This window comes from Planococcus sp. FY231025, from assembly GCF_052078085.1.
Classification (GTDB): domain Bacteria; phylum Bacillota; class Bacilli; order Bacillales_A; family Planococcaceae; genus Planococcus.
The window spans coordinates 171,105-228,775 of record NZ_JBQJJG010000007.1 but is presented as its reverse complement, the minus strand read 5'-3'; the positions used below and the strand labels follow the sequence as shown (position 1 = coordinate 228,775).

At 50.9% G+C, this 57,671-nt stretch carries 49 protein-coding genes and 1 riboswitch (2 of these 50 cut by a window edge); of the genes, 13 read left to right on the top strand and 36 right to left on the bottom strand.

The annotated features are described in order from the left end of the window. From ACTL32_RS10920 to ACTL32_RS10910, 3 genes are all read left to right on the top strand, one after another. Positions 1-584, top strand: partial view of a DMT family transporter gene (locus ACTL32_RS10920; protein WP_441341505.1) — the 3' portion only. The gene continues 286 nt to the left of window position 1, outside the view; only the last 584 of its 870 coding nucleotides appear in the window; its start codon lies beyond the left edge, outside the window; the stop codon is at positions 582-584. A gap of 686 nt (positions 585-1,270) precedes the next feature. Further along, positions 1,271-2,140, top strand: coding sequence for a DMT family transporter (locus tag ACTL32_RS10915; protein ID WP_441341504.1), 870 nt, complete (start codon positions 1,271-1,273; stop codon positions 2,138-2,140). A gap of 163 nt (positions 2,141-2,303) precedes the next feature. Further along, positions 2,304-3,698, top strand: coding sequence for a bifunctional metallophosphatase/5'-nucleotidase (locus ACTL32_RS10910; protein WP_441341503.1), 1,395 nt, complete (start codon positions 2,304-2,306; stop codon positions 3,696-3,698). Positions 3,699-3,768: 70 nt separating this feature from the next. Here ACTL32_RS10910 and rph read toward each other — a convergent pair whose 3' ends face one another. The 3 genes from rph to ACTL32_RS10895 form a co-directional block, all read right to left on the bottom strand. Then, positions 3,769-6,384, bottom strand: a complete 2,616-nt coding sequence (gene rph, locus ACTL32_RS10905; RefSeq protein ID WP_441341502.1) for a rifamycin-inactivating phosphotransferase — start codon at positions 6,382-6,384, stop codon at positions 3,769-3,771. 149 nt (positions 6,385-6,533) lie between these two features. Continuing rightward, a complete protein-coding gene (locus tag ACTL32_RS10900) occupies positions 6,534-8,162 on the bottom strand; it encodes a glycoside hydrolase family 13 protein (protein WP_441341501.1) in 1,629 nt (542 codons plus the stop codon). 772 nt (positions 8,163-8,934) lie between these two features. After that, positions 8,935-9,516: a DUF488 domain-containing protein gene (locus ACTL32_RS10895; RefSeq protein ID WP_441341500.1), complete on the bottom strand. Its 582-nt coding sequence runs from the start codon at positions 9,514-9,516 to the stop codon at positions 8,935-8,937. A 218-nt stretch (positions 9,517-9,734) separates the two neighbouring features. On the opposite strand from ACTL32_RS10895, the gene ACTL32_RS10890 reads away from it, so the two are divergent. Further along, the gene (locus tag ACTL32_RS10890; RefSeq protein WP_441341499.1) at positions 9,735-11,099 is read left to right on the top strand and encodes a YjiH family protein; all 1,365 of its coding nucleotides are present in this window, start codon (positions 9,735-9,737) and stop codon (positions 11,097-11,099) included. A 64-nt stretch (positions 11,100-11,163) separates the two neighbouring features. On the opposite strand, the gene ACTL32_RS10885 is transcribed toward ACTL32_RS10890, so the two are convergent. After that, positions 11,164-11,682, bottom strand: coding sequence for a cysteine hydrolase family protein (locus ACTL32_RS10885; protein WP_441341498.1), 519 nt, complete (start codon positions 11,680-11,682; stop codon positions 11,164-11,166). Between the two features lie 294 nt (positions 11,683-11,976). Between ACTL32_RS10885 and ACTL32_RS10880 the strand changes: the two genes are divergently transcribed. Together ACTL32_RS10880 and ACTL32_RS10875 are read left to right on the top strand one after the other, a co-directional pair. Continuing rightward, positions 11,977-12,162 carry a hypothetical protein gene (locus ACTL32_RS10880; protein ID WP_441341497.1) on the top strand — a complete coding sequence of 62 codons (186 nt, stop codon included), beginning with the start codon at positions 11,977-11,979 and terminating at the stop codon, positions 12,160-12,162. 6 nt (positions 12,163-12,168) lie between these two features. Continuing rightward, entirely contained in the window at positions 12,169-12,621 is a 453-nt protein-coding gene (locus ACTL32_RS10875) for a CPBP family intramembrane glutamic endopeptidase (RefSeq protein WP_441341496.1), read from the top strand. A 106-nt stretch (positions 12,622-12,727) separates the two neighbouring features. Here ACTL32_RS10875 and ACTL32_RS10870 read toward each other — a convergent pair whose 3' ends face one another. The 9 genes from ACTL32_RS10870 to ACTL32_RS10830 all read right to left on the bottom strand — a co-directional run bounded on the left by ACTL32_RS10870 (position 12,728) and on the right by ACTL32_RS10830 (position 22,398). Continuing rightward, positions 12,728-13,795 carry a YkvI family membrane protein gene (locus ACTL32_RS10870; RefSeq protein WP_441341495.1) on the bottom strand — a complete coding sequence of 356 codons (1,068 nt, stop codon included), beginning with the start codon at positions 13,793-13,795 and terminating at the stop codon, positions 12,728-12,730. A 51-nt stretch (positions 13,796-13,846) separates the two neighbouring features. Then, complete coding sequence (menC, locus tag ACTL32_RS10865) at positions 13,847-14,956, bottom strand: o-succinylbenzoate synthase (protein WP_441341494.1); 1,110 nt, start codon at positions 14,954-14,956, stop codon at positions 13,847-13,849. A gap of 20 nt (positions 14,957-14,976) precedes the next feature. Next, complete coding sequence (locus ACTL32_RS10860; RefSeq protein ID WP_441341493.1) at positions 14,977-15,795, bottom strand: GNAT family N-acetyltransferase; 819 nt, start codon at positions 15,793-15,795, stop codon at positions 14,977-14,979. 5 nt (positions 15,796-15,800) lie between these two features. After that, the gene (locus tag ACTL32_RS10855) at positions 15,801-16,937 is read right to left on the bottom strand and encodes a M20 peptidase aminoacylase family protein (protein ID WP_441341665.1); all 1,137 of its coding nucleotides are present in this window, start codon (positions 16,935-16,937) and stop codon (positions 15,801-15,803) included. After that, positions 16,937-17,794, bottom strand: coding sequence for a MurR/RpiR family transcriptional regulator (locus ACTL32_RS10850; RefSeq protein ID WP_441341492.1), 858 nt, complete (start codon positions 17,792-17,794; stop codon positions 16,937-16,939). Before ACTL32_RS10850 ends, ACTL32_RS10855 begins: the two co-directional genes overlap by 1 nt. 507 nt (positions 17,795-18,301) lie before the next feature. After that, positions 18,302-19,282: an SPFH domain-containing protein gene (locus ACTL32_RS10845; RefSeq protein ID WP_441341664.1), complete on the bottom strand. Its 981-nt coding sequence runs from the start codon at positions 19,280-19,282 to the stop codon at positions 18,302-18,304. 542 nt (positions 19,283-19,824) lie between these two features. Next, positions 19,825-20,610 carry a TPM domain-containing protein gene (locus ACTL32_RS10840; RefSeq protein WP_441341491.1) on the bottom strand — a complete coding sequence of 262 codons (786 nt, stop codon included), beginning with the start codon at positions 20,608-20,610 and terminating at the stop codon, positions 19,825-19,827. Continuing rightward, positions 20,604-21,632, bottom strand: coding sequence for a TFIIB-type zinc ribbon-containing protein (locus tag ACTL32_RS10835; protein ID WP_441341490.1), 1,029 nt, complete (start codon positions 21,630-21,632; stop codon positions 20,604-20,606). Before ACTL32_RS10835 ends, ACTL32_RS10840 begins: the two co-directional genes overlap by 7 nt. A gap of 49 nt (positions 21,633-21,681) precedes the next feature. Then, positions 21,682-22,398 (bottom strand): PspA/IM30 family protein, encoded by a 717-nt coding sequence (locus ACTL32_RS10830; protein WP_441341489.1) that lies wholly within the window; start codon positions 22,396-22,398, stop codon positions 21,682-21,684. A gap of 218 nt (positions 22,399-22,616) precedes the next feature. Between ACTL32_RS10830 and ACTL32_RS10825 the strand changes: the two genes are divergently transcribed. From ACTL32_RS10825 to ACTL32_RS10815, 3 genes are all read left to right on the top strand, one after another. Further along, a complete protein-coding gene (locus ACTL32_RS10825; RefSeq protein WP_441341488.1) occupies positions 22,617-23,126 on the top strand; it encodes a glycine/sarcosine/betaine reductase selenoprotein B family protein in 510 nt (169 codons plus the stop codon). 66 nt (positions 23,127-23,192) lie between these two features. Beyond that, the gene (locus tag ACTL32_RS10820) at positions 23,193-23,396 is read left to right on the top strand and encodes a hypothetical protein (RefSeq protein ID WP_441341487.1); all 204 of its coding nucleotides are present in this window, start codon (positions 23,193-23,195) and stop codon (positions 23,394-23,396) included. A 226-nt stretch (positions 23,397-23,622) separates the two neighbouring features. Further along, positions 23,623-23,725: riboswitch (purine riboswitch) on the top strand. Positions 23,726-23,862: 137 nt separating this feature from the next. Next, complete coding sequence (locus ACTL32_RS10815) at positions 23,863-24,738, top strand: 5'-methylthioadenosine/S-adenosylhomocysteine nucleosidase (RefSeq protein WP_441341663.1); 876 nt, start codon at positions 23,863-23,865, stop codon at positions 24,736-24,738. 420 nt (positions 24,739-25,158) lie between these two features. On the opposite strand, the gene ACTL32_RS10810 is transcribed toward ACTL32_RS10815, so the two are convergent. The 6 genes from ACTL32_RS10810 to ACTL32_RS10785 form a co-directional block, all read right to left on the bottom strand. After that, on the bottom strand, positions 25,159-26,040 hold the full coding sequence (locus tag ACTL32_RS10810; protein WP_441341486.1) for a YitT family protein: 882 nt from the start codon (positions 26,038-26,040) through the stop codon (positions 25,159-25,161). Between the two features lie 446 nt (positions 26,041-26,486). Further along, on the bottom strand, positions 26,487-27,764 hold the full coding sequence (locus ACTL32_RS10805; protein WP_441341485.1) for a M48 family metallopeptidase: 1,278 nt from the start codon (positions 27,762-27,764) through the stop codon (positions 26,487-26,489). Positions 27,765-27,942: 178 nt separating this feature from the next. Then, complete coding sequence (locus ACTL32_RS10800) at positions 27,943-29,106, bottom strand: iron-containing alcohol dehydrogenase (RefSeq protein ID WP_441341662.1); 1,164 nt, start codon at positions 29,104-29,106, stop codon at positions 27,943-27,945. A 61-nt stretch (positions 29,107-29,167) separates the two neighbouring features. Further along, positions 29,168-30,589: an aldehyde dehydrogenase family protein gene (locus ACTL32_RS10795; protein WP_441341484.1), complete on the bottom strand. Its 1,422-nt coding sequence runs from the start codon at positions 30,587-30,589 to the stop codon at positions 29,168-29,170. 17 nt (positions 30,590-30,606) lie between these two features. Beyond that, positions 30,607-32,004 (bottom strand): hypothetical protein, encoded by a 1,398-nt coding sequence (locus ACTL32_RS10790; protein ID WP_441341483.1) that lies wholly within the window; start codon positions 32,002-32,004, stop codon positions 30,607-30,609. Between the two features lie 146 nt (positions 32,005-32,150). Then, positions 32,151-33,143: a LacI family DNA-binding transcriptional regulator gene (locus ACTL32_RS10785; protein WP_441341482.1), complete on the bottom strand. Its 993-nt coding sequence runs from the start codon at positions 33,141-33,143 to the stop codon at positions 32,151-32,153. Positions 33,144-33,483: 340 nt separating this feature from the next. Here ACTL32_RS10785 and ACTL32_RS10780 point away from each other — a divergent pair, with 340 nt between their 5' ends. Continuing rightward, on the top strand, positions 33,484-34,227 hold the full coding sequence (locus ACTL32_RS10780) for a ZinT family metal-binding protein (RefSeq protein ID WP_441341481.1): 744 nt from the start codon (positions 33,484-33,486) through the stop codon (positions 34,225-34,227). A gap of 65 nt (positions 34,228-34,292) precedes the next feature. On the opposite strand, the gene ACTL32_RS10775 is transcribed toward ACTL32_RS10780, so the two are convergent. The 5 genes from ACTL32_RS10775 to ACTL32_RS10755 form a co-directional block, all read right to left on the bottom strand. Further along, on the bottom strand, positions 34,293-34,517 hold the full coding sequence (locus tag ACTL32_RS10775; RefSeq protein ID WP_441341480.1) for a hypothetical protein: 225 nt from the start codon (positions 34,515-34,517) through the stop codon (positions 34,293-34,295). 171 nt (positions 34,518-34,688) lie between these two features. Beyond that, positions 34,689-34,865, bottom strand: a complete 177-nt coding sequence (locus ACTL32_RS10770) for a hypothetical protein (protein WP_441341479.1) — start codon at positions 34,863-34,865, stop codon at positions 34,689-34,691. Between the two features lie 125 nt (positions 34,866-34,990). Then, positions 34,991-35,212 carry a hypothetical protein gene (locus ACTL32_RS10765; RefSeq protein WP_441341478.1) on the bottom strand — a complete coding sequence of 74 codons (222 nt, stop codon included), beginning with the start codon at positions 35,210-35,212 and terminating at the stop codon, positions 34,991-34,993. A 467-nt stretch (positions 35,213-35,679) separates the two neighbouring features. After that, positions 35,680-39,864 (bottom strand): tetratricopeptide repeat protein, encoded by a 4,185-nt coding sequence (locus tag ACTL32_RS10760; protein WP_441341477.1) that lies wholly within the window; start codon positions 39,862-39,864, stop codon positions 35,680-35,682. Between the two features lie 174 nt (positions 39,865-40,038). After that, positions 40,039-41,229 carry an amidohydrolase gene (locus ACTL32_RS10755; RefSeq protein ID WP_441341476.1) on the bottom strand — a complete coding sequence of 397 codons (1,191 nt, stop codon included), beginning with the start codon at positions 41,227-41,229 and terminating at the stop codon, positions 40,039-40,041. A 138-nt stretch (positions 41,230-41,367) separates the two neighbouring features. Here ACTL32_RS10755 and ACTL32_RS10750 point away from each other — a divergent pair, with 138 nt between their 5' ends. Continuing rightward, positions 41,368-42,294 carry an alpha/beta hydrolase gene (locus ACTL32_RS10750; protein ID WP_441341475.1) on the top strand — a complete coding sequence of 309 codons (927 nt, stop codon included), beginning with the start codon at positions 41,368-41,370 and terminating at the stop codon, positions 42,292-42,294. A gap of 48 nt (positions 42,295-42,342) precedes the next feature. Here the strand turns inward: ACTL32_RS10750 and ACTL32_RS10745 are convergent, their stop codons facing one another. Both ACTL32_RS10745 and ACTL32_RS10740 read right to left on the bottom strand, forming a co-directional pair. Beyond that, positions 42,343-42,996, bottom strand: coding sequence for a DUF4085 family protein (locus tag ACTL32_RS10745; protein ID WP_441341474.1), 654 nt, complete (start codon positions 42,994-42,996; stop codon positions 42,343-42,345). Between the two features lie 175 nt (positions 42,997-43,171). Then, positions 43,172-45,124, bottom strand: a complete 1,953-nt coding sequence (locus ACTL32_RS10740) for an LTA synthase family protein (protein WP_441341473.1) — start codon at positions 45,122-45,124, stop codon at positions 43,172-43,174. A 560-nt stretch (positions 45,125-45,684) separates the two neighbouring features. Between ACTL32_RS10740 and ACTL32_RS10735 the strand changes: the two genes are divergently transcribed. Continuing rightward, complete coding sequence (locus ACTL32_RS10735) at positions 45,685-46,266, top strand: DUF4256 domain-containing protein (protein ID WP_441341472.1); 582 nt, start codon at positions 45,685-45,687, stop codon at positions 46,264-46,266. Between the two features lie 49 nt (positions 46,267-46,315). On the opposite strand, the gene ACTL32_RS10730 is transcribed toward ACTL32_RS10735, so the two are convergent. The 10 genes from ACTL32_RS10730 to ACTL32_RS10685 all read right to left on the bottom strand — a co-directional run bounded on the left by ACTL32_RS10730 (position 46,316) and on the right by ACTL32_RS10685 (position 56,339). Beyond that, a complete protein-coding gene (locus ACTL32_RS10730; RefSeq protein ID WP_441341471.1) occupies positions 46,316-46,771 on the bottom strand; it encodes a GNAT family N-acetyltransferase in 456 nt (151 codons plus the stop codon). 75 nt (positions 46,772-46,846) lie between these two features. Further along, a complete protein-coding gene (locus ACTL32_RS10725; RefSeq protein ID WP_441341470.1) occupies positions 46,847-47,314 on the bottom strand; it encodes a hypothetical protein in 468 nt (155 codons plus the stop codon). 78 nt (positions 47,315-47,392) lie between these two features. Next, positions 47,393-48,412 (bottom strand): NAD-dependent epimerase/dehydratase family protein, encoded by a 1,020-nt coding sequence (locus ACTL32_RS10720; protein ID WP_441341469.1) that lies wholly within the window; start codon positions 48,410-48,412, stop codon positions 47,393-47,395. A 203-nt stretch (positions 48,413-48,615) separates the two neighbouring features. Next, entirely contained in the window at positions 48,616-49,527 is a 912-nt protein-coding gene (locus ACTL32_RS10715; protein WP_441341468.1) for a hypothetical protein, read from the bottom strand. A 391-nt stretch (positions 49,528-49,918) separates the two neighbouring features. Beyond that, the gene (locus ACTL32_RS10710) at positions 49,919-51,229 is read right to left on the bottom strand and encodes a 2-hydroxycarboxylate transporter family protein (RefSeq protein ID WP_441341467.1); all 1,311 of its coding nucleotides are present in this window, start codon (positions 51,227-51,229) and stop codon (positions 49,919-49,921) included. 659 nt (positions 51,230-51,888) lie between these two features. After that, on the bottom strand, positions 51,889-52,605 hold the full coding sequence (locus tag ACTL32_RS10705; RefSeq protein WP_441341466.1) for a response regulator: 717 nt from the start codon (positions 52,603-52,605) through the stop codon (positions 51,889-51,891). Then, the gene (gene dcuS / locus ACTL32_RS10700) at positions 52,598-54,214 is read right to left on the bottom strand and encodes a DcuS/MalK family sensor histidine kinase (protein ID WP_441341465.1); all 1,617 of its coding nucleotides are present in this window, start codon (positions 54,212-54,214) and stop codon (positions 52,598-52,600) included. Before dcuS ends, ACTL32_RS10705 begins: the two co-directional genes overlap by 8 nt. A gap of 247 nt (positions 54,215-54,461) precedes the next feature. Next, positions 54,462-55,055 (bottom strand): hypothetical protein, encoded by a 594-nt coding sequence (locus ACTL32_RS10695; protein ID WP_441341464.1) that lies wholly within the window; start codon positions 55,053-55,055, stop codon positions 54,462-54,464. Positions 55,056-55,110: 55 nt separating this feature from the next. Beyond that, entirely contained in the window at positions 55,111-55,320 is a 210-nt protein-coding gene (locus tag ACTL32_RS10690) for a hypothetical protein (protein ID WP_441341463.1), read from the bottom strand. 116 nt (positions 55,321-55,436) lie between these two features. Next, on the bottom strand, positions 55,437-56,339 hold the full coding sequence (locus ACTL32_RS10685) for a LysR family transcriptional regulator (RefSeq protein ID WP_441341462.1): 903 nt from the start codon (positions 56,337-56,339) through the stop codon (positions 55,437-55,439). A gap of 128 nt (positions 56,340-56,467) precedes the next feature. On the opposite strand from ACTL32_RS10685, the gene ACTL32_RS10680 reads away from it, so the two are divergent. Next, positions 56,468-57,671, top strand: the 5' portion of a protein-coding gene (locus tag ACTL32_RS10680; protein WP_441341461.1) for a dicarboxylate/amino acid:cation symporter. The gene runs 62 nt beyond the window's last position; only the first 1,204 of its 1,266 coding nucleotides appear in the window; its start codon is at positions 56,468-56,470; the stop codon falls past the right edge of the window.

Here is a 57,671-nt window from a genome sequence, read left to right as displayed (position 1 = left end):
CGATTACTTTAGTATATACGGCACCGGTCTTTGTCTTTATCATTTCTTTTCTGCTCCAGTTGGAACGTTCTACTTGGTTTAAATGGGCCTGCATTGCCGGCGTGCTTGCCGGAATCGTCCTCCTCACCGGCGCCTATGACACCGGCTCTATTTCGGTGAGTTTCGTCGGCGCGGCTGCAGGTCTCGCTTCCGCCCTTTCCTATGCGTTGTTCATATTCGGATTCAAAAAAGCTTCCGAAATCGGAAAGCCGCAGCTCATATTAACCATCGCTTTTTTTGCGTTCTGCTTAGTACTCCTGGTCTTTTCCAACGGCCAGGAAACAGCTGCAGTGCTTTCTTCATCCGATATCGGCTGGTTTTTGCTATTGGGCATTGTGGGGGCGGGGCTATCATTCATGCTCTACGTAATCGGCATTCGCTTGACCACAGCGGCAACCGCTTCGATGGTGGCTATGATTGAACCTGTTACCGCATCATTGCTCGGGGTATTGGTTCTTGGGGATAATTTGACCATTATCCAGATTCTTGGGATGGCGATCATTTTATTTACTATCACCCTCTTAAGTATAAAACAGTCTTCTTGAAATATTTTTGGGTAACCTGAACAAAGAGGCTAGCCAGAAAGGCCATAATTGAAGGCCAAAGGAGAAAAACACAGCTTTTTCTCATCTGGCTTTTTCCTTATTCTCTAACGGCTGATGGGAATGGAGGCGGCGAGTGCAAACATTGTGCTCCTGTCCCTGCATCGCTGCGCTAGCTTCGGGACATGAAAAACCGTTGCAGTGCTACGCACTTCGTCGCAAAGCCAATGACCGAACTACCTTCGTTCATTGGCTTTCCAGCGGGGCAGCGTAGCGACGAAGTGCCGAAATCCACTCGGACGCCAGTCAATGCTTGACCGAAGCTTGCGAGGGCAAGTATTTGCGACGAGCTTGCGCAGGAGCACAAGTTCTTTGTTAGTTCGGTGCAAGCCTGCGGAAAGTGTCCGCCGCAATGGACAGCAGCCCTTTTAGGACAGCCTCATTGTCTGTGGAGAAAGCTTCTACTTTCTGCACAAACCGAGCCTTTTGTACATTCATTTGAAATATGGCTTTAGGCTGTTTAAAGCTTCTCAGCTAAAAAGACTGGAAACAGGATTATTCTTAATGAAAAAAAAGGTGATGAGGAATATAATGCAGTTAACCGAACTGCCCATCTTGAAAGAAATTTCAGAGTCTGCCGCCTGATGGAAATCCAGCCTAATCGCATCTTGATTTTAGGAGGCCCTAAAATGAAAATTAAAGGCGTGGCTTTGATTATGCTTGCAGCTGTAGGTTGGGGCATCGGCGGGATGATAGCTGATACTTTGTTGAATAAGGGCTGGAGCCCTATTGTAATTTCGCTTTACCGGGGAATTATCGGTTTCCTTACTTTTTTCGCTTGGCTTCTCCTTAGTTTTAAGATGCATTGGTGCGTCACTGCCCGTACATACTTCTGGCCGTTAATCGCCGGGGTGGGCGTCGCCGGAAATTCCACTTTTTATTTTTGGAGCATCCAAATTTCCAATGTGGCTGTCGCGGCCACTTTAATGTATACCGCGCCTGTGTTCGTCCTGCTGATCTCTTTTCTATTGGGGATGGAGCGTGCCACTTGGTTCAAATGGAGCTGCGTCGGCGGTGTGGTTGCCGGAGTCGTCCTGCTTACCGATGCTTATAAAACAGGCATCATTACTGCCAGTTTTTCAGGGATTGGTATAGGTCTCGCTTCTGCCCTCTTTTATGCTTTGTTTATTTTAGCCTTAAAAAAAGCGTCCGCAAACGGCAAACCGCAGTTCACATTGACGGTCGCTTTTTTCTCATTGTGCCTGGTGCTGCTCGTGTTTACAGATCCTAAAGAAGGGGCTGCTGTGCTGGTTTCTGCTGATCTTGGCTGGTTTTTCTTATTGGGCATCGTAGGGGCGGGAATTTCATTTATCTTGTACATTGCCGGGATCCGTTTGGTTACTGCAGCCACTGCCTCGGTGGTCGCGATGGTTGAGCCGGTGATTGTGTCTTTGCTCGGGGTTTTGCTCCTTGGGGAGACCATGGCCGCAATCCAGCTACTGGGAATGGCCATTATCTTAACCGCAATCACTGTCCTAAATTTAAACCGCTCCCTCTGACGCCCCTTAATGGGCTCTTTCCGCTGAGGGCTCTTTGTCATGTCCCGGCATCGGGGTTGTTGCACGAACCCACCGTCCTGCCAGATTCGCTTCCATCCTGGAAACTTTATTGATAGAATAGTCGTACTAATAAAGAAGGAAAAAATTAGCAGGAGGAACCCGCATGAAACTGAAAATCATACATACGAATGACGTCCACAGCCATTTCGATAATTTCGCACGGGCCGTGACGGTGATCCGGGAACTGAAGGATGAAAACACCATCGTCCTCGACGGCGGCGATTTCGCCGATTTTAAAAGCATCGAACTGCAAGGGACACGCGGCATTGCTGCCTTGGAGCTTCTGCAGTCGGCGGGCTATGACGCCCTGACCATTGGCAACAACGAAATGTTCAACGGCATGGACACGCTCGAACACATGGCATCGAATAGCCCTTTCCCATTCATCAGCAACAACTTGCTCAAAAAAGACGGGACAAAGATCCGGGGCGTGGTAAGAAGTGCCGTTCTCCAAAAGAACGGGCTGCGCATCCTGATCACCGGCTCGTCTCCTGACCTGGGCGTTTTCAACGATGGACTCGGCATCCGGGTGATAGACTACAAGGCAATGATTGAAGAGGAAATCCAGAGCCGAAAGGGCCAGTATGATGTGTGCATCCTGCTCAGCCACATCGGCACGTTCGCCGATGAACCGCTCACCGCTGCCATTCCGGAAATCGATGTTGTCATTTCCGCACACGACCACAAGCTTTATCCGGAAGCGAAAGTCTTCAACGGCACCATCATGAACAGTGCCGGCAATTACGGCGAGCATGTCGGCGTGGTCGAACTCGAAGTAGATGATGGGAAAGCGGAGCTCCTCCATTCAGCGACATTGCCGACCCGGCACGCCGAAATGGATTCGGAAATCTTGGACATCCTCAAAGCCAATAAAACCAAAGCCATCGCCCATCTTAGCGAACCACTCTACACCTTGCCGCGTCCGCTTTGGCATGACGTCATTGAGGAAAATCCGCTTGCCAACCTGATTGCGGACGGCCTGCGGGACATGCTCGGCTGCGACATCGGCTTGATTAACAGCGGCATCGCCAACGCCGGTCTGTTCGGTTTCGTTTCCAACAAGAAATTGATTGAAATCTGCCCTTCCCCGCTGAACCCGACATCATTCGAAATCCAGGGGGCAGCCTTGCGGAAAGCCATCGAAAGTTCGCTCGATGCCCAAACCTGCCTCGCAGATGGACGCGGTCCGGGCTTCCGCGGGAAATTCGCAGGCCGCCTGCATGTGTCCGGCGCCGAAGTCACCCATAATGACCTTGAAGTTTGCGAGATTTTGATCGGCAATGAACCGCTTCAGGAAGAGCGGTGGTATTCAGTCGCCAGTTCCGATTACCTGCAGCGCGGCTCGGGCTATCCTTCCCTTGCCGACAACCGGAATGACGCGTACCGGGCGGAAGAAATCAAGGATATCATCCGGACATACGCAAACAAAGCGGAGTTTGTGGAACATGCATATGAAATGCGCTGGAAGACGGCATCCCCTGCGCCCATTCAGTTGTAGCGGATTCCTGCCGCAAGAAATAACGAAAACGCCTTCGGCCATTGCGGCTGGAGGCGCTTTTTTTACAGAATCAGTCCAATAATTCCACGTAGCCGGCGGAACCGTTGATGCGGATTCGCTGGCCGTCCCGGATGGAGGTGGTGGCACGATGGACGCCGACCACAGCCGGGAGGCCATATTCACGCGCAATCACCGCACCGTGCGTCATCATCCCGCCCACTTCCGTCACCAAACCGGTCAGCGAAACAAAGACGGGCGTCCAGCTTGGGTCTGTATAAGCGGTCACGAGAATATCGCCCGGCTCGATGCGGGCATCTTCCATCTTGAGAATGACCCTGGCCCGCCCTTCAACGGTGCCAGCCGAAACCGCGATGCCGGCAAGCGCACCGGCTGGCAGCTTATCCGTGCGGTAGCTGCCGAAGATTTCTTCGCCTTCCGAGGTCATGAGGCGTGGCGGCGACAATTTTTCGTAATGCCGGTACGCCGCTTTCCGCTCCTCGATGAGCTCCCGCTCCACATGCCCTGTTTTGACCGCTTCCCGGAATTCCTCAAACGAAAGGTAGTAGACATCCGTTGCCGCATCGATTGCGTCAATTTCTGCCAGCTTGGCCGCCTCTTTCATCAATGCTTCTTTATACAGCCCGTAGCGCTTGATGAATGCGAACTTCGGATATTCCCGGTACCCGAGAAAATTCTGCAGGAGGCTGATCATATGCTTCGTCTTCTTGATTTTCCGGTCGGCTCCCGGCAGCTCCTGAATGCGCGCCAGCAATTCCTGCTCTTTTTGTTTGGCTTTCCCCTTCCCTTCTGCGACTTTTGCTGCGTGCGCACCCGGCCCGAAGTTTTTGATGTTGCTCAGGATGGCTGGAACGAGGATCGTCGGGTCTTCACTCCAGCGCGTCTTGGTGATATCGATTTCTCCGGCACAGCGCATACCGTATTTGTCCAGGTATTCCCGAAGGGCGGCACTGACCGCCTCTCCTCCGTGGAGGGGTTTTAGATCCTCGAAAAACGACGCTTTGCGGGGATGGTCGAAATAGGCCTGCACTTCGGGATAGTCCCGCACCACGTCTGCCACATCCAACAATTCAAGCCCCATGTCGGATGTCACATTATTCGCAACCGATTGGCTCAGGACATCCGCCACGTTTTTTTCATCCAGCCATTTCTCCATTTGTTTATTCAGCCAGTTGACCGCATAGACGCCGACCACGATCACGCCGAGGCTTTCCGTGTTGTAGAGGTCTTTTTTCAATTGTTTTTGGTCTTCCTGGATGAAGCTGAACAGGTCGTCCCCTGAAACCGATTGAATGCGCCATGTCGCCTCACGGATGGAGGCTTCATTGAAATTCATGAGCTGGCCTGGCAGCCGGCGGTCGTTCTTCCGGTACAGCTTTACGATTTCCGCCGGAAAGTTCCATGGAAACGGTTCAGCCCCTAATTTGAACATCCGTTTCCCTTTCGGAAGCGGCGGTTTCCGTTTCATGAAGTTTTCCAGCGCATCTTTCATCAAAGGGTCGTTAAGCCCTGAAGTCGACATGATAAGCGTACGGCTCGAAAGGGAGGCGAGCTCATGCGAAAGATCGATGAACAGCCGACCGCCGGCACGCGCCATCCCGTAATCGGCCAGAAAGCCGAAAAACGACATCCCGAGCGGATAGATCGGCTCGGTCATCATTTGCCGATGGCCCACAGACATATACAACCGGTACTGGCCATCGCCCTCTTCCGGCAGCGGATACAGCGTGGTGATCGGCCGGCTTTGCACGATAAAGATTTGCCCGTCCGCCAGGCACCATTCGATGTCCTGCGGCTGGCCGAAATGGGCTTCAATCTCGCGCCCCATACGTTCGAGCGCCAGAATCTCTTCATCGGAAACTGCCTGTTGATCTTGCTGCGCCTCGGGAATCTCCCGCTGTTTCGTGCCGCCGCCGCTCTGAGGGTAGACAGCGATCTTCTTCGTCGATATTGCCTTTTCAATGATCCTTCCGTTCCGGACTTTGTAATGGTCCGCAGAAACGATGCCGGAAACAAGCGCTTCCCCTAAGCCGAAGCTCGCATCGATCGATACCATGCTGCGGTTCGATGTCACCGGGTCGGCCGTGAACAGGATGCCCGCTGCATCCGGAAAAATCATTTGCTGGACGATGACCGCCAAATGGACTTTCCGGTGATCAAAGCCGTTCTTGATGCGGTACACTACCGCCCGCTCCGTGAACAAAGAAGCCCAGCATTTGCGGATATGCCGCAGGAGCTGCTCCCTGCCGTGGATATTCAAAAAAGAATCCTGTTGGCCGGCAAATGAGGCTGTCGGCAAGTCCTCCGCTGTAGCGCTTGACCGGACCGCATAAGCTTCCGAAGTCCCGAGCCCTTCAAAGGCATCGGTGATTTCCTGTTTGATCTCTTCCGGAATCTTCGTTTCTTCGATGGCATTCCGCAATCTTTGGCTGATTGCCCGTGCCTTTCCCCAATCCCCCGGCTTGACCACGGCCAATTGCTCCATCAACTCGGCCGTGACCGGATTGTTTTTGACCATGCGCTTGTATGCGTCCGTCGTCACGCAAAACCCCGGCGGCACCCGGATGCCCGGAATTTCAACCAGCTTCGCCAGATTCCTCCCTTTCCCGCCTGCCCGCAACCCTTCCCGTGCTTCCACTTCTTGAAAATCCAATACGTATTTTCGCAAAATGTCCACTCCTTCACAGCTTGCCTGTAATGTCTTACCTATTAAGTTCGCCGCAAGCCCGTGATACCCTTTCATCTGTCCGGACAATAAAAAAACACATCCGCCAGTTTCCTGGCCGGATGTGTCCGCTTCCTGCTTTATGGATGGTTTTATTTGCCCGCTGCATCCAATTCGTAGACCCGTGCTTCAAACGGCTGCAATTGTTCCGGATCAAGCCCTTCGTAATTGGCGAGCCGCACTTCGGCGCCTTCCGGCTCATTCCAATAGCATGGGAATTCCGTCAAGTTGGTGATGATCAAGAACGTCTTTCCTTCATGCTGCCGCGTATAGGCATAAATCGATTCATGTCCGGCGTCATAAAGTTCATACGTGCCGTAAATCAGCACATCGTTATGCTTGCGCAGCCAGATCATGCTCTTATAGAACCACAGGATCGAGTGCGGATCCTGCCGCTGCGCTTCGACATTCAAATGGGTATAGTTCGGGTTGACCCGCAGCCACGGCGCCGCTTGTGAAAAGCCTGCGTTCAAGGTAGCGTTCCATTGCATCGGCGTCCGGGAATGGTCGCGGCTCGTCGCATTGATCAGCGTCATCACCGCTTCATGCTCCATTCCTTCCGAGCGGTTCAAGTGGTACATATTCTTCGTCTTGACGTCGTTGAAGTGGTCGAGTTCTTCGAACGGCGCGTTCGTCATGCCGATTTCCTGGCCCTGGTAGATGAACGGCGTACCTTGCATGAAGAAATACATGCAGGCGATCGCTGTCGCACTTTCCCGCCAGCGTTCGCGGTCATTGCCCCAAGTCGAAACAACGCGCGGCCGGTCATGGTTTTCGACAAACAAGGCATTCCAGCCATGTCCTTCGACCCCTTTTTGCCATTTCGTCAGCACTTCCTTGAGCTTCGGCACATCGATGCCGGTGGTCGAGTCATTCGACCATAATCCGAGGCTCTCGAATTGGAATACCATATTGAACTTGCCGTCTTTTTCGCCGATCCATTCCTCGATGTCGCCGATCTGGACGCCGTTCGCTTCACCTACGGTCATGATGTCTCGCCCTGCGAATGTCTTGTCGCGCAGCTCCTCGAGAAGCGGTTGGATTCCGTTGACGTTCATCATCTTGTCCCATGCCGGAGCGTACAGGTTCTGCTCCGGATCTTCGATATCCGTCAGGTCTTTTTTGATATGGCTGATGGCATCGACGCGGAAGCCGTCGATTCCTTTATCGAGCCACCAATTGACCATATCGTATAAAGCCTCCCGAACTTCCGGGTTCTCCCAGTTCAAGTCCGGCTGCTTTTTAGAGAATAAGTGCAAATAATATTGTTTTGTTTCCTGGTCGTATTCCCAGGCGGAGCCGCCGAAGATGCTTTCCCAGTTGGTCGGCTCGTCGCTCCAGATGTACCAGTCGCGCTTTTCGCTGTCGCGCGATGCCCGCGATTCCATGAACCATGGATGCTCATCGCTTGTATGGTTGATGACAAGGTCGATAATCAGCTTCATGCCGCGCGCATGGACTTCCTCGAGCAGGCGGTCAAAATCCGCCATCGTCCCGAATTCTTCCATGATCCCTTGGTAATCGCTGATGTCGTAGCCGTTGTCATCGTTCGGCGATTTGTACATTGGACAAAGCCATATGACATCGATGCCCAGATCTTTCAGGTAATCCAACTTTTCTGTAACCCCATTGATGTCGCCAATACCGTCGCCGTTCGAATCTTTGAAGCTCCGTGGATACACTTGATATGCAACTGCTTCTTTCCACCAATTTCTTTTCATAATCGATCCCTCACAAGACCCCAGCCCACTCCCCGTCCAATCTATCCGCATGTAATACTGATGTCAGCCGAAGGTGTCTTTTGTCGATTTTGTATTGTATATATTTTCCATTAACAAGCAACAATTATTTTAAAAAATCAATCAGGATGACAGTGTAGCAGAATTCCACGGGAACACCAATACTTTGAACCGATATTTCGCTAAGAGTTCATATTTTCGGGGATGTGCCACCTCTTGTCTTTTAGGTTTCTTACTATATAACCCCTGCGTGGATAAAAAAACCTGAATCCAGAAGAAAATAAAACTTTTTTCAATGCCGCAGGAAATAGTGAAGAGACAAGTTTTATCCTTTCAATTTAAGGCTTTTAATAAATAAAAAAGGGGCTGTCCAAAAAGGGCTGCTGTCCATTCCGGCGGACGCTTTCCGCGGGCTCGCGCCGATAGGACTCAGGACTCGCGTCCGAGTGGATTTTGGCACTTCGCTATCCTGCTGGAAAGCAATGAACGAAGGTAGTTCGATCATTGGCTTTGCGACGAAGTGCGTAGCACTGCAACGGTTTTTCATGTCCCGAAGCTAGCGCAGCGATGCAGGGACAGGAGCACAATGTTTGCACTCGCCGCCTCCATTTCCATCAGCCGTTAGAGAATAAGGAAAAAGCCAGATGAGAAACAGCAATGCTTTTCTCCTCCGGCCTTTAGTTTTGGGATTTTTAGGCAGACAATTCGCTATTCGGCGGGCCGGCCAATTCACGGGTTTCGATTGGTTCTATATTTAGATCTTTGCCTCTTCTTCCTGATCGGGTTCTTCATTCGGTGGATAGACGACGGTGCCGTCTTTTCTCTGCTCAGCCGGCGCTCCCCAAATGGCCAGCTCGTGGTCCACCAATTCCACTGCGCCGCCCTTGCCGTCGATGATGTGTTTGACCTGATGGCCGTTCGCCACTAGCCAATTGCTGATCAGGAGCCGGTGGCAGCGGGCAGGATGCCGTTCCGAGCAGCAATAAGCCACTTTCTGCTCAGCCGCTTTTGCCAACAGTTCCTCGATCCCTTCTTGGAACTCATCGGTCAACGTGTAATCCGCGTAATTGTGAAACGACTGGTTGCGCCAGCCATTGTTCAGGTCCGGCTCCACATCCTTCGATTTCCGGCGCCTGCCGCCGAGTTTTGGAAAATGTTCGTACGTAATCCCTTCCGCTTCGAGCCATTTTGGGAAAATGTCTTTTGAGAATTGCGGCCACTTCCGGCTGCCGGGAAACGCGCGGACGTCTGCCAAAAGCTCGATGCCCGTTTCTTTCAGCATCGTTTCAAAAACCTCTTTGGAGTGGCTCGAATGTCCGATGGTGTAGATGATCATGGAATCAATCTCCTCCTAACCTTGCTTCCTTATTCTTTTCCTGCCAGGCTCCGTGATTAAACTTATCCGTTATTTTAAACCCAAAGCTTTTGTTGGGGGTTGCTCCTTGATTCAGATATGCAGACTGTCGAAAATCCCTTAAATTCTATTTGCATAAATCTTTCTATAAAATGTATAATTATTCATAAACATATTAGACAAATTTAGGGGGAAAAATCATGACACTGCTACAAAGCGAGAAAAAAGCCATCTCTCCATCGGCCACCTGGAAATTCTTGATTCCGTCACTGATCGGTGCATTGCTGTTCTTGCTGCCGATTTCCTATAACGGCGAAGTGACAATCGGCGTCGGCATCCTGGCGTCGTTCCTATTGAAGACATTCGGTTCGGTCATTCCGGCATTCATCCTGTTCCTGCTCGGCTTTTCCGCCATTGCGAGTCTTGCCGCAACTGCCCTGAAACCGGAATTCGTGAAAAAGTCGCCGTTCTTGCGCGCAACATTCATCAACGGGCCCTTCGGCCTTGCGGTGCGGGCCCTCGCTTTCGCATTCGGCATCATGGCGTTTTATGAAATCGGCCCGGAAGCCATCGCTTCCCGCAACACAGGCGGCGTCGTTTTATACGACCTGGCTCCTGTATTGCTCACCTGGTTCCTGTTCGCCGGAATTTTATTGCCGCTCCTTGTAGAGTTCGGCTTGATGGAATTTGTCGGTGCGCTGGTCAATAAATTCATGCGTCCGGTATTCACGTTGCCGGGCCGTTCATCGATCGATGCCATGGCCTCATGGATGGGCGCAGCACCGGTCGGCGTATTGGTGACGATGAAGCAGTATGATGAAGGCTATTACACAGAACGGGAAGCTTCCGTCATTGCGACCACCTTCTCGATTGCTTCTGTCGCATTCTCTTTGGTCGTCGCAAACGTCGTCGGCATCGGCCATTTGTTCCTGCCGTTCTATTTGGCCGTATCGGTTGCCTGCCTGGTCGCAGCGATCATCATGCCGCGCATTCCGCCCCTGTCCCGCAAGAAGGACGAGTACTATGCGCCGGTCGGCAAAAGAGTCGACGACACGATTCCGGAAGGCGTGTCCTTGGTAAAATGGGGCTTTGACAAAGCGCGCCGCAAAGCGAATAGCGCCGCAAGCCCGAAAAAGCTGACGCAGATCGGCGTCGAAACCGTACTCGACATCTGGCTGGCATTGATTCCTTTGGTAATGGCACTCGGCACGATTGCGCTTGTGGTGGCGGAATACACACCGCTCTTCAAAATCATTTCCTATCCGCTGATCCCGGTCCTGACATTGCTCGGATTGCCTGAAGCGGCAGAAGCGGCGCCGACTTTCCTTGTCGGATTCGCGGATATGTTCCTGCCGGCTGTCCTTGGCAGCGGCATCGAAAGCGAATTGACGCGCTTTGTCCTAGCGGGTGTATCGCTGACGCAGATCATCTACATGTCGGAAATCGGCCTGTTGATTCTGCGCTCGAATATCCCGGTGAAATTCTGGGAACTTGCCGTGATCTTTGTGCTTCGTACCATTATTACATTGCCGATCCTGGTTGTGTTCGGCCATCTATTCGTGTAATAGCAAAACCCCTGCAGTGAACGCTATGTTCAATGCAGGGGTTTTTAATGTGTGCGTATTCGATTCATCCTTCAAAAAGAACCTTTTCCGTTTCCTTCAGCGATGCAAAAGACCGGAGCACACGATTATGATGGTTGATGATCTGTTCAGCGCTCAAGGAATCGGCATCCCATGTGCCATGGCCGTCTTCGACGAGCGTCAAGCGGTAGCCGAGGCTGAAGGCACGCCGGGTCGTCGTGTCTACGCAATACTCCGTCTGGTTGCCCGTAACAACGAGGTGTTCGATGCCTTTTTCCTGCAGTACCTCATGCAGATCGGTTTCATGGAATGAATCCGGTGTCCATTTCTGGATGACCGCGTCGCCTGCTTCAGGGCGGATCGACGGATGAATTTGCCAGTCATGCGTCCCTTCTACAAGCGCCTGGTCATTGTGCTGGACGTAGATGACGGGCGCTCTGGACGCGCGCGCTCCTTGGATCAGGGATTGAATGTTTCGGATCAACTTCTCGCTGTTGAAAACCGGGTTCGCTTCGGCAAACATTTCGTTTTGTGCATCGATGACCAATAAAGCCGTATTGGACACGTTCAGCCCTCCTCTTTTCAGTGATATCCTCGGACACTTATTCGACTTAACCTTCGCTCTTCCCTTCCTGCATCTAATAAAAAATATGGGGTTGCCCATGAACAATTGGCTGCTCATAGCTCCGACATCGCAGGTGTGGAAATATTGGAGCGGCTGTTTGGAAGGAAAGGAGAGGAAACACCGCGAATTGTATTATTGGAATAAAAATGGTAACCATATGCAAGGTAGCTAGATGGAGTCTGTCCTTGCAAGGCTGTACTCTATACCAAATAAATAGTTGGGGAGCCGGTTGTCTTGAAGAAAATAGGTACACTGCCACTTATCGGTCTGGCAGTGATGGCGGTCCTGTCGTTCGCAAACTTTTCAGGCTCAAGCATCGCCGGGCTTGCCGTCATTGTTGGAATCATTTTCTTTTTCGTCGCCAAAAAGCTGGAGAAGCAAACCGCCCGCGCAAGCGGTTTGGATTTCCGGTCCATATGACGGGACTTGAAGAAAAAGCGCATCTGGTTCTGGATCATCTTGCCGGTGGTCATGAATGCTGTCAGCATCGGGCTTGCCCTCCTCTTTTTGCCGGAATACCTTGAACACGTCCTTGCCCGGACAGAGGCTTTCCTTTCCTGGAATTTGTTTTTCCTCTTGATCCTCCAGCTGGCCGTTTTTGCATTGGGCGAAGAAATTGCCTGGCGCGCATTTTTCCAGAAACAAGTGAGCAAAATGATGCCAATCGTCCCGGCCCTTCTCTTTTCTTCGCTGCTGTTTGCACTCGGCCACATCGCATTCGGTGCACCCCTTGTAGTGGTATACGATCTCTTTTTTGTTTTTATCAACAGCGTCCTCTTTGGCGTCGTTTTCTACAAGACCAATAACGCATGGATCAGTGCAATCGCCCATTTCCTGGCGAACCTTTCTTCCGTGATTTTCTTTTTGTGGATTTATTAAAATGGAACAGCCAGAGGTGCTGAGTCGGAATTTATTGCGCAAAACGAAAGACCTGTTCCCTCAAGGGACAGGCCATTCTTAATTTTTATTGAAGTGCGGAAAATGATTAAGAGTTCACCAGTTCGTTGGCCGCCATTGGTTTTTTCCGGCGGAACCAGGCGAAGACGATCGCCGCAATCAAAGCGAATCCTAAGTAGCCCATTACCGGATACACTGTTCCGACCAACGTGACAAACCCGACAAAACTTGACCCGAAGGCAACAGCTCCGAAAATACCGACAGACATTTTAAATTTCGGCGAATCGGGTTTGACGATGCGGGCAGAGAACGCGTACAGCATGCCGACTGCGGTGTTGTAGATCATGCCGAGCAAAATGATCGACATCAAGCCGCCAAGCAGCGGGCTGATGTTATTAGCGAGCACCAGCATCGGCATCGGGACAGCTGCAAGGGCTTTGAGGTCCGTCAGCATCGAAACGTTGATCAGCAAAATCAGCAAGCCAAGTCCGAGGCCGCCGATGATGCCGCCCCACCCAGCCACTTTCTCATCTTTCACCGTGCCGCCCATGACTGTCATCATGGCAGCTCCGGCAGCCAGGTTATACGATACATACAAGAGGGCACCCATCAGCCAGTTCGGCGCCGCCTGGTTGGCTGATGCTGCAGCTAAGTCAGCAGAAGCGAAGTCGAAATTCACCAGGGAGTAGCCCAAGATGACAATCACCGCAAGCAGCAGGAACGGAGTGAAAGCACTGATCAGGGCAATCACTTTTTGGACGCTCATCAGCACGGTTGCGATGGTCAATACCGCCATCAACAGGTTGCCGACAGTTCCCGGGATGCCAAATTGCTGTTCAAAGATGGCACCCGAGCCGGAAAACATGACTACGGTGACACCGAACAAGAAGAACGTGATGATGAAATCGATAGCCGTGCCAAGAACCCTTCCGCAGATGTGGTAGACGACGTGCTGGTGCGACTTGGTCTGCAGGCGGCTGCCGAGCTGCATGAGATTCATTCCTAGAAAAGCGAACAAGGCCGTGGCGATCACCGTGCCGAGAATCCCCAGCATCCCGAAACTTGTGAAAAACTGCAATACCTCCTGGCCCGATGCGAATCCGGCGCCAACGATGACGCCGATAAACGCGCCACCCATCTGAAAACTCTTTTTCATCTTCTTTCCCCCGTCCTTCTGGTTTTCTTCTATTTCTCTTAGGCTGTGCGGTTAGTTTTTAAATTGCCATTTCTCGACCGTGAACCGGTCGAGCGCATCCTGATTGATGCCATAGCCGATGCCGTGTTCCGTCGGCACCGTGATGAACCCGTCTTCCACCGTCACTTCCGGGGTGATGACGTCCTCTTCCCAGTAGCGCGAGGAACCGGCTGTGTCGCCTGGCAACACGAAGTTCGGCAGCGTCGTCAAAGCGACGTTGTGCGCGCGTCCGATGCCGGATTCGAGCATACCGCCGCACCAGACGGGAATGTCCTGTGCCAGGCAGTAATCGTGGATCTTTTTCGCTTCGGTCAAACCACCGACACGGCCGATTTTGATATTGATGATTTTCGTGCTGCCGAGTTCCACTGCTTTGCGTGCATCTTCCAGCGAGTGGATGCTTTCGTCGAGGCAGATCGGCGTTTTCAGTTCGGACTGGAGTTTCGCGTGGTCGATGATGTCATCAGAAGCGAGCGGCTGTTCAATCATCGTCAGGCCGAATTCGTCCAATTGCTTCAGCAACTCCAGATCTTCCAAACGGTAAGCCGAGTTGGCATCTGCCATCATCGGCATGTCCGGGAACTGCTTGCGCAGCTCGCGCATCACTTCCACATCAAAGCCGGGCTTGATTTTCACTTTGATGCGCTTATAGCCTTCCTCGATAAAGCCGCGTACCGTTTCAACCAGTTCCTCCATGTTTTCATTGATGCCGATCGAGATGCCCACTTCGATCCTTTCGCTTTTGCCGCCAAGTGCTTCAGCAAGCGTCATCTCGTTGCGTTTGGCGTACAGATCCCAGATGGCGCCTTCCACGGTGGATTTCGCCATATTGTTCTTCCGCAGATTGGCGAAGCGTTCGCTGACTTCGTCCGGATGTCCGATTTTCCCTTCCAAAACGAGCGGCGCCAGGAAATCGCGGATCATATGCAAATTCGTTTCGACCGTCTCTTCGCTGTACCAAGGGGAATGGAACGCGACGGATTCTCCCCAGCCGGAATTGCCGAGCTCATCTTTCACTTCCAGCAAGAGAAAGTCCTTTTCCTGGAAAGTGCCGAAGCTGGTGGTAAACGGATGCTTCATCGTCATTTTCATTTTCCGTACGTTCACTTCTTTGATTTGCATAAAGGTTCTCCTCTTTCTGTTTATGGTAAGGGAATCGTATCCCGTGGAACGAATTGATAATAATGGATGCCGCCTTCGGCTTTGCGCACCCCGACAAGGGCAAAACCGTTTGCGAATAAACGCTGGAAAGCCTCGCGGATCTTCAGGCGCCAATCGAGTGCGAGCGCCGCATCCTCCCTTTTGATCGTTTGGAAATTCTCCGGCACCGGAATTTCGATGGCTTCCGGGTGAAGCGGCAGCCGGCCCAGTCCGCTGTCTATATACGGGTGGCCGGAGGCGGTTTTGGAAACGCTTAGCGGCTGTGCGAACTGCGCAGGCTTCGGCTGCCAGCGGTCTTCGACGCGGCTGCTCGATATCCACCATTCAATCTGCAGACGGTCTGTCGGCAATCCCCGGTTCAAGCCGTCATCCATTTCGCCGTAGCAATTCTCAAGATATGTGCTGCAGATGCCGTACAACCGAGTCGTATTCAAGTAGGCATTGCGGCTTTCCAGCGGATCGAACGTCCACGTAATCAAGTCGTAGCCGGTGGCCTTGGCGAGCGAACGCTGTTCTTCTTTCAGCAGGTAGCCGATGCCTTTCGACTGATGGTCAGGATGGATGCCCATCATGTGCGAGCATAAATACGATTTTCCGTCCTTGAATCCCGCAAAGCCGTAGCTGAAGCCGATCAGTTTGCCTTCGAAGAACGCTCCGACCAGAATGCCGCCGTTTTTCGACGCTGTAAATGTCTGATGCGTCGGGATTGGCGCCATGTCCCAAACTTCGCGTTCCAGGACTTGGATCAACCGCATGTCGTCATTGGTTTCCAATCGCCGGATGATGATCTCTTTTACCATCGTTGTCACTCTCCTTGCGCCAATCTTTCGAATGTCCCCTGCACCGTCCGGGCAAGGATTTCAATACCGGGAATGAGGCTGTCCCGGTCGAACGTCATGGCCGGATGATGGAGCCCTGGCGAAAGATCGCATCCGAGGCCGAGCATCGTCGCTTTGACCGACGGCCGCTCGAGTGTATAAAAGTGGAAATCCTCGCCGCCCGGTGTGACAATCGGCGGGACGAGGGCTTCCTCTCCCAACGTGTCCGCAATCGCACGCGCCATGAGTTCCACGGCTGTTTCATCCACTTCCGCAGCAGCGATTTCCGCAGCCGTCTCAGTGGTGATTTTGACGCCTGCCAGAGCCGCAACCGAATCAATCGCGTGCTTCACACTTTCAAACAATTCTTCCATCGTGCCGTTCGTCTGTGCTCTTAGGTCCAAGCTGAACGTTGCCGTGCCCGGAATGATATTGGCCGACTCGCCGCCTGCCTGGAACATCGTCATCTTCGCTGAATGCGGCACCACCGGATCGATGTGGATTGAACGGATCGCCTGCACGAGCTGCGCCATCACTTCAATGGCATTCTGCCCTTGGTGGGGCCGTGCGCCGTGTGCATCGGTCCCGTTGATCCTGCCGCGGAGCATTTTTGCCGAGCCGTGCATGATCCCAGGTGCTGCATAACCTGTCCCGATTTCCTGAATCGGCCGCAAGTGGACGCCGTATAAATAATCGACGTCATCGACAATGCCCCTTTTCACAAACGACAAGGCGCCGGTCCCTTTTTCTTCTGCCGGCTGGAAAATCACTTTCAGCCGCCCCTGTTCCGGAACCCCCAGTTTTTTCAGGACGAGCAAGGTGCCGACGGCCAATGCCATATGCGCATCGTGGCCGCAGGAATGGTTCGCCTTGTACTCGCCGTCCACTTCCTGCCACAGCGCATCGATATCGGTGCGGAGGCCGACGCACGGGCTGCCGCTTCCGACTGTTGCCACGAGGCCCGTCGAATCACCGAAAGTTTCCACTTCCACACCTTCTGCTTCGAGAAACTCCTTCAGATAGCGGGTCGTCTCAACCTCCTGCCAGCTGATTTCGGGATTGGCATGCAAATGCTCGAACACCTCTTCCACGACCGGTTTTATTTCCTGTACCAATGCTTTCATCATTTCCCCGCCCCTTCTATGAATAAAAAATCGCTGTCGAGCGCCCGGTATTTTTCCTGCCGCTGCCCGAATGCCTCTTTTTCTTTGAGCACCAAACCCGCTGCCAGCGCGTTCATGAATGAAAACAATGTCGCTGTGGCATCAAGCGTTGACTTGTTGGGCGAGTAAATCGGAAAGAGCACATCGCTCGCTGCATGAATCGGGGCCAGCTGCGAATCGCTGATGCCGATGACAAAGCAGCCCTGTTCTTTTGCCAGTTCCGCAATCTTCACAGTTTCTTTCAGGTAGCGGTGAAACGAAATCACGATCAGCACCGACCCGCTGTCCATCTCGCTCAAGGTCTGGATGACGTCTTCGGTTTCCGGCCGGATCAATTGGACCTCGCTCCGGACCAGGCCAAGCGTATAGCTCAGCCAGTTCGCTGCGGCGAACGATGAACGCAAACCGAGCACATGGACCTTTCGGGCTTGAGACAGACGTTCGACTGCCAAGTCGTAATCTGCTTCCTCGATCCCTTTCGCCGTCTCGGCAATGGCCGCACGGTCCTGTTCCATAACCTGGGCAAAAAAATGCGGTTGCTGCTGCAGCTCCACTTTCGCCTGCTGGTAGGCCGACAAACTGCTTTCCGGCGACAGCAGCTGCTCCCGAATAGCTTTTTGCAGCTCGGTGTAGCCTGAAAACTTGAGGCTGTAGCAAAAACGGATCACCGTTGTTTCACTTACGCCGATCGCTTCGCCTATTTCCTGTGCCGAACTCAGCGCCACTTGCCTCGGAAAATCCAGGATATGCGTCGCCACTTTCTTCTGGCTTTTTGATAAATCATCGAATTGGCTGTGGATCAATTGTTTTAAGTCCATTATTCTGTCCTCTTTTGAAGTTATGACGTCTTTATTTTCTTTTTTGAAGTTTAAACTTCAAATTATTCTGTTAAATTTATCACATAAATTCCTGGTATGCAATATATCGGAGGAAAATTTTCTGTATTTTTCAAAATAAATTGTTTGCGTGCCAGGTGCAGACGCAATTACTCGCCGAAAAAAGTAGCATGGGGAATTGAAATAGCTGAATTTCCACTTGGCGCTTCCGAGTTGCCACTAAAACTCGTTGAGTTCCCACTAAAACACATTGAATTGCCACTAAACGCGGTTGAATTGCCACTTGGCTCCTTTACCTGCGGCAAGCGCTGGAAAGAACTTCGCAATCCATCTATCCTCTGTCCTTAAAAGGGTAGCTTTGTTTGAAAAAGCCAACCAAAAACGCCATCTGGAATGGATCCAGATGACGCTTTTGTCTGAAAAATTTCGTAAATGCTTGCGAACTGGTATGGAGAAATTCCAATTCGCTTCGCCTTCATTTTTTATTCATTAAACCAGTTTTTGGCCGCAATTCGGACAGAACTTCGTGCCTTCGATTTTTTGGCCGCAGTTCGGGCAGAAGTTCGGAATCGCTTTCTCTTCGCCTCCGGATTGCGCATTTTGGCTTCCGGCGCTTTGCCCGCCGCCTGAATCCGCTTTCTGATTCTCCATCATTTCCTTCGCGATGTTCATGCCCATCATCATGCCAGCCATGTCCGAAGCGGTGCCGGAACCCTTGCCCGCTGCCATGGCGTCTGCGACCGAAATCTGCTGGTATTTCGAAACGTCGCCAACCATGCCGTGGGAAGCGGTTTTATTGATCATGTCCTGGATTTCTTTCGGGTAATTGAAGCTCATGACCTGGAAGCCGGTGACTTTCATACCGTCATCCATGAGCTCCATATTAAGGTCGTCTTGGATGCCTGCCCCGATTTCGCTGGCATTTGCCTGCAGGTTGAACATGTCCTTGCCTTCTTTGGTAATCCAGCGCATCAAGAGCTGGTCGAGGATGGCAGTAATGCGGATCTTCACGTCTTCCACAAGATAGCTGTCCCGGACGCCTGCGATTTTGTCGATCAGCCCGACATAGTCGTTGACCTTAAACTGGAACGTGCCGTTCGCCCGGATCGGCATGCCGCCCGGCAGCTGCGGAGCGGGGATATTGATCGGGTTTTGCGTGCCCCAGCGGACGGTGAATTCTTTCGTGTTCACAAAAAGTACTTCCACGCGCATGCCGCTGTTGAAGCCGAATCGGAACCCTTTCAAAGTCGATAGGAACGGCACGATTTCAGATTCGATGTCGTACTCGCCTTCGTCTTCGAAAATCCCTTCGATCTTGCCGTTATTGAGGAAGATGGCGTCTTGTCCGGGACGGATGATCAGCCGGCTTCCTTTTTTCACTTCGTTGTTATGCCATTTCCAGAAAATCATATCATCCCTGAATTCTTCCCATTCCACTACATCCGAAAATTGATTGCCGAAAAAGCCCATACTATTCATTCCTTCCTTTAATCACTTAACACTCTTTGCCCTAGCGGACAAAACCGAAGCGTTTCAAGCGGGTAGGCACTGTATCGGGATACGGTGAATTAATGAAGATCATATTTATATGCCGCTTTGGCGCTTTGGGCATGGCTCCCACAATGAGCCGAGAAAACCACTCGTCTCATTGCTTCGCCTAGCCCGTGGACGCGCCGGCGCTAGTACAGTTCTTTAAAAGTTGATACCTGGCTTATTTAGCAGTGCTATCCAAGATATGAAGCAAAACAGCGGAGACGCCTGCGGGGCAGCGTAGCGACGAAACAGCCGAGACCCCGCAAGCAAGACATTAGCCGAAGCTTGCGAGGCTAAGTCTTTGCGACGAAGCTAGCGAAGCGTTGCAGGAGCACAAGGTCTTCAACGCGGCTGAGGAGGCTTGGCGCTCGCCCGCAGGCAAGCGCAGCTGTTTTGCGGAATATCGTCTACTGCTGATCATTACTTCACCGTATCCCAAAACTAAAGAGAAAGCCCCAAAAGCCCTCTTGTCTCTACTACTAGAAACCGCGCCCGCCACCGCTGTAGGAACGGCCGCCGCCAGTCATGCCGCCGCCGCCGAAACCGCCGCCGCCGCCGCCTTTGTTCTGCGGAATCTTGCTCCGCGTCACGGTCTTGTTGCGGAAGCGGTCTTCGCTGCTTCTTACCCGCGTGTGGTCGCTGTCCATATACGTGCGGGACGAAGTCGTGATGCGTCCACCCGAGTTATAAAGCATCGTGCCGACCACGATTCCGCCAAGCAGCAAAGCGACTGCTGCCTGGAACCAGGTTTTCAGGAAGATGCTTTCCGGGTTGACGCCCGGCCGGTACTCCATATAGCGGTTCGATGTCGCAACGGTTTCCCGGAACGCAGCGCCGTAATCCCCGGCCTGCATATACGGTACGATGCGGTCGAGCACCATGTCGATCCGCCCGTCGTCAAGGCGATCTTCCGCCGTTCCGAAACCGGACAGGAAGATTTGCCGATTGCCCATGTCGACCGTCAGCAGCAAGGCGTTTTCCTGGTTGTTTTCAACTGCCCAGATGTCGAAAAAGTCACCCATATATGTCTCAATCGGTTTTCCGTCCGTGCTGTCTGTCGTCAAAAAAATAAAATCCGTGCCGTGCACCCGGCTTTGTTCCGCAGCGTATGCTTCAAGCTCAGCCGCTTCCGGCTCGCTTAAGAGCCCCGCATTGTCGTAGATGTGCTGATCTGCAACCGCAAACGCGGCACCTGCGCCGGCCAATAAAAACAGCAGCAGCGCCAGCAGCAACACTGGCAGTTTCTGATTAAAACTCTTCACCATAGGACACCTCCCATGGCATAAGCGATGCCTTTAAGCACGGCAAACGTGGCCCCAGCAATGACTGCGAACCACGCGAACACTTTCATGCCGCTGATCGGCGGCTTGCCGACCACTTTGCCGGTCTGGCCATTCATCGCAAAGGTATGTTCCTTGTTCTCAAAATCGTAATAAACCATCCAAACTGGAAACAGCGTATAGTAGACCCGGCTTTTATTCGTATGGATCTGCTTGTTCTTATAGCTGACGGTCGAATAGCCCGAAATCGTTGTGCCGATATAGGAATCGATATAAGGGACGATCTTCGATTCCACGCGCGAGAAAAGCGACTCGTCATCGAAATCGTATTTCTCCGCGAGGTATCCGGCCAAATAAGGCATCCGGAAGTCTTTCAGTTCTGTGTAGTCGTAAGGTTCGAGTTTGTCCATCAACTCATCGTCCATCTTTTCCGATGCATCTGCTGGCACTTTCAGGTAGCTGAGGTCGATTTCCCGGTAAACGTCGTAGAAGTCGGTCTCCGTGTAAATGGTATCGCCGGTCGTGTAAGAACGCACCCTAGTTGCGATCGCCGCCACATCCGCGGTGCCGTCAATGTCGTAAAGCCAAAACGGCACGTACATCCCGGTCATCTTCTTGATCCGGTTGCCGCTCATAAAGCCCGTTGGCGTGAGCCGCCCGTTTTTCGTCCATTTTCGGAACGCGGCCTCGGCTTCTTCCCTGCTAATGGTAAATGGGATCACTTTCGCAGGGGCAAGGTCGCCGGTGAGCCGGTCAGCGAGCACAACCGGCGCACCGCAGAAACTGCAGTGCGTCGCGGTCGTCTCCGATTCGGTGACAATCACCGCGCCGCAGTTTTCGCAATGGTATTCCTTCGCTTCCTCGGGATCGAGCTTCCGCAGGATGTTCTCCTCCGGAAACGATTCGATCTCGTCCTGCCTGCCGCAGTTCGGGCAGGACAGATGGCCTGACTCGGCATCGAACGCCATGTCCGACCCGCAGTTCGGGCATTTGTATTGAACGATCATTCCATCTTCCTCCCTTTCTGCAGGGTTCCGTCATCTCTGCTCCCGGCCATTATTCGCCTTTGTTCAGCTGGCTTTTCAGCGACTCCAGTTCATCATCCACATTGATGCCCGATTTCAACGAATCCAGTTCAGCATCCACTGCTGCGTCGCTGCTGTATTTTTTCGTCAGGTCCTTGATGTCCGTACCGGAACTTTTGTTCAGTTCTGTCATCGCCATCGCTTCGTCCAACTCCTGGTTGATCTTCTCTTCCATCTTGTCGAAGGCCGAAATGCGTTCGCCGGAACTGTTGATCGATGAACCCATATCATTCATGCGCTTCTGTGTTTTGGCGACCGAAGCCTTGCCTTTCAATTCCGCACGGCGCGATTCGAGTTCCCCGATATCCGACTCGAGCTTGTCGTGCATCTGGCGCATTTGCGTGGTGTTGGCTGCGGCGATTTCGACCGCCGTCTGCATCGTTTTCTCCTTTTCGGCGAGCTCCGCTTTGCGCTGCAAAAATTTGCGGGCATCGTCTTCGTTGTTCGCTTCGAGCGCCTTCACCGCATAGCGCTGCATATCGTCCATCTCCCGCTTTAGCTCATCCAGCTCCCGGCGCTCCCGCTTCTCGGCTGCCATGATCGCGGCCGTTTCCGACTTCACTTTTCCGAGGTCGCTGTTCAAATCACGGAGATACTGATCGATCATTTTTTCCGGATCTTCCGCTTCATCCAGCATCGCGTTAATATTGCTTGCCATAATGTCTCTGAACCGTTTTAGAATTTCCATCATCATTCTCCTTTTTGTTTGCATTATTTTTTCGGTTGCCGGGCAGCCTCTTAAATCCGAAATACCCTTTAACCCGCGGCTTTAACCATAGGAAAGCGCGTCAATCAAAGCTGGCCCTTGCCCAATTATTAACCCATCTCCCACTGGAAACAGACAGGAGTTTTCTGTACGCTGTCGAATTTTACAGAAAGCTAGAGGAAAGGGAGGCAAAGCGAGCCATGAAACTGAAGACAAAGATCAAGTCGAAGCTGTCGCGGACTTTTTCCGGCAATTTCCCGGAAGCTTATAAGAAGTTCACGATGAGCCACATGCATGACTACACCGGCATGCCGGAAGCACGCTTGAACAAGCCGCTGAGCGAATGCAAAGTTGCCCTTCTGTCGACCGCGGGCATTCATCTCGTAACGGATTCTCCATTCGATGTGGATAATCCTGCCGGAGACCCTACATTCCGGATCATCCCGGCGGATGCGCAGGAAGACCAATTGACGGTGACCCATCTTTTCATCGACACCAAGCATGCCAAAAGGGATCCCACAATCGTCTTTCCGCTTCCCCAGCTGAAGGAATTGGCAGCCGACGGAATGATCGGATCCGTCTCCCCTATCCACATCGGACTGAACGGCGGCATCCTCGATACGGCGGAAGTGGAACGCGAGTGGATTCCGAAAGTGGTGGAACTTCTGCGCCGCGAGGAAATCGATGTCGCGCTGCTTGTGCCCGGCTGAGGATCCTGCCACAACGTACTCGGGCTGTATGCCCGGGCTTTAGAAGCATCCGGCATCACAACCGCCATGGTGACGCTATTCTCGGAAGTGACCGACAAAGCCGGCGTTCCGCGGACGCTGCAGGTCCCTTTTAAAATGGGGCGGCCATGCGGTGAACCGTTCGACTTCGAGACGAGAAAGCAGGTGGTTGAAGCGCTTCTTGGACTCACCGCTCTTCCGTCAGGTACACGAGAACTCTACAAAGACGTTCCATTTCTGCATGGGCAATGAAAACAGAAGACAGCGTGCCGGGAGATTCCTGGCGCGCTGTCTTCTTCATTTCCGATCTGCATCCACGCACCAAACAGAAAGCCCTAAAAGGCGATTCCAAAAGAGTTTTAAGCAAGTATACATAGGCATTTATTCTAATACACGAACTATATATGGTATTTTATATCTAATTGTTCGCTTTCGGGGTTGACGGCAAAGTTTCGGGTTGCTATAGTTGCGAAGTGTCAAAAACAAGCTTAATCATTCTCGTATATGCCTGGTAATATGGTCCGGGCGTTTCTACCAAGTCCCCAAAAACGGACTGGACTACGAGTTGGAGCAACAGCTGCCGTCACATCCGATTTACCTTGGAAAATTGCGGCAACTGGTTTCGACTTGGCGGGTCCGAAAGGCGGAGCATATTCTTCCGTATTCGGCCTTTTTTTATTGGTTAGGCAACGGGAAAAGCGACAACTAGGAGGAACACATCTTGAAAAATCTAAAAGCTTTTCATCTTTTATCCCTGCTTCTGGCTATCCTATTGAGCCTTGCAGGATGCAGTTCGGCTGCTGAAACTGAAGCGAAAGAACAACCACAGCGTCCGATTCTGATCCAAGGGCCGATGCCTATTGAAGCGGAGAAGTTTGCAGAACGCCTGGAAAATGTGGAAGTGGAAACTTCGGGTTCTACATATGAATTTTATATTGGAACAGTGGAAGGGTATCCGGTAATTGTTTCGAAGACGGGGAAAGGCATGGCCAACACTGCCGCGGCTACTGCAATGGCGATTGAAAAATACAATCCTGCCGCAATCATCAACCAAGGGACTTCAGGCGGCCATGACCCCGAATTGGATGTCTTCGATATTGTCCTTGGCAAACGCTCTGTTAGCGTAGGAGCCTTGAAAACGGGCGATTTGAAAGAAGGCGAAGGAATTGAACCGACCCAATGGAAGCCTATGGACCTGATGGCATCAGAAGGCAGTGCAGGAGAAGATCCTAATGCTGAAAACATCCGCTACTACGAAGGGGATGTTGAGTTGCTGGCTGCTGCACACACCGTGAAAGACACGTATACGAAAGGCAAGGTTGTCGAGGGCACTATCGGTTCTGCTGATGTTTGGAACAACGAAGTGGACCGGATCAATTGGTTCCACGAAAAGTACGGTACATCAGTCGAAGAGATGGAAACCGCTTCCGCAGCTCAAATTTCTGAAGCTTATGATATCCCGTTCCTCGGCATCCGGGTCTTGTCGAACAACAAGACGAACAATGGCGCTTACAATCCGGATACAGCAGCAGCCAACCAGGATTACGTATATGAAGTCGTGAAAGAATACATTTCATCCCTTCCACAAAAATAATTCCGGCTTCTTGCAGGACATCGTAAGCGATCTAAAGAAAAGGCCATGCATATCGAAATGCCCTTGCCTCCATATGGAGCAAGGGCATTTTTGTTTCAGTAGATTTTTTGTACGTTGAAGAAATACCGGAATACAAAAAAGCCGCACATGGCGGCTCTCTCCGTCGCGCTATTCACTTTGCCCAGTGGTGCAGGTAGAAGTAGGCCATGATGAGCACAACAACAATGGCGGAAAGGACGAGCATCGGTACAAGCCCAAAGGTCGGTTCCATTATTACTCCTCCTCCTTTTATCTCCATCATATACCTAAAGAGCAGAAATGAACATACTTTAGTTTGATTATTCAGACAATATTTATCCACCGAATAAACCCTTCTCAAACTGGAAAATGAGAAGGGTTTATTTGTTGCTTCATATGGCGTTATTCCGATCTGCTTGGCACGTTATCATACGCCGTATAGACGCCAGGGATTTTCCGGAAATTATCGTCTTTGCGGAAATTGCCCATGACTTCCATCGTCTCGCTGATGCTGACAAATGCGTTCGGGTCGACCGCTTTGATGAGCGGCCGGACGTATGCAAGCTCGTAGCGGGAAATGACGCTGTAGAGCACTTTGACTTTATTGCCTGAATACGCGCCTTCGCCGTCTGTCACAGTGATGCCGCGGTACAGGTTCTCGATCAATTGCTTTTTGACGGCATCGCCTTTGTTCGTGACCACCATCAAGCTCAGCTTGATGTGGCGCGTGTGGATCCGGTCGACGACCAGTCCGGTGATGTAGATCGATGCCATCGTGTACATCGCAAGCTCCCATGAAAAGATGAAGCCTGAAACGAAAACGACAAGGCTGTTGAGGCCGAACACCAAAAAGCCGAGCGGAATGTCGCGCTTCATCGTCAACAGCAGGCCGACGACGTCAAAGCCGCCCGTCGAGCCGAAAAAGCGGATGATGAAGCCGACGCCGACACCGACGAGCACGCCGCCGAATACTGAAGACAATAAAGCGTCCTCTGTCAGCTTCATGACCGGGATGTAAAGCATCGAGATTGAAGTCACTGCTACCGAATAGATGCTATTGAGGATGAACATCTTGCCGAGCTTCATCCAGCCCAAGATCAAAATCGGGATGTTCAAGACGATCAGCCAGATCCCTGCGTTGACCGGCACCATCAAACTGAAGATCATCGCAATCCCCGTAATGCCCCCTGATAAGATTTCATGCGGCAATAGCAGCATATTGAATGCAAATCCAAGCAGCACCGATCCCGCGAAAATGATCAATGCGCTGTAAAGTTTATCCATGTAAATTCTCCGTTCTTCCGTATACTATTCGCCAGGAAAAATCCATCAAAAAAAGGCCGGCACGTTCCGCTCGGACCTTTATGTCTCTGGCACAATAGAACAAATTATAGGGGATGCGGAGGACGGAAAGCAAGCTTTATTTACCGGCAAACCCCAAGTCCATCCGCACTCCGGCGGAATCTTCGGCCCTTCTGGACCGCTTGAAGCCTTCCGGTTTTTCAGCATTTGTCATAACTACTAGCCGGCTTCGATAATCATGCATCTTGACGGGCTAAAATCAAGGTTGACACGATGGTTTATGCGCGGACATGAATAGACAGTTAACGGAACAGGTTCAACATCCGCGTTCAACATATCGACAAGAACCTGCCCTTTTCCCCAACAAAAAAACGGCAGCGCTGTTGGCTGCCGTCCCCTCTTTATGGACCGGCGATGGATGCCGGATATTATTCGTTCAACGCCGCCATGAACTCCGCTTCGTCGTTCACGCCCATCGCTTCGATGGCCGTGGATCCGGCCGGGCTCATAAAGAGCGGATCTGCTCCGTTTTCAACAAGCAAGCGGGCCATTTCATAATCTTCATACAGGACAGCCGTTTCAAGCGCGGTCGAATAATCATCGCTTGTATTGACTTCCGCCCCGGCTTCGATCAGCCGTTCAGCAATCGCCGCTTCCCCGCCTTCGACTGCGTACATGAGCGCGTCCGCTCCATCCACGTCTTTGGCATGGAGGTCTTCCCCATCCGCAAGAGCTTCTTCAACCCCGCCCATCTCGCCATTAAAAGCGGCGCTCATCAACGGCGTCTCGCCTTCAACCGCTAAAAAGGATTCTTCTGAAAAAGCATTCGGAAGGAGCTGCGAATAGACAAGCCCGCCGCCTGTAAACAGCGCGATGCTGCCGATGTAGACGCCGAAAAATACGGCCGCTAAAATTCCTGCACCAACGGCGATCTTGCCGGTGTTCGGTTTGTAGAGGTAGCTTTCGCCGCCTGCAAACTCTTCAATCGACTGGATGCGCTTTGGCAGGTGCGGGTGCGTTGAGAGCACTTCGCTGAACCAGACGATGCCGTTCGACTCTGTTTCGATCTGTTCACGGTAGGCTTCCTCGTTCACTTCCAGGTACATCTTCTTGCCGATGCCGAGCAGCGTCAGCGCACGTTTGGCCGCTGCCGCGTTTCCGATGGTGTACACCGCATGCCGGTCGCATGTATATTCGCACGAACGGCTGTAGGCCTGTGCCAAGAATGGAATAAACCCTGCCGGAATGATGAAAAGGTTTTTCCAGACGTGGCGGCGTTTGATATGCGCCAATTCGTGGGCGATGATAAAGTCCAACTCATCCTGTCCCTGTTCACGTGCCAATTCGAACACTTCCGAATAAAGGACGACCATGTCGCGTCCCCAGAAGCGGGTCGCAAACGCATTCAATGCGCCTTCGGATTGGATCACGAAAACGTCGGGCACTTTCTTCAGCCCCATTTCCTTGGACAATGCCTGGACGCGGCTATAGACATCGCCGAATTGCCGCTCATGGATGCGCACGCCGTTACCGCGAATCGAGCCCATCATCATGGCATTCATGTAAAGCATCAAGGCAAAAACGATCAGCACAATGGCGATGCCGAAAATCGACAAAGCCGCCAGGATGTAAACCAGGACACTGGCAATTGCGCTGAGTACAAAATAAAGCATTTCTCTTTCAGATTGAATCTTTGAAGCGTTCATCGTATCTTCCTTCCTTGCTTTTCGCTTCAATTATAATAGCACGAAAGGATTTCTTAATATACATTATTTTCAAATTAAACTTTACATTAGGGACATTAAAAAAACCGCCGTTCCGGAATGTTGATTCACCGGAAGCAGCGGCTTTATTTTTTCTTCATTCAAGTAATACAGTTTAATTTCAAACCGTCTCTTTTTCAACCACTTTTCCTGTATAAGCGGCATGATAAATGGCATATATATCTTCTCTTAGCAAAGGCATCGGGCTTCTCGCCAGAATCCGCTTCTGTTTGACTGCATCGTCCGCCAAACTGTCCAACGCTTCTTCCTGGATGCCAAAGCCCTTCAATGACACTGGGATGTTCACATCGGCGACCAGGTTCGTTAATTGCTCCACACATTTATACGAAGCCTCTTCTTGTGATAACTGTGTGGAGCTAAAGCCCATGGCTTCAAGAATATCCTTCATTCTCTTTTCACAGCTTTGGCGGATATAGCCCATCACGTACGGCAAAAGAACAGCGTTCGATTCGCCATGTGAAATATGGAATTGGCCGCCTAGCGGATAGGCCAGCGCGTGTACACCGGCTACCCCGGCATTAAAGAAAGCCAATCCTGCCAGGTAACTGCCATAGCTCATATTCGTGCGCGCTTCTTTGTTTTCTCCGTCCGCCACAGCCGTTCGGATTGAACCGCTCATTAAGCGGATCGCCTGCAAAGCAAGTCCATCCGTTACAGGATTGGCGTTTTTTGAAACGTAGGCTTCGATGGCATGGGTCAACGCATCGATGCCGGTTGCAGCGGTCACTTTCGGCGGCAGTGATGTTGTCAGTGCCGGATCGACGATTGCCACGTCCGGCAAAAGAAAATCATGAGTTACGACATCTTTCGTCGATTCCAGTGACAATACCGAAATATTGGTGACTTCAGAGCCGGTTCCGGAGGTCGTTGGAATCAGGATTTTCGGGATGCCTTTATGGGTCAGCGAACGGCTGCCTGTCAAATTCAAATAATCAGCTACCTTGCCTTCATGTGTGGCCAGCACTCCGGCTAATTTAGCCAAGTCAAGTGCACTTCCTCCACCCAGGCCGATCACCAAGTCGAATTTATGCTCTCTTGTGTAAGCCACTAATTTTTCACCGACCGCCAGTGGAGGTTCCGGCACGACTTCTGTGTAAACACTTGTTGTCCACCCCTCGGCTTCGAGCGGTTCTATGATTTTCCGGGTCATGCCCAGATCTTCCAGAAAAGGATCTGTGACAATGAGAATGTTGCTGGCATTCAAACGCTTGGCTTCCTCCACCAAATGCTCCAATGAATTCCATCCTGTATAACTGATAGGCATAAAAGTAATTTTACTCGACACTCCATCCACTCCTTTTTGTTTTTCTTCCCTGCTAGGAATTCTAGGATTGATTCCAAATGACCAATTTCATTTCGGTCATTTCCTCAATTGCGTATTTTAACCCTTCCTTGCCATTGCCGCTTTCTTTGACGCCGCCATACGGCATTTGATCCACACGGAAAGTCGGAATGTCGTTGATCAGCACGCCGCCGACTTGCAGGCGTCTAGATGCTGTAAAGGCAGTCTTGATATCATTCGTGAAGATGCCTGCCTGCAGGCCAAAATCTGAGTTGTTGATTTCTTGAATCCCTTGTTCAACCGATTGGATTGGATTGACAATGACGACAGGCGCAAACACTTCCTGGCAAGAAACTTTTGCGTCAGAAGCCACGTTGGAAAGGATCGTTGGCTGGAAAACACCGTCTGTGACTTCGCCTCCCGCTATCAATGTTGCGCCAGCCGCTACAGCTTCCTGTACCCAACTGACGGCTCGCTCCTGTTCTTGTGTGGAAATCATGGCTGAAATATCTGTCTGCTGATCTAACGGATCGCCAATGATGAGTTTGCCTGCCGCCGCTTGGAAGCGCGTAAGAAACTCTTTCATCAAACTTTCCATAATATATATCCGCTGCAGCGAAATGCACACTTGCCCTTGGTTTGAAAATGCCCCAGTAATCGCCTTTTCAACGACTGCATCGATGTCCACGCCTTCATCGACAATCAGCCCGGCGTTCGAGCCCAATTCCAGCGCCACTTTCTTCAAGCCTGCCTTATCGCGTATGCCTTTGCCAACAGCCGGGCTGCCGGTAAAGGTGACCATTTTCACTTTTTCGCTTTCGACCAATACATCGCCAACCGTCCGTCCACTGCCGGTCACCAAGTTGAAAGCGCCTTTCGGCAGATCAGTCTGATCCAAGAGCTCCGCCAGGAAAAATGCGGATAATGGCGTCTGGGAAGCCGGTTTTAGAACTACCGTGTTGCCTGCCGCAATAGCCGGCCCTACTTTGTGGGCAACCAAATTCTGCGGAAAATTAAATGGCGTTATGGCTGCCACTACGCCGAGCGGTTCACGCAAGGTATAGGCTAATCGATTAGCGCCGCCTTTTGCTGCATCCATCGGAATCATCTCTCCGGATAATCGCTTGGCTTCTTCCGCTGCAAATTTATAAGTTTCGATTGTGCGTTCGATCTCTGCCAATGCATATTTCAGTGGCTTTGCCGATTCCAAGGCAATAATGCGGGCTGCCTCTTCCTTACGTTCAGTGAATAGAGAAACCAGCTGTTCCAGAATGGCTGCACGGGCAAACGCCGTCAGGCCTTCCATTTCTTCAGCGGCGGCCGCGGCCGCTTCAACTGCTGATTCAACATCTTTTTGTTCAGCTTTCGGAATGTCGCCAATCTTGTCTTTTGAATACGGCGAAAACAACTCGGAATATTCTTCAGTTTCTTTCCATTCTCCGCCGATATAAAGTTTCTGTTTCATAACTTCCACCCTTTCTTTTATAAATCCGAAGCAGCTTCTTTCGCCTTTTTCGGAAGATCTTTAGTGAATGTTTCATCGGTTTCATTCTTGAAGAAGTCTTTGCCGTAGATCAGCAGACACAAGCCGATCCCGATAGCGAAAGCCCATGCGGCTCCTTTGATGACCAAAACGGCGCCGATGATTCCGGCAATCCCAAGGTCACTCTGGCTTCCGGCTTCCAGAATGCCGACTTTTACGCTGACGTACCCTTGGATCAAAAGTGTCAGAGCAAGGGCAATGCCAAGGATCGGCTCCACCAGACTGACAATCGGCAGCAGCAATAACCCGGTATTCGTCCCCCAGCGGAAAGAGCCTGCGCCGCCAAAAAAGGAATCCATCGCTTTTCTTCCATCCTTAAATCGTTGGACAACTACCACTTGCATGGCTGCCCATAGCGGACCGGCCATCGTCACATCCGGACCGATCACACTCATCACCGAGTTTCTTGTGCCGAAAATCAGGTGGGCACGGTTCGGGTTATAATCCAGCTTTTCATCCGGACGCGATAAATCCGCTTCTTTCACCAATGCTTTTGTCTGCAGTACATCTCCGAACAACACAATATACGCGGCGAGTACAGTCGGAATTCCCGCCACAAAAAGCATCAACGGCGGGAAACCTAAACCAAACAGCGTATACCCGGTCCATAAGCCGACAAAATCAGGCGAGCTGATGCCCCATTCAATTGTTGGCCACGGCGCCTCGCCAAACATCGGCGCAATGATAATGGCAATGATGATGATCGGGAAAATGCCCAGTTTCCCAATAGTGCCCCATAATTTATTTCTGGTTTTCAGTTTGTCAAAATGCTTCGAGAACAGTAAATAGAAGCCGATTCCGACAGCGATGGAAATGGTCCAAGGGAACGTTTCAAAACGCCCGCCAACTTCAAAAATGGAGACCACTGCAGCAAAACCCGCGCCCAGAATGACGCCCGACCTGATTGCCGCAGGAATGCTTGATACCACTTTAGATGCCAACCCGGTGGCACCCAGGAAAATTGCAAATAATCCTAATGTCATTTGGAACGCAATCAATGCATGCACCCGTTCAGGGCCTTCCGGAAATTGCGTGCAGTACAGCATGATCAACGGAATGGCCGGTGTGATCCATCCCGGAACGGCCGGATCGCCAAGCAAATGATGCAATAAATAAAAGAACCCATTCAGAATAACGATGGCCAGTGCCACTTCGAACGGCATGCCAAGCAATTCGATCAATAACGGAATAGCTGCCAAATCCACAGCACACATTAAAAGCCCCTGCACATAATCCGGCCATTCAAACCTGTAATGGATGAACGGCAATCGAATTTTAAACGGCCCTGCTGGAATATAAGGCGATTCTTCGCCAAACTTGCGGTCTTTCCACTTCATAAACATCCCTCGTTTTCCTATTAGAATTAGTCGTACCCCTTTGTTCAACTTCTTTACACACTTAGCTGCCAGTGAAAGCGCCATCATTTTAATCCAAAATGGTTACGTAACCATTTTGGATTAAAAAAATAGAAACCTTATCCTTTCTATTTTTTTATTGTTGTCTTTCTTTCAAATAGTCTAACAGCTTTTGTGATTTGAATACAAGATTTATTTTTTCCCTGAATTTTTTCAATCAGCTTTTCAATCGCCAATTGCCCTAAATCTGCAGCCGATGAAATGCCCACCGTCGTTAAGCTGATCGAGGCATGACGGCTGATTTCGACGTTGTCAATTCCAATGATGCTAATGTCCTGCGGCACCCGGTAACCTGCTGAAATGTAGAAATCCATCATCTGGATCGCGATTGCATCGGTAGCCGCAAATATGGCGGTCGGTTTTTCGGCAAACTCTTCTATCTCCTTAAAAGTCTGGTGCAGTTCTTCCTTGCCCGTATCTGTGATGAACACGTGCTTCATGTCCGGCCCAACGCCATGTCTCTCCAACGCCTTTAAAAATCCGTCATAGCGCCCTTTAAATGTGCTGATTTCTAAAGGTCCGCCAATCCAGCAAATGTTCTTGTGGTTCAGAGCTATTAAATGCTCTGCAGCCAAAAAGCCGGCCTGTTCATTGTCAATTTCGACAAAATTCTTATTGCTTTGATGTTTTCGGTTATAGGTGATGAAAGGTATGCCGGATTTTTCTAATTTATGGAATGCCGGATCCTCCAGCAAAATGGACGATAGAATGATGCCGTCTACTTTATTTTCAAAAATGGTATTGTACAGCTCTGACAGGTTTTTGTCGTTTGAAAAATGGACGTTGATCCGATAGCCGTTTTCATTGGCGTAATTCACGATTGAAGTAGTCGTATCGACAAAAAACGGGTTGTACAGCGGCCCCGAAATCAGTGCAATCGTATCCGTCTTCTTTTGGACCAGCGACCTTGCGTTGCCGTCCGGTATGTAATTCAAATCCTCGATAGCCGCAATCACTTTATTTAATGTGGGTTGTTTTACTAAATGCGGCGTGTTCAAAACGCGCGAAACGGTTGTTTGGGAAACGCCGGCATACTTTGCCACGTCTTTTGATGAAACCATAGAATACACCTGCCTTTCCAGCAAAATTTCAATCGCATGGACAAATTTCCCATTCTTGAAAGTATTGCTCTTATTATTTAATATACTGAACGATCATGAACTTAGCTAGTAGCCTTCTGTGATTTTGATATTCTATTAAACGTCATGGACATTCATGTGGTAATGGATGGCTGACTGTAAGCTTTCTCAGAAGAGCGTTTTCGTTTATTTGTGGAACAATGGGATTCTGCACACGCTTGCCTCTTATATAGTCAGAATAATCTTTTTTATGGTTCACGGCTTTTCTATGTGTATAATCATAAATTGTAATCATTACGATTTATAAAAAGGAGTGTTTCACATGCATCATTCATTCAACACAAGTCTGGCTCTTCTCTCGCTCACCGCTTTGCTCGCTGCCGGCTGCCAGCCAACCACTGAACTCGATACTGCCGCAAGCACAAGCGCCGTTTCCGATTCCACCGAAACCGGCGAACAAGGGGCCGAATTGCATTCGCACGAAAACGAGTCTGATCATGACCACGCTCATTCAACTAGCGAAGAATCCCAGAAAATCTACGACGGCTTTTTTGAAGACAGCCAAGTCGAAGACCGCCCTCTATCGGATTGGGCAGGAGATTGGCAATCGGTCTATCCACTCCTCCAAAACGGCACACTTGATGAAGTGCTTGCGGATAAAGCCCTGCACTCGGATGACATGACAGCTGAAGAGTACAAAGCGTACTATACCGAAGGCTACCGGACCGATGTGGAACGCGTCGTCATAGAAGGCGATCGTGTGACGTTCTTCAAAAAAGGCGAAGAACTTGCCGGCGACTATATATACGATGGCTATGAGATTCTGATCTACGAAGCAGGCAACCGCGGCGTCCGGTTCGTTTTTGAATTGGCCGGCGGAGCAGAAGGCCTTCCGCAATTCATCCAGTTCAGCGACCACGGCATTTCCCCGACTGATGCTTCCCATTATCACCTGTACTGGGGCGACGACCGCGAAGCGCTGCTCGAGGAAGTCGTCAACTGGCCTACCTACTACCCTTCCGATATGGACGGCCACGACATTGCCCATGAGATGATGGCGCATTGAAGCAATCCCAATAGGGAGGGCCGGGAATTTCCCCGGCCCTCCCTATTGGTAAAATCCGTACCTGATCAGCCGCCTCTTCGCGATGTGTTGACCGGTTCGGTATAATCTTTTATCTTCACTAATTTAATATCGTCTTTGTTGAACAAGTTCAACTCGCCAAAAACATCTTCAAACTGGACGATCTGTTCCGACAGCGCCATTTCGGCCACTTCTTCCCGCGATCCGGCTTCCACCGTCCGTTCAACCGTAAGTCCTTTTTCTAAGGTATACTGGATGACATATTTCTTCATCATTTCACCTCCCTACCCTTTAACATTCTCGGCTTCCGTCAAGAATCCTTCCTTGATTTCAAAACCGCAGCGCCATTTTAAGTTGTATGCGTGCCTGGTTCGCACAAAACTCAAAAGAAGCCTGCCGGCACCCGTTCGTTCACTGGATGCTGGCAGGCTTCTCTTGCGGGTTCAGTCCGCTTCCTGGACACTGATCATTTTCACTTCTTCAAGTTTGAATTGGTAATAGGTTTCGTTTTCTCCAAGGAATTCTTTCAAGCCTTCCTTATCCAAAATGGTCGAAGCCTCTTTATGGCTTCCGGCTTCGACGATCTGGGCAGCTTCCACTCCTTGCCCCAAATGATACACAACGCGGTATTTCCTGGTCTCTGCGATGGGAGACGCCTCCTTTTTGCTGGTATTATTTCAATAAAAGCTCGGCAGGCAGCATACTTTTCCACTGCCGGTTCATTCTGCTGCCAATTCTATGCTGATTACTCGCCGGGCTGCGTGTCTCTCGACTTTTCTTCCTGCGGTTTTTTCGAGTACTCTTTAGCATCTTCCATTTCGCCTTTGCCTTTGACGTCCTCGTATTCCGTTGATTCGTTGTCGCCGTCAAAAACTTCTTTGGTCTTTTTTACGGCCTTGTCGATTCCGGATTCAGTCGAGCCTAATTGCTTTTCGGGCATCCGCCCGGCTGTGCCTTTTCGCGCCATTGCTGTTCCTCCTCTTAAAACGTTTACCTACAGTTTACCCGCTGCGGCCAAACGTAATCCCTTTCCGGCATTTCGAAAGTTGCAAAAAGCGAATAAAAAAGGGAGTGTCCAAAAAGGGGCTGCTGTCCATTGCGGCGGACGCTTTCCGCGGGCTTGCGCCGAACTAACTCGGACTCGCGTCCGAGTTAGTTCGGCACTTCGCTGTCCCGCTGGAAAGCCGATGAACGAAGGTAGTTCGGTCATTGGCTTTGCGACGAAGTGCGCAGCACTGCAACGGTTTTTCATGTCCCGAAGCTAGCGCAGCGATGCAGGGACAGGAGCACAATGTTTGCACTCGCCGCCTCCATTCCCATCAGCCGTTATAGAATAACGAAAAGGCCAGAGGAGAAAAGCATTGCTTTTTCTCCTCTAACCTTTTCATTTTAGGCTTTTTAGATAGCCCCTTACCAGCCGTTTGCCGGCTGTGATTAATTTGTTCCGACCATTTCCTCGGCCAGTTCATCAATCTCTTCGTAAGCCGGTTCAAACAGCGGCTCTTCAGCGATCAACTCCAAAAAGTCATCGCCATCTTCTTTCTTGAACAGCTGCCGGAGCGTCCGCAACGCCCCTTGCTTGTCGCCTTGCATCATTTGACAGCGGGCCAGTTCATAGAAGGCCGGCAGGAAGTCGGGTTCTTGTTCCGTCAGCGATTTCAAAATCCCGTTCGCTTTTCCGGCTTCGTGCTGCATCATCCATCTTCTGCCGCGGGCCAGTTCGACCCACTCATGGAATTGCAGCTCTTCCGGCATCTGCGCAGCGACGGCCTCTATCCCTTCCGGCCGGTGTTCCGGCAGGATGTGCAGGACCCGGATGTACACTTCGCCGTTGTATGGCTGAAGGCGGAGAATGTGGTCGAACTTTTCAAGCGCCTTGTCAATCTCGCCAAGTTCCAGCAATGCATCGCCCCAAGCAAGCAAAACGGCGGCATCGGCCGGCTGCTCTTTATGAAGGCCTTTGGCCAGGTCAACGGCTTTCTCATGAAGTTTCGGCGATCCCTTTTCCTCCGCCAGCTGCAGCACCGCCTGCAGGTGCAAAACAGCCGCTTCATAATTGCCGGTCCGTTTGACAAAAGGCGCTAATTCATCGACGGCTTCTTCTGCCATGCCGCGGCTCAGATAAACCGAAGCCAGCCGGATTACCGGCACCTCGCTTTCCGGGAGGCGTTTGGCCGCTTCTTCGTAAAGCGTGATGATTGTAGAAATCATCCGCAGCTGCCGGGATTTCTGGTACAGCTTGCCGAAAAAGCCTTTTTTCTGCCTCGCTTCTTCCGCCTCTTCGACATGCTCATCAAACCACAACGCCAGTGCATCGGCGCTGTAGGTTTCGGCAATCGCCAACTCTTCGGCGCCCAGCCATTTTTTCAGGCGCTTGCTGATTTCGTGCGTCTTGCCGGTTTCCGCCAAGGCACGGATGTATTCTCCGTAAAGCCTTTCGTCTTCCGGACGCTCCGCAATCAACTCTTCAAGAAGCAACGCAGCGCGGTCAAACTGACCTCTGCGGATGCAGAACTCGACATGCTGATAGCGGGACGGAAACGCACCGTTGACGGCTTTCGCCTTGCTGAACAGCGCTTCCGCGTCATCGAGCCGCCCTTCTTTTTCTGCGCAAAGCGCCTTCGCGGCGAAGAGCCACTCTTCCGGCACTTGGCCGGCCACATCATCTAGCGTTTTCGATATCGCCGTGACGGCCTCTTCTGCCGCTGCTAGGCTGAACAATTCCTTAAAATCGGCTTCGAGCGGATCGTGCCGCAGAACGTGGAGCGCCGCTGCAAATGCCGCTTTCCGGTTGCCCGTTTCCGTGTAAGCCCGCATGAGCCCTTCGCGAGCCGTGGTATGTCCCGGGTCAAGTTCGACGCAGCGGCTGAAGTGTTGCACCGCTCCTTTCGGCTCTCCGGCTTCTTCATCGAGCAGCCCCAGGCGATAGAACGCCGGCGGATGCTGCGATTTCTCCGCGGCCTCTTCGTAGAGTGAACGGGCAAACTGGCTGTTTCCGGCCGCTTCGTGCAGCTGCCCTTCCAGGCACAGCAGCGTTTCGTCCCGGCTTTCCTCCCGCAGCGCTTTGAACGTCAAAAGCACACGGTTAAGGAACAGCGAGTCTTCGCCGAATTCCGCATAGGTTTCTGCCATATCCAGATAATCCGCAAGTTCACGGTTTTCGAGTCCTTTCTCCAGCAAGCTTGCCGCCTGCTCCCTTCCGGCATGGGCCGGCCATTCCTCCCACAGCATCGTTGCCGTGCGGATGAAATAAGCGGCATCCCCTTTTTCAGCGTATTGGCCGATGAGCTCAACCGCTTCCCCGAAGCGTTCCTGCTTGACCAAGGAATGGGCGATATAGGTCACCGCAAACAGATCTTCCGGATCGAGCTCGAGCGCTTTCCGGTAATCGGCTTCCGCTTCTTTGAACCGGTCCCGCTCGGTAGCGATATGCCCTCGGTAGACATGGAGAATGTCCGTCTGCGCCGCTCCTTCGATGCCTTGATTGATGACCTCTTCGGCAAGCTCCCATTTCTCGGCTTCCATGTAGATCTCCGCAATCCGCAAATAGGAGAACGGCAGCGCTGGGTCGAGTTCGACGGAGCGTTCAAAAGCTGCCATCGCCTCTTTTTTCTCACCGAGCGCGAGCAAGCAGCGACCGATTTCGTAAATGAAATAGCCGTCCTCCGGCGCATCTTCGCTCAGCTTCCGGAATCGCGCCAACGCGCCTTCATACGCGCCGGTTTCATACTGGATCAAACTGTGCGTAATTTGGATATAAACGTCCGACGGCACCTGCTCAAGGGCGATGCCTGACCATTTGAAGGCCTGGTACAGCTTCCCCGTTTCCATATAGCAGCGGGCAAGGTGACTGTAGGCAGCCGGCTGGTAATGGTCCAGTTCGATGGAACGCTTCAGCAGCGGAATCGCCTGAGAATGGCGGTCCTGGCTCATGAGAATGACGGCACGCAAAAAGAGGGCATATGGGCTGCGGCGTTCATCGACCGCTTCCAAACTCGCCAGCGCCTGGGGCAGTTCGTTCTTTTGGTAATGCATATGTGCCGTCAACAGCGCAAGTTCCGCATCGTCCGAACCCAAATCCTCACGCAGCCGCTCGAGCCAGACGCCGTGGAGCTCCTTGGCCCGCTCTGAAAACAGGGCGGAAATTCCGATTACCGCGGTGTAGCGCTCTTCCTGATGGGCTTTCAAGAAGTCGATGAACGCTTCGCTCTCGCCTTCCTCTTCTTCATCAAGAAATTCGTACAGTCCGCTAAAGAAGCGGTGCTCGCCTTCATCGAGCAGCCCAAGCAGATGCTCCTGCTCTTCTGTTAGGAAGACCATGCTGAGCGAATCCGTCATCTTATAGGCATTTTTCATGTCCGCATATGGAATCAGGAACGGAGACTGGTCGTTCGGATCCTGGATGATCATCGCCTGGAGCCGGTCGTCATAGCCTGTCACGACCTGCACATGCGCCGTATTTTCGATCATCATGCTGAGCAGCACCGGCACGCCGGCATCGAGGATCGTTTGATAGACATCCACCGACCCTTTGAAATAGCGGGCTTTCATTCCGCGCGATTCCATATAGGCCATCGTGGTCCGCAGTTTGGTGCCCGTCACATCGAAGACATGCAAAGCGATGTCGTCCTGGCTCGCTTTTTCCCCATATGCCTGAAGCATCATTGAAAGCGAAGCCGGCACGCAGTAATCCAGCTTCTGGACGGTCGGCGTCAGCTTCAATTGCTTCAACGCGCCGTCACGGCGGATGGCGGTTTTTCCGTAGATTGTCCGCTCCAGCACGTCTTTATGCTCCGCAATCCACGCTTCAAGTTCGTCCCACTTCTCCAGCTTGTAAAGGCTCTCCGCCGTCAAGAAGATGTAATGGTCCCGATTGATATGGAACGGATTTTTCGCGTTGATCTCTTCGATCAGGCGGATCGTCTCCCCGTATTGGCCCAGGTGGAACAGCCGCTTCACTTGCTCCATGAGGAATGCCCAGTTTTCCGGATCTTTCGCCCGCCCTTCCCGCAGCACGGCGAGCGATTCCGCTTGGCGACCGTCCATTGCCAGGTAATCGGCGTACAGCTGGCGCGCGAATTCGTTCCGCGCTTCGGTTTCTTCAGCCAGCGCATTTTTCAGCAGCGCTTCCGCTTTGTCCCACTCCCCGCTGTGAAGGAAGTAATAAGCTTCCAGATCCGCCCACACGAACCCTTTGGCTTCCCGGATTTTCTCCAGCTGCTCTTTCGCTTCCGTCAGGCGGTTCAGCTCGCAGTACACCCGCAGCAGGAGCTGATGGGCCGAAGCGCGTTCTTCCCGCGCGTATGTTTCTTCCGCAATCCCTTGGAGGCGTCCGTTCATGCGCTCTTCCGCTTCCAGGCTTTTCCCGGTCTCAAGGAGCCGCGTGCAGTGCCAGGCAAACGGGCGCAGCGTCCCGAACCGCTTGTAAGCGTGCGTCGACAATAAATTGCTGTATTTATAGAGGTCCGCCTGATCCGCAAGGCCGATCAGCCGGTAATAGTCTTCTTCTGTTTCTAGTTCCTTCAGCCATTCGTGCAGCCTTCGGATCGAACGCGTGTCCCATAACCCGCAGATCGCTTCGATCAATTGTCCAGCTGTCTTGATTTCATTAGCTTTCATATCGCTTCCGAACCTCATTTCTCTCTCATCCCCGCATATGCGGTTGATTTATTATATTCTGGAAGATTCTAGGGCGCAAGAGACTTTCTGAATGGGAAATAAAAAAGCTTCTTACATTAAAAGAATGAGCCAATCCGAATGCTTATGGAGGCAATAAAATCTACTAGCAAACGCTTATTTCTCAAGATTGCAATAAGCGTCCACCACCGCCGCCATAGCCTTCGCACTGATCAGCAGGCATCGCTCATCGATGTCGAATTCCGGGTGGTGGTGCGGATGCCATTCGCCTTCGGGTTTGGCGCCGACGTAGAAAAAGCAGCCCGGTTTTTCCTGCAGGTAATAGGCAAAATCCTCGGACGGCGGCTGCGGCTCAACTTCGGCGACGGCAGTGACTTCAGGGAGTGCTGCCTGCACGAGCGCTTGCCGCACCCGTTCCGTCGCAGCCGGATCGTTGTAGAGGACCGGATAGTCATTTTCATACTCCAGCATGGTCTCCACACCGAACGACGCTTCCAGCCCTTCGGCAAGATTCCGGACTTCCGCTTCGACGAGTTCGCGGGACGCCTGTGACATCGTCCGCACGTCGCCCTCAAGTTCGACGGCGTCCTTGATGACGTTGAACTGCCCCTTGCCGTCAAACGAACCGATCGTGACCACTGCCGTATCAAACGGATCCATCCGCCGGCTGACGATGGTCTGGCAATTCATGACAAACGAGCTCGCCGCAACGATGGCATCGTTCGCCATATGCGGCGACGAACCATGGCCGCCTTTCCCTTGGACGCGCAGCTTGAAGCGGCCCCGTCCGGTCTGGGTGTTGCCGCTCCTGTAAAAGATTTTCCCGGTTTCCATCGTCGACATGACATGGATTCCGAAAACCGCATCCACCCCGTCGAGCACACCTGCCCGGATCATGCCGATTGCGCCGCCCGGCGGCATTTCCTCGGCCGGCTGATGGATCACTTTCACCGTTCCGGCCATCCCCGCTTTCCCCTCAGCCAGTGTTTCTGCGAGAATCAGCATATACGCAGTGTGCCCGTCGTGGCCGCATGCGTGCATGACGCCCGGGTTTTCGGAAGCGAACGGCAGCCCTGTTTCTTCCTGTATCGGCAGCGCGTCAAAATCGGCGCGGATGGCAATCGTCTTCCCCGGCTTTGCGCCGTTGATCGTCACGACGATTCCCCGGTGGCCGCCGACATTCGTTTCGACCCTATCCACCGGTACTTCCTTATAGAAATCTTCAATGTAAGCAGCTGTTTTCTCTTCTTCAAACGACAGCTCCGGATGCGCATGGAGAAAACGGCGTATGCCGATGATGCGCTCTTCTTTCGCATCCAGCCTGTCCATTAATTCTTGAGTCCACATTCCAATCACTCCTTTCCTTGACTCTACCCGCATCCTAGAGTAACCATGCTTGTTTTTTTATTCGCGCAGAAGGAATAATCTGGATAAATAGCGAAATCAATTAGGGCTCCATGAACAGAGAAATGGGAGGAATGAAATGTGCCGGTAAACCCGAAAATCCAATTTTATTTAAATCAGATGAACACCGTCCCGATATCGTTTGAACGGCTTACCCCGGAAGCGATGCGCAACTCCGAGAACTCCGCACTTGTGGCCTTGCAAAAAGAGCCCGTCGAAAGCGTCGAAGACCGCGCGATTCCCTTGGACGGGCGCGAAATTCCGATCCGCATCTACACGCCGAAAGGCACTGCGCCATTTTCAGTGCTCGTGTTCTACCACGGCGGCGGCTGGGTGCTCGGCAGCATTGAAAGCCACGACGCCATCTGCCGTGAACTGGCGAACCTCGCTTCGTGCATGGTGGTTTCTGTGGAATACCGCTTGGCGCCGGAACATAAATTCCCGGCCGCTGTCGAGGACGCCTATGAATCGCTTGAATGGATTGTCGCCCATGCAGGCGAACTCGGAATCGATGCGGATCGGATCGCCGTCGGCGGCGACAGCGCAGGCGGCAACCTTGCGACTGTCTCTTGCCTGATTGCAAAAGAGCGCAGCGGCCCGCGCGTTGTCCACCAGCTCCTGTTTTATCCGTCGGCCGGTCCGGCAGCCGAATATCCGTCCATGGAAGAGAATGCCGAAGGGTATCTTCTGACACGCGACATGATGGGCTGGTTCCAGCGCCATTATTTAAGCTCTCCGGAAGACCGGCACCATCCGTATTTGTCGCCGATTCTCTCAGATGAACTTGAAGGATTGCCGCCGGCGACGATTTTGACTGCCCAATACGATCCATTGCGCGACGTCGGGGCCGCTTATGCCGAAAAGCTGCGGGCGCATGGCGTCAAAGTCTATTACAAGAACTATAATGATTTGATCCACGGCTTTGCGAACTTCTCGAGCTTTGTGCCGGAAGCGCGGAAAGCTGTCGCCGAAGGGGCACGCGAGCTGAAGAAAGCCTTTGAAAAATAAGCCAAAAAAAGCCGGACCTTCCTAAAGAGGAGGGTCCGGCTTTCCTTGTTATTCCAACACTTCAATTTTCACATCTTGCGCTTTGATTTTCACTTCGACCATCGGGCCGTCGAACAGGACGCGGAGATCGAATCCGCCGTCCGCCAGGTAGATTTCATTGTACAGCCAGCATGCACCGGCAAAGTCGTCCGGCATCTCGGCTTCCGTGACGCCCGTGAACGTCAGCAGGATATCGGTGAAGTAATGGAACCCGCCGCTCAGGTCGAGCTTGACGGCGAGCGTCCCTTCCGACTTCTCGACTGAAAGCACCTCCGCATCATGGAGGCTCTGCTCCATCAACTGGACTGCGCCTGAAGGCAGTTCCCCTTTGATCGATTCGTAGTGGCGGCTGTAGTCGTCGCTCAGCGCTTCAAGCCGCGCTTCGTGCTCCAACTCCCACTTTTTCGCCAACTCGCGCAATTCCTGCGGCGGGAAACCGTGGCCGATCGTGCCATCGTAGATGTACGGATGGAACGGTTCAGGAAGGAACTTCAGCAAATCTTCCCGCATGTCTTCCAGGTTATTGCGGTTCGCCTCTTCGTAATCGATGCCTTCTTCTATATAGTAGGCAAGCTCTTCTTGCCATTCTTCCAAGGTCTCATGGTAGGCCAGATAACCGGATACCTGCATTTCGTCATACCATTGTTTTGTAAAATATTTCATTGTGTTCCTCCTGCCGATTCTTCCGGCCAGTTTATTCTTGCTCTCCTATTTTACATGGTTCTGCCCGGTTGGGGTACAAGAAAAATGCAAAACTTTTTCATGGAAAGCAAATTCTTAAAAAAGAAGCATCCCACAAGACCGGTACAACCGGTCGCTAGGACGCCTCTTGGATCGTTTATTCCTCTTCTTTCACCGAATCTCCCAGGTAATTGTAATCCGCCGGGTCGATCGGTGTGAACTCGGGTGGTGTATAGAACCGCAAGAGATCGCTATTGACGACGCGGTCCGACAGCTTCAATTCGTAATTGCCGAACTTCTGCAGCTCCTCGGCCGCTGCCATTTCGCTTTCTTCAAGCGGCAAGCCCGTTTCCGGATCGTAGAATGTGTCGCCGATCGCGTAAACTTCAGGGCTGACAAAATCACCGTTCCGGAAGGTCACGAATTCTTCGTGTTCAGGAGACAGAAGATCCGTCCCGAACTGGATGTTGTTCTGCGTTTCTTCGCCAAGCAGATGCATGACGGTCGGCAGCAAGTCGATCTGGCCGCCGTACGTGTGGTTGACGCCGCCTTCCATGCCCGGCACACGGATGAACAATGGCACCCGCTGCAGTTTAGCATTTTCAACCGGCGTGATCTCTTTTCCAAGCACCTGCGCCATCGCTTCGTTGTGGTTGTCGGAGATGCCGTAATGGTCGCCGTACATGACGATCATCGTATTGTCCATAAGCCCGGACGCTTCCAGCTGTTCGAAGAACTCTTTGAGCGCTTCGTCCGCGTAGCGTGCCGTCTGGAAGTAATTATCAACGCTCGCATCCCCTGTCGTCCCTTTGCCGATCGTCGTCAGCTCAGGATCGATGTGGTAAGGGAAATGGTGCGATACGGTGATGAACTTCGTATAGAACGGCTCCGGCAAGGTTTTAAGAAGCTCCGCCGACTGTTTGAAGAACGGCTTGTCCATGACGCCGTATTCCGCCATGTCGGCTTCGGTCAGGCCGGTATACGATTCGATGTCGAAGAAATGGTCATAGCCGAATGATTTATAGATTTCTGAACGGTTCCAGAACGTCCCATTATTGCCGTGGAAGACGGCGGACGTATAGCCCTCGTCTTTCAGCATGGCCGGAGCGGCCTGGTAGGTGTTTTGACCTTTCGTGATGAACGCCGACCCTTTCGGCAGGCCGAACAGCGAATTGTCGATCATGAATTCCGCATCCGCCGTCTTGCCTTGTGCAGTCTGGTGGAAGAAATTATCGAAATACATCGTGTTCTGGTCCTTCGTCAATGAATTTAGGAACGGCGTGACTTCTTCCCCGTTTAATTTATAATTCATCAAAAACGTCTGGATCGATTCCAGGTGCAAGTAGACGACATTCATGCCTTCCGCTTTGCCGAAGTAGGCTTCGTTCGGCGAGGCGTAATTGGATTTCGTGTAGTTCAGGACTTCCGTCACTTCGTCGCTGTCCGCGAGCACGCGCTGGGAAGAGGACTTCACTGTCTCCGCCGTGTCATACAGCGCGTAATTGTACATGCCCAGGTATTTCACGATATAGCTCCGGTCAAAGCCGCGCGTCAAGAGTTCCGGGCGGTCCGCTTCAGCGAGCGCCAAGTTGAAGAACGAAATGGCCAGTGCTGCCGTGATGACGGGAATCGCCACTTTCTTCTTGAAGTTCCGCGAGTCTTTTTGGATGCGTTTTGTGAACACCAAAAAGCCCAGGAACAAAACGTCAGTAAAGAACAGGATATCGGTCGGCTGGATCAGCGTCATGACGCTGCCGCCCAGGTCGCCGAAATTCTGCGTCTGGAACAAAGTCGGCAGCGTGATGAAATCACTGAAGAAGCGGTAGTACACGGCGTTCGCGTACAATAGCACCGACATCAGCGCATAGATGCCGAACAGGGCCGCGTACTTGCGCGTCCCTTTGAAGAACAAGGCGGCGCCCAGGAACAGGAGGGCCGAGCCGAGCGGGTTGATGAACAGCAGGAACTCCTGCAGCGCGCCGCCGACTTCCAATTTGAATTGCGTTTTTTGCGTTACATACGTTTTCATCCACAGCATAAACACAGCCAGCAAAAACAGCGGCGTGAACTTGCTGAAGGTTTCTTTAGTGGGTTTTGTGATTGTTTTCATATTACACCTTCTCATAGTTGGTCTTCAGATGGTTCTTCCGGATGCGGGATTAAAAAAAGCCTGAAGCCCTTTAACCCCAAGCAAGTGCTTCTTTAATAGAATGACAAGTTCTATTTTACTAAATATCTATGGAAATTGATAGTTTAAAGATTATTCGAAATGTGGGTCAAATGTGATAATTCCGTGGTTTTATCAGCTTTCTCTTGATTCCGCCTGGAAATCGGCTGGAATAAAATCTATTCTATTCACCCTATTTAAGACGGAATGAAATAAAAAAGGTTTCAGTTGAAGAATAAGAAAACTGCTATATTTCTTGAACTTAAAAGTTAAGGTCTACAAATCGCTTTGGCGCTTTGGGCATGGCTCCCGCAAGAAGCCCAGCCCTTGGACGCGCCGGCGCTGAGGTTGCTCTTTCAAAACAAAACCCGCTTTTCATCCAGCATATCGTTTATGAACTCATTAAGTTCAACTGATGCAGTTTAAAATCTTTCCACCTAATGCACGCCATTTTTCGCTATACTGAAAGCATTAGAAGAAATCACTTTGAGGAGGAATTTTCCATGGCTAAGACAAATGGCAATCAGGCGACAAAAGAATTGGATGCGGCAGCGCGCGAAGAGCTGCTCAGCACTTTGAAGGAGCGTTTTGAGGAAAACATCAACCGCCACGAAAACTTCGTCTGGGCGGAAGTTCAGGCCAAGCTTGAAGCAGATCCAGAAAAATTGTGGTCGCTCTATGAAATGGAACGGACCGGCGGAGAGCCGGATGTGGTCGATTACGACGCGGAAACGGGCGAATACATCTTCTTCGATTGTGCAGCGGAAAGCCCAGCCGGCCGCAGAAGCGTTTGCTACGATCCGGAAGCGCTCGAGGCGCGGAAGAAAAACAAGCCGGAACACAGCGCCATCGGCATGGCGCGTGAAATGGGCATCGAGCTATTGTCGGAAGAGCAGTACCGGTTCCTGCAGCAGCTCGGGCATTTCGACCAGAAAACGTCCAGCTGGGTGCAGACTCCTGAAGAAGTCCGCACCCGCGGCGGCGCGTTGTTCTGCGATTACCGCTATGCCCAGGTATTCCTGTACCATAACGGCGCCGACTCGTATTACGGAGCTCGAGGGTTCCGAGGGACACTCCGGGTTTAATGAAAAAAGAGCTTTCAGAGGCGCATGCCCTCCGGAAGCTCTTCTTCATTTAATCGGACACATTGCTTTCCTTCCACTCATATTTGATATCCGGCAAGTTCTCCTCGTTCTCATAGCCCCGGCCAATCTCCACGAAGCCGTTCTTTTCATAAAAGCGTTGGGCATTCCTGTTCACTTCGAATGTATAAAGGAACAGGCTGCCGCCAGAATGGGCTTTGGCGAAGTTGAGCAGCTGCTTGCCAATCCCTTTCCCTTGATGTGCAGGCGCCACGTAAAGCTGGTTCAATTCATCTGCATAGAACACGACCAGCCCCACTACCTCTTTATCCTCAAACGCCAAATGGATCTGATACTCCTTCGGCAGCACCTCATCCAGAAATTGGACGTGGCTTTCAAAGGAATGGATCTCTTTTTGCCCGATCGCCTCTTCCTTGCTCAACCGCCACATCTTTGCCGCCTCATGGGCGTAGGGAGGTTCATAAGGTCGAATCCTGATTACTGCCATCTCTTTGCCCCTTTCCTGCCGGCTACTAGTTACCCTTAATGCTAAGCCTTCCAAAAAGCTATCGGATGTCCCGTTTCAGGTTCCGCCTTCTACTTTCTTGTAGATGAACTTCAGATCATGGTCCCAGGTGGTCCCGTCATCTGATATTTCCCATGAGCCATCGATCACTTTTTCTGCCTCATCGATTCTTCCGGCAAAACGCTGAAAAAAGTCCAATGGCGAAAAATCGGGTGCGTCCCTCCACATTTTCCAAACTCCATTTTCCACACTCATTTGATACAAGCGCGTCACACCCCGCGAATCAAAATAATGCGCTAAATACCCGCCCGTTTTCGGATCCCAGTCGTAAACAATCATGTTGTCAGGAAATTCCGCTTTATCTATATGCGTGCGCTGGAGGACATACTTCTCCTCCAGCCATTCAAAATTCGTTTCGCCTAAAATCGGATTCGGCTGAAGATGTGGATGGATCACTTCCATCTTCCAATTGCCGATGAAAAACTCCAATCGCTTCATCGTTTCTTCTCGAGCAGATGTTTCCATCTTCTCCACCTCCCAAGCTAGTTGCTTCTATCAGCTCCTGAAAACAGTAAAAATCATCCGGTCCAGAACTCTTTGAATTCAAAGCGTCCGTTCTTTCCACTTGTTTAGCACTGCTCGTTCTTTCTCGGAATCCAGTCCTGCTTTCCGCCCTTCATCCGTCCGTCCCTGTTCCCAAGCAAGCGTATCCCGGATGGTTTCATTCAGCGGCCGGAATTCGAGTCCTGCATCCAGTGCTTTTGTGATATCAAGCGCCAGAAACCCCTCCATCTTTTCCCGGTCCGGCACCCATAACGGCATTTCCGACCACCACTGGACGCCGTTCTCCAACAGAAACTCTTCGTCGGTCCATGCCAATTCGCCGCTACTCTCAACAGCCGTCTGGCATTCCTGCAGAAACTGCTCCATCGTTAAAAGGGTTTCGGGGCCTGTCGCGTTAAAAGTGCCGCTGACTTTTTTTTCGGCCATCGCAATGATCCATTCCGCCAAGTCGCGTACATCGATAAACTGGATGCCTTTGTCCTTCCGGCCGGGCGCGAGCACTTCGCCGCCACGTGCAACGCGGTTTACCCAGTAATTGAAGCGGTCCGAATAATCATAGGGCCCGACGATCAACCCCGCTCTGACAATCAAGCTTCGTTCCGGAAAAGCCCCTTCCACTTCCTTCTCGCATAAATACTTCAATTCCCCATAATATTCATTGTATATGGGAACCCCTGTTTCTTTCTTCATTTCTTCCACTTTTTCGGACGGCAGCAGGCGAACCGGATGATTTTCGTCTATTCCCGGATTCTTCAGTTCGTCATAGACGGAGGCACTCGAGATGAATGTATAATGCCCTGCCGCCCCAGCGAGCAGCCCGGCCGACTCCTTGACGACCCACGGCACAAATCCGCACGTATCAATCACCGCGTCCCATGTCCGCCCCTCCAGCGCTTTCAAATCCCCGTTCCGGTCCCCAACCAGCTTCTCGGCCTCCGGAAACAACCCCGGATTCTCTTTTCCCCGGTTGAACAAAGTGACTTCATGCCCTTTTCGAAGAGCGGTTTCTGTCAAGAAACGCCCCAAAAAGCGGGTGCCTCCGAGAATTAAAATTTTCATAGCTATTCCTCCTCGTATAGTATGTGTAAGTTTTCGGAAATTGAACCACATCTCCTTATCAGTTGCGGAATATACGATATGGCTAGATAAATGCATATTCGCTATCGATTTTCTAAACTCCTTTTTCTCCAAAATTACTCAAGATAGATTTCAAATAAAAAAGACCAAGAGTTCGCTCTTGGTCCTTCTTGATTCTTATTCTATTACTTATACTCCGCCAAAATCGTCCCGATAAGGACTCCCATTACTTGCCCTTTGAATGCATCCGGAACAGATCCGCCTTCCGGATCTTTGTAATATAGAAGCGCGGATTCTTCATAATAAGTAAAACCCATCGCCGTTAATTTCGTAACCATCGACTCCGGTAATTCGCGGCTGCCGGTCAGACTCTCAAAATAAGGTGTTGCATAGATGGAAACGTCCACATCGTCCAAGCTGGATTCCAAGATGAACAAATCCGTATCGCTCTTTACAATCCATTGGCCTTTCGACAGGATCCCTAATTGCATATGCTCAAGTGTCGAGATGCCGTTCAAGTTTACTCCGAAAATCTGGTTGATCAGTGTTCGGCTTTCAGCACCCGTCAAGCTGTAATCGTGCTCTTTGATGTAGCGGTCCATCGCGGCGTTTTTCGTCAGTCCCATGATGCGCGCGTCCTGCTCGGTGGAATCCGGTGCCACGTTGAATGAAGCACGCAGGCTCTCCATCAGCCCTTTCGGATAAATGGAAAGTTTTGAACCGTAGTCGTTTTTCGATACGACATCTAAATCGATATCGAAGATCTCTTTTACAGCCCGGCGGATTTCATTGCCCTTCACTTTTTTGCCGAATGAAGCGAGGTACAGGTCCATCACTTGGAGTTTCGGCATTGTCTCGATCGTGTTGTCCAATTGCGTGGACTTCGAATCGACGCCTAGGCTTTCTCTCACCGCCCGCATTACGTGCTTCGAATACTTCGTTGCTTGGTCTACATGCTGCACTTCGTAAGACTGTGGGTTGGCATTCGCCGGTGATCCTTGTGCGAAGGTGCTGCCTGCTCCGCCGGTCAGCGCAATGCTTGTCATTATGCTGAATAAAACCACTTTTTTAGACATTGTCTTGAATTGAATTTTCATTTCTGTCCCTCTTTCTGCTTCTTGATCTTTGTGTTCCGATAATCCCTTAGTGTTGCAGTTGAATCTTTTTGACTATTTTTGCACATTGAGTAAATAGTATCATCAAAGAGCAAATAAAGAAATGAATAAATTCCATATACATACAACCAAAGGTTCTTATGTCACAATTATTTCAAGATTTCTTGGGAAGAACCTACGGATGAAAGGATTTCCCCTTCCGAAGTGGAGTTCTGTTTTGGAGGATTCGGAGGGAAAGTCAGTTGGATGGAGGTTACAGCTTTCGAATGAAGAAACCGGAGCACAAACAAAAAAAGCTTTCCCATGGTCATATTGAATGACCCAAGGAAAGCCTTGTGCTATTTTTGTGGAAAAGCTTCTACTTCCTAATCCGTCAAATGAAAAACGGAATAAAGAGGCTGGCGAGCAGCAAGATCAATGCGCCGCCGAGGCGGGAAGAAATCTGCGCAAATGGCATCAATTCCATTCTTCTGGCTGCGGATAATACGGCTACGTCGCCGGTTCCGCCCATGTTCGCCATGCAAAGCCCGGCGGTGATGGCTGCTTCGATCGGATAAAAGCCCATGAATTTCCCGACCACGCCAGAGCCGATAACTGCGCCAATCACGACAGCGAGCACGATCAGCACATACTCGATGCTTAACGCATTGAGTACCGCCGCCAAATCGGTATAGGCAACCCCGATGCCGACGAGAAGTGCGTTTGTCCAGTTGCGCGCGACGAATTCATACCACTGGCTCGCCCCTTCGACAATCACTTCCGGCATGACATTGGCCACTTTTAGGAATGCGACCAGCACGATCATGATGGCATAAGGATGCAATGGAATAAAGTCACCCAAGATATTGCCGAGGATATAGAAAGACACGGCAGCTAGCACCCCGATGCCCATCTTCGCCAAATCGTAAGCTGGCGACTCTTTTTTCTCGTAGTGGAAATTCCGGATCAATTGGCCGTTGCCCGTCAAGCTCGGGTATTTATTGCCGATCATGTGCAGGACGCTTGCCAAAATGATGGCGAATACGTTTCCGAGCGCCAAAGCCGGCACCAGGATCGATAAGTAATAGCCCGGGTCATTGCCCAGCATTTCGGAATAGACCTGCGACATCGGCACAGCGCCTGCCCCCATACCGCCGCCCATGATCGGCATTGCAATGACAAGCACCGCTTCTTGCACGCTGAATCCGAGGACCATGCCTACGAGTGCTGCAAGCAGCACAGCGCCCAGCACAGAAGCCAAAAGCGGCAGTGCATAGCGGACCCCGGCTTTCACCAGGATTTTCGACTCCATACCTAAAATACTTCCGGTAATCAACGCGGCGATATAGAAGTTCAGGAAATCCCCGTCTTTCATAAATTCTGAAATGGCAGTGGATGTGCTCTCAGGCATCAGTCCGCTGTAGACCATGTATGCAGAAGCGAAAATGGCGACAATCGCTCCGCCGCCCAAGAACGTGCGGACGATCGGTGTATGGTTGCCTAGCCAGCCGAACAGCTCCCCGAGCACCATCATGATCAGCAAGCCGCCGATCATGCCAGCGGGCAGGTTTTCCGTATACATCGCATAAATGGCAATGGCGGCAAAGATGCCGAACCATAGAACCGGCATGCTGAAAATCGTAAACCGCCCACCCGTCTTCTTCATTGGCACTTCCGGCGGTGCCTGTTGAGTTGTTTCTTTCATGTTGTCCACCTCTTCATCTTTTATTCAAAATACGTAAGCGCTTTCAGTTCGTAGTTTTCATATTAGACAAACTTTCAGACAACTTATAGCTTTTAAAAGTATTGATAGTATTGTAATTAAAAAAAGCAGCCGCATGGGCTGCTTGAACTTTTAGACAAAAGAATAATTATTTTTCAATTAAATGACTAAACCGAACGGAAACGGTGCTGGATCCTCCACTTCAGGCGGACGCGTTCCGCGGGCTCGCACCGAACTAACTCGGACTGGCGTCCGAGTGGATTTCGGCACTTCGCTATCCCGCAGGAGTCGCCGCCTTCCGTTCCGGATCTAAAGCCAGCGGCTTGGACCTAGCTACACAAAGCAGGGTAAGCGTCTTAACCCTTTTTTAGATATAGGTGATGCTACCGACTGGGCTGGCCACGGAGACTCCTGTGGGAGCAGCGAAGCGACTCGAGCTGAAGGCCCCGCAGGAAAGACTTGGCCTGCCAAGTCTTTGCGACGAAGCTAGCGCAGCGATGCAGGAGCATGGTTTTTCAGTGACGAGGAGACTGAAGCCGAGCCCACGGAAAGCGAAGTGGCCAGCCCGGTCGGGCTTATACTTCTCTATTCATCATAAGCAGACTTTGTCTTCAGTCTGAAGCAACTGCATGGGCTGCTTGTCATATATACGGATCGAGGCGGTGTGAGCCTGCCGGATCCAGGCGGTATTGGTAGATCGGGCGGCCGACGCCGTAGATCAGGTCTTCTTCGAGATAGCCGATTTCGGTCAGGAATTTCAAATACTTCCTCACCGATACCCGGGAAATACTGACGGCTTTTGCCAGCTCTTCTGTCGAGAATGTTCTTTCCCGGTTCATCAAAATCACTTCATTGATAGTTTGAAGGGTCGTTTTCGTCAGCCCTTTCGGCACTGCCTGGACTTTCGGCAGCTCGGCCACTGCTGCACTTTTTCTCCGGAGCAGACGGTCCAGTTCCTGCTGGCTGACCCGTTTGTCCTGATTGAATTTGTCATAATTATTTTTGTACTGGAGCAGCGCTTCTTGGAAGCGGCTGAATTCAAACGGCTTGATCAAATAGTCTGCTGCCCCAAGGCGCAACGCCTGCTGGATTTGAGCGATTTCGGAAGCGGCTGTGATCAGGATGACATCCAGGTCCTGTTTTCGTTCCCGGATCCATCTCAATAACTCCATGCCGCCCTTTCCCGGCATGTGGATGTCGAGCAAGATTAAATCGACATCCGTTTCAGCCAGGAACGCCATAGCGCTTTCCGCATTCTCTGCAAGGCCGCTGAGTACAAAGCCTTCGACTTTTTCGACGTATTGCCGGTTCAGCACCGCCACCATCGGGTCGTCCTCCACGATCATCACTTTAATCATCGCCGTCACCTCCTGCTTCATAAGGAATTATAACTTCAAATGTCGAGCCTTTATTCGGCTCCGAGTGTACTTCAACCGAGCCGCCGAGCTTTTCCACAGCCATTTTCACCAAGTAAAGCCCGTATCCTCTGTCATGGCCCGACTTGTTCGAAACCCCTTTTGTGAAAATGGCGTCCTGCTGTTCTTCCGGGATGCCCGTCCCATTATCCATTATGCTCATCGTCAGCAAGTCATCAATATAGGAAAACGAAGCCTGGATGCGCCCGCTTCCTCTTCCAGCGACATTGTCAATCGCGTTGTCGATGACATTGCCGGCAATCGTTATCAGTTCATGGGTCACTTCCGGATTCTTGGGCTTCGGAATTTCTGTTTCACAGCCCACTGACAGCTCGACATGCGCTTCCCTGGCATAGCTGATTTTGCCGATCATAAAACCGGCAAACACCGCATCTTTGAGATGGTGCGCAATCGTTCCGACTTCATGGGCCTGATGGTCGACGAGCTTCGCGATAAAGCCGGCCACTTGCTCATACTCCTCCAATTTAATCATGCCGAGCACGACATGGAGCTGGTTCATGAATTCATGGGACTGCGCGCGCAGCGTCTCCGCATACATCTCTACGCCGGTCAGCTGCTCGGCCAGCCGGTTCAGCTCTGTCTTGTCGCGGAAGGTGACCATTGCGCCGATGACGCCATCGTTCACCAATAGCGGAACCTGATTGGAAATGATCGATAAACCGTTGAGGTCCTGCTCTTCGTCTAGCACCGTCTTTTTCTTTTCCAGCACACGGTCCAGCGTAGCGCCCGGCAGAATTTCACGGATCGGCATGCCGACTGGCTCCCGGCCCCTTAGGCCCGCTTTCTGCAAAAGCTGCCTGGCGGATTTATTGGCCAGCACGATGTTGGACTCCTTGTCGATCGCAATGATCCCCTCGTAAGCCGAGTGGAGCATTTGGTTCCGCTCTTCGTGGATGCGCGCAATCTCGTAAGGCTCCAACCCGAACAGGCTGTTCTTGATGTAGCGCGCCAACCAGAAAGCGCCGAGAATCCCGACCAGCAACCCAATCAGCGAGCCGATCAGGATCTTTTTCTGGTTCTCCTCGACGGCCGCTTCGACTTCCTGCAGGGAAATGCCCACCGCCACTGCGCCAATCTGGTTTTGATCCTGGTCGAAGACCGGCGTGAACGACCGCACGGACTCCCCGAGTGTCCCTTCTGACCTCGACGTATATGCTTCGCCCCGGAGCACCCGCTTCTCGTCCCCGCCGACAAACGCCTCTCCGATCAGTTCGGCATTCGGATGGGATTTCCGGATGCCTTCCATGTCCATAGCTACGACAAATAAAACATCCGTAGCCTTCTGGATCGCCATTGCGTAGTCCTGGATTGCACCTTCATCGCCCCTGTCCTGCAATCCGTTCCGGATCACTTGGGACTCGGCCGCTGTCAGGGATATATTGACCGCTTTATCTTCCAACTGTCCCTCGATATTGCTGCTTGCTGTATCCGTAATGAGCAGGTTCGTGATGATCAAGGATACGAGCACAACCAAACATACAAAAAACACGATAATCGTACTCAATTTAAACCGTTTAGAAATCGTTGCCACCTCGTTCTGTAATGCAGGTTAGGATAAATGCTAAAAACTTCTACCGGGAAAGTTTACTTGATAATTTGGCTGATGTATAGAAGCGGATGGTCCCTTCATTGGCAGAAACTGCTCGGAATATGCCTTTTATCCGCTAAGAATTTTGGCAATAAAAAAACGTCCCGTGCGTTCAGCACGAGACGTTCCAGCAGCGAATAGCTTTAATTAATCCAGCGGCAAACCGATTTAAGCCAGGACGGTTCAGGATTTACAAATTCCGCTTCGAAGAAAGAAGTTCATTTCTTCTGCACGTTAGAACCGCTTCTTTAATCCCCTCGAATTCCGTAACGATCGGCTGCATCTTCAACAAGCCGTTCAAGCCGATGGATTTCTGGCTGCCTTTTTCCCGGTTGATTTGTCCGGAAGCCAGCACATAAAATTCCCACTGTTCGAGGTTCAGGGGATTCACCAATGTGCGGTCCTGCTCTTTCAATAAACAGAACACATATACATCCGCACTCCGTCCCATTTCCGTCGCGTATGTATTGGTGCTTGCTTCCCACGACATGGCCGGTCTGATACTGAATTGGATCGCCGAGTGTTTTGTTTGTGCCCAAGACTGAATATAAGCAGCAGACTTAACCTCGACTTTAATCCCGTCCGCTGTAACCAGATCATAAGCATCCCACTCCAAGCGCACACCATCCACCGCGCCCAAAGCTTTTCCAACAATGAACTCCGCAACCATCCCTCGCAGCGCATTGTTCAGCAGATCGGATTGATTCCATTGCCAGAACTCCAAAAGCTTAACTTCAGCAGTTCCGTTTGCGGAAATGAAAGGTTCTTCTCCGGTTTTCTTCATTTCTCAAGTCATCTTCTTAGCAAATAAATATATTAATCTCATTACTCCGCTTTGGTTATACCATTTCAAAATGTTTAAATGCAGCTAGAATATCCGATTGTTTACTTTCAGGACAGGGATGCACTCTATTGTGCCTCGAAATTCTTCTCGGAGAAATTCTGGGATTTAGTCCATGTACTTCTTTCATATGGGCAATCCAACAAGATTTCGCTGTGTAACCATTTTCCTTCTTGATATACGCCTGTATGTCTTTATAAGTCGCCATTTATTTTCCCTCCTATTTTTACAAATGCTCTTTTTAATATATTTGTAGTCGCAGTATTGTTCGAAAAGTTATTGAAAGTAATATTTCTAGGACTAAAACAATCTAGGCTTCCTATCTTAAACCAATACTTCCCAAGGCCTGACAATCTCATCAATTTTCGGTTTGGACTTTAGGATCAACTCGCTAACTTGTTTCACTCTGCTATTAATACCTTCTTTCTCAACCTGAAAACAGGAACGGCTCGGCGGCGGATCCGTTAATGTAAATACATCTACTAATCCTTGCTTGTGAAAGTCTCTGGCAATTGAGACTGGAACAATCGCCCACATTTCATCCTCTTCCAGAAAATCTTTCAGCATTTTTGCAGTGTCTATTTGAATGAAGGTGTTGCTCGTCGGTCCCCAATGCTTTTCATGCCAAATTTGATAATCCATTCCCCAATTAATAAAGAGCTGCTGCTCTGGACTTAATAGACTGTTATCAATTTCGTATGTAGTTGACTCAATTTTCTTCTTCTGAATCATAACCATCTGTTCTTCAAATAATTTCTGCACTTTGACGTTTTTCAAGATTCGGTCTTGCAGGGAAAACCCGATGTCAATGCTGTTTTGATCAATCAGATAGTAAATCTCATTGGACTGATGTGTATGGATTGCCAATCTGATGTCTGGTATTTGATGAAATACTACTGAATAAATATCTTTGAGGACATAATTATGAACACTGTCTACTGCACCTATACTAATCGTCGCCTCCCCGCTCGTTGACTTTAGATTTTTCGTTTCTAGATACAGGGCTTCAAATCTCAGGGCAAGTTGATAAAACCGCTCCCCTTCATGGGTCAGCGTCACACTTTTAACCCCTTTCTCTCGGTTCAACAAAACCACTTCATATTCTTTTTCAATAGAATAAAGTCTTTGACTGATCGTCGATTGGGAGACATACAATTGTTCAGCCGCTTTCGACAAACTCCCCAAACGGATAATTGTAAGAAAAGATTCTATCTGAATGTAATTCACTTGTTCACCTCTAATATCGATTTTACTTATATTTAATACTAATAAATTTAATTTTACACTATATAAAGTGGTCTTTATACTGACAGTAGTAAGTTATTTCTTAATTTTCTTACAAAGGGGGAAGCATTATGAAATGGTGGTTCAATTTGCCGTTGTACACGCAAATCGCAATCGGGGGATTAATTGGTATCGCTTTAGGTTTTTTATTGGGAGAAAACGCAAAATATCTTGAACCTGTAGGAACGTTATTTATAAATCTCTTGAAAATGCTTATTATTCCATTGGTTGTCACGTCTGTTCTAGCAGGCATCCTAAAAATGAAAGACGCCAAGTCGGTAGGTAAAATCGGAGGCGGATTTTTACTTTATCTCATATTAACGAGCTTTATCGCCACATCTATCGGGGTGCTTGTGGCTCTCGTTCTACAACCCGGAAAAGGGCTTCAATCTTTATTGGCTCATGGAGAGACAGTCGAAGCAGCCGAGTTTAGCTTTGTTGATCATTTCTTGACTTGGATTCCAACAAATATTTTTCAGTCTCTTGCAAATATGGAGATGCTTCCGATCATCTTGTTCACAGTATTTATTGGTTTAGTAATGATTACACTTGGCGAACACAATGTGCCGACCGTTACGAAATTCGTAAATGAAAGTGCCAATATCATGCTCAAGCTGACGAGCTTTATCATTCAATTGGCTCCTTATGGTATTTTGGCTTTGCTGGCAAGTCTAGTAGGAACGTTCGGATCAGACATGCTATCAGCTGTCATTAAATTTGTCATTGCTGATTATATTGCATTGATCTTGGTGCTCTTGATCGTATATCCAATCATCTTAAAGGTAACGACTGGCTTAAATCCGATTCAATTCTACAAAAACATTTATCCGTCGATGCTTTTTGCCTTCACTACATCGACCAGCACAGCAACAATCCCGGTTTCTTTACAAGTTACCAAAAATAATTTAGGCATTAGCCAAAAAACATCCGGCTTCACTATTCCTTTCGGAGCAACAGCAAATATGGATGGTTTCGCAGTGGCAATCGGGGTCATTTCGGTTTTTGCGGCCAATCTATATAACATCCCGATAACTTTAGGTATGATCCTTCAGTTCGTTTTACTAGGCTTGGTCTTGTCTATTGGCGCAGCAGGTGTCCGGGGTGCAGGGATTGTCATGTCCATCGTCCTTCTTGAGGCATTAGGGATGCCTTTATTGATCATTCCGATCCTGGCAGCTATTTGGCCGGTAATTGATATGGGGCATACTACGCTGAATATTGCAGGTGACTTGACTGGCACCACTGTAGTTGCTAAAAAGAATAACGATTTAAACG

What these genes read in the sequence shown, in the direction of transcription:
- ACTL32_RS10780 (WP_441341481.1), top strand. Translation starts at nt 33,484, where the DNA reads ATGCATCATTCATTCAACACAAGTCTGGCTCTTCTCTCGCTCACCGCT.
- ACTL32_RS10850 (WP_441341492.1), bottom strand. Translation starts at nt 17,794, where the DNA reads ATGGACTTAAAACAATTGATCCACAGCCAATTCGATGATTTATCAAAA.
- ACTL32_RS10720 (WP_441341469.1), bottom strand. Translation starts at nt 48,412, where the DNA reads ATGAAAATTTTAATTCTCGGAGGCACCCGCTTTTTGGGGCGTTTCTTG.
- ACTL32_RS10690 (WP_441341463.1), bottom strand. Translation starts at nt 55,320, where the DNA reads ATGGCGACTTATAAAGACATACAGGCGTATATCAAGAAGGAAAATGGT.
- ACTL32_RS10895 (WP_441341500.1), bottom strand. Translation starts at nt 9,516, where the DNA reads ATGATCATCTACACCATCGGACATTCGAGCCACTCCAAAGAGGTTTTT.
- ACTL32_RS10870 (WP_441341495.1), bottom strand. Translation starts at nt 13,795, where the DNA reads ATGAAAAAGAGTTTTCAGATGGGTGGCGCGTTTATCGGCGTCATCGTT.
- ACTL32_RS10740 (WP_441341473.1), bottom strand. Translation starts at nt 45,124, where the DNA reads ATGAAAACAATCACAAAACCCACTAAAGAAACCTTCAGCAAGTTCACG.
- ACTL32_RS10840 (WP_441341491.1), bottom strand. Translation starts at nt 20,610, where the DNA reads ATGGTGAAGAGTTTTAATCAGAAACTGCCAGTGTTGCTGCTGGCGCTG.
- ACTL32_RS10900 (WP_441341501.1), bottom strand. Translation starts at nt 8,162, where the DNA reads ATGAAAAGAAATTGGTGGAAAGAAGCAGTTGCATATCAAGTGTATCCA.
- ACTL32_RS10760 (WP_441341477.1), bottom strand. Translation starts at nt 39,864, where the DNA reads ATGAAAGCTAATGAAATCAAGACAGCTGGACAATTGATCGAAGCGATC.
- ACTL32_RS10755 (WP_441341476.1), bottom strand. Translation starts at nt 41,229, where the DNA reads ATGTGGACTCAAGAATTAATGGACAGGCTGGATGCGAAAGAAGAGCGC.
- menC (WP_441341494.1), bottom strand. Translation starts at nt 14,956, where the DNA reads ATGCAAATCAAAGAAGTGAACGTACGGAAAATGAAAATGACGATGAAG.
- ACTL32_RS10830 (WP_441341489.1), bottom strand. Translation starts at nt 22,398, where the DNA reads ATGGAAATTCTAAAACGGTTCAGAGACATTATGGCAAGCAATATTAAC.
- ACTL32_RS10845 (WP_441341664.1), bottom strand. Translation starts at nt 19,282, where the DNA reads ATGGGCTTTTTCGGCAATCAATTTTCGGATGTAGTGGAATGGGAAGAA.
- ACTL32_RS10805 (WP_441341485.1), bottom strand. Translation starts at nt 27,764, where the DNA reads ATGAACGCTTCAAAGATTCAATCTGAAAGAGAAATGCTTTATTTTGTA.
- ACTL32_RS10735 (WP_441341472.1), top strand. Translation starts at nt 45,685, where the DNA reads ATGGCTAAGACAAATGGCAATCAGGCGACAAAAGAATTGGATGCGGCA.
- ACTL32_RS10765 (WP_441341478.1), bottom strand. Translation starts at nt 35,212, where the DNA reads ATGGCGCGAAAAGGCACAGCCGGGCGGATGCCCGAAAAGCAATTAGGC.
- ACTL32_RS10795 (WP_441341484.1), bottom strand. Translation starts at nt 30,589, where the DNA reads ATGAAACAGAAACTTTATATCGGCGGAGAATGGAAAGAAACTGAAGAA.
- ACTL32_RS10785 (WP_441341482.1), bottom strand. Translation starts at nt 33,143, where the DNA reads ATGGTTTCATCAAAAGACGTGGCAAAGTATGCCGGCGTTTCCCAAACA.
- ACTL32_RS10705 (WP_441341466.1), bottom strand. Translation starts at nt 52,605, where the DNA reads ATGATTAAAGTGATGATCGTGGAGGACGACCCGATGGTGGCGGTGCTG.
- ACTL32_RS10800 (WP_441341662.1), bottom strand. Translation starts at nt 29,106, where the DNA reads ATGCCTATCAGTTATACAGGATGGAATTCATTGGAGCATTTGGTGGAG.
- ACTL32_RS10710 (WP_441341467.1), bottom strand. Translation starts at nt 51,229, where the DNA reads ATGAAAGAAACAACTCAACAGGCACCGCCGGAAGTGCCAATGAAGAAG.
- ACTL32_RS10835 (WP_441341490.1), bottom strand. Translation starts at nt 21,632, where the DNA reads ATGATCGTTCAATACAAATGCCCGAACTGCGGGTCGGACATGGCGTTC.
- ACTL32_RS10890 (WP_441341499.1), top strand. Translation starts at nt 9,735, where the DNA reads ATGACACTGCTACAAAGCGAGAAAAAAGCCATCTCTCCATCGGCCACC.
- ACTL32_RS10915 (WP_441341504.1), top strand. Translation starts at nt 1,271, where the DNA reads ATGAAAATTAAAGGCGTGGCTTTGATTATGCTTGCAGCTGTAGGTTGG.
- ACTL32_RS10825 (WP_441341488.1), top strand. Translation starts at nt 22,617, where the DNA reads ATGAAACTGAAGACAAAGATCAAGTCGAAGCTGTCGCGGACTTTTTCC.
- ACTL32_RS10725 (WP_441341470.1), bottom strand. Translation starts at nt 47,314, where the DNA reads ATGGAAACATCTGCTCGAGAAGAAACGATGAAGCGATTGGAGTTTTTC.
- ACTL32_RS10715 (WP_441341468.1), bottom strand. Translation starts at nt 49,527, where the DNA reads ATGAAAATTCAATTCAAGACAATGTCTAAAAAAGTGGTTTTATTCAGC.
- ACTL32_RS10790 (WP_441341483.1), bottom strand. Translation starts at nt 32,004, where the DNA reads ATGAAGTGGAAAGACCGCAAGTTTGGCGAAGAATCGCCTTATATTCCA.
- ACTL32_RS10810 (WP_441341486.1), bottom strand. Translation starts at nt 26,040, where the DNA reads ATGGATAAACTTTACAGCGCATTGATCATTTTCGCGGGATCGGTGCTG.
- ACTL32_RS10860 (WP_441341493.1), bottom strand. Translation starts at nt 15,795, where the DNA reads ATGGTAAAAGAGATCATCATCCGGCGATTGGAAACCAATGACGACATG.
- ACTL32_RS10730 (WP_441341471.1), bottom strand. Translation starts at nt 46,771, where the DNA reads ATGGCAGTAATCAGGATTCGACCTTATGAACCTCCCTACGCCCATGAG.
- ACTL32_RS10855 (WP_441341665.1), bottom strand. Translation starts at nt 16,937, where the DNA reads ATGAAAGCATTGGTACAGGAAATAAAACCGGTCGTGGAAGAGGTGTTC.
- ACTL32_RS10745 (WP_441341474.1), bottom strand. Translation starts at nt 42,996, where the DNA reads ATGAAATATTTTACAAAACAATGGTATGACGAAATGCAGGTATCCGGT.
- ACTL32_RS10695 (WP_441341464.1), bottom strand. Translation starts at nt 55,055, where the DNA reads ATGAAGAAAACCGGAGAAGAACCTTTCATTTCCGCAAACGGAACTGCT.
- ACTL32_RS10820 (WP_441341487.1), top strand. Translation starts at nt 23,193, where the DNA reads ATGGTGACGCTATTCTCGGAAGTGACCGACAAAGCCGGCGTTCCGCGG.
- ACTL32_RS10910 (WP_441341503.1), top strand. Translation starts at nt 2,304, where the DNA reads ATGAAACTGAAAATCATACATACGAATGACGTCCACAGCCATTTCGAT.
- ACTL32_RS10775 (WP_441341480.1), bottom strand. Translation starts at nt 34,517, where the DNA reads ATGAAGAAATATGTCATCCAGTATACCTTAGAAAAAGGACTTACGGTT.